Source organism: Vibrio sp. 10N.222.54.A3 (assembly GCF_041474095.1).
GTDB lineage: Bacteria > Pseudomonadota > Gammaproteobacteria > Enterobacterales > Vibrionaceae > Vibrio > Vibrio crassostreae_C.
This window is the reverse complement of record NZ_JBFRTN010000006.1, coordinates 115,344-172,168: the sequence shown is the minus strand read 5'-3', so window position 1 is coordinate 172,168 and position 56,825 is coordinate 115,344. Positions and strand designations below refer to the sequence as shown.

59 protein-coding genes (1 of these 59 only partly in view) are annotated in these 56,825 nt (G+C 45.5%); 29 read left to right on the top strand and 30 right to left on the bottom strand.

Annotated features, from left to right (window positions below):
- Window positions 1-121 precede the first annotated feature (121 nt).
- Together gltS and AB4507_RS01860 are read right to left on the bottom strand one after the other, a co-directional pair.
- Complete coding sequence (gene gltS / locus AB4507_RS01865) at window positions 122-1,348, bottom strand: sodium/glutamate symporter (RefSeq protein ID WP_017060972.1); 1,227 nt, start codon at window positions 1,346-1,348, stop codon at window positions 122-124.
- Window positions 1,349-1,663: 315 nt separating this feature from the next.
- Entirely contained in the window at window positions 1,664-2,020 is a 357-nt protein-coding gene (locus AB4507_RS01860) for a YibL family ribosome-associated protein (protein WP_017060971.1), read from the bottom strand.
- A 326-nt stretch (window positions 2,021-2,346) separates the two neighbouring features.
- On the opposite strand from AB4507_RS01860, the gene AB4507_RS01855 reads away from it, so the two are divergent.
- The gene (locus AB4507_RS01855; RefSeq protein WP_372182128.1) at window positions 2,347-3,144 is read left to right on the top strand and encodes a DUF4344 domain-containing metallopeptidase; all 798 of its coding nucleotides are present in this window, start codon (window positions 2,347-2,349) and stop codon (window positions 3,142-3,144) included.
- Between the two features lie 115 nt (window positions 3,145-3,259).
- Here AB4507_RS01855 and AB4507_RS01850 read toward each other — a convergent pair whose 3' ends face one another.
- Window positions 3,260-3,646, bottom strand: coding sequence for a tautomerase family protein (locus tag AB4507_RS01850; RefSeq protein WP_372182127.1), 387 nt, complete (start codon window positions 3,644-3,646; stop codon window positions 3,260-3,262).
- A 252-nt stretch (window positions 3,647-3,898) separates the two neighbouring features.
- Between AB4507_RS01850 and AB4507_RS01845 the strand changes: the two genes are divergently transcribed.
- From AB4507_RS01845 to AB4507_RS01770, 16 genes are all read left to right on the top strand, one after another.
- Window positions 3,899-4,519, top strand: a complete 621-nt coding sequence (locus tag AB4507_RS01845; protein ID WP_333008255.1) for an LON peptidase substrate-binding domain-containing protein — start codon at window positions 3,899-3,901, stop codon at window positions 4,517-4,519.
- A gap of 110 nt (window positions 4,520-4,629) precedes the next feature.
- Entirely contained in the window at window positions 4,630-5,277 is a 648-nt protein-coding gene (locus AB4507_RS01840) for a sigma-70 family RNA polymerase sigma factor (RefSeq protein WP_017060967.1), read from the top strand.
- Window positions 5,270-5,950 carry a ChrR family anti-sigma-E factor gene (locus AB4507_RS01835; RefSeq protein WP_050651217.1) on the top strand — a complete coding sequence of 227 codons (681 nt, stop codon included), beginning with the start codon at window positions 5,270-5,272 and terminating at the stop codon, window positions 5,948-5,950. Before AB4507_RS01840 ends, AB4507_RS01835 begins: the two co-directional genes overlap by 8 nt.
- Window positions 5,951-6,124: 174 nt before the next feature.
- Window positions 6,125-7,072, top strand: coding sequence for a DUF523 and DUF1722 domain-containing protein (locus tag AB4507_RS01830; protein ID WP_017070215.1), 948 nt, complete (start codon window positions 6,125-6,127; stop codon window positions 7,070-7,072).
- Complete coding sequence (gene phrB / locus AB4507_RS01825) at window positions 7,069-8,484, top strand: deoxyribodipyrimidine photo-lyase (RefSeq protein ID WP_372083735.1); 1,416 nt, start codon at window positions 7,069-7,071, stop codon at window positions 8,482-8,484. The genes AB4507_RS01830 and phrB overlap by 4 nt, the downstream gene beginning before the upstream one ends.
- A gap of 14 nt (window positions 8,485-8,498) precedes the next feature.
- Complete coding sequence (locus AB4507_RS01820) at window positions 8,499-8,930, top strand: nuclear transport factor 2 family protein (RefSeq protein WP_050647550.1); 432 nt, start codon at window positions 8,499-8,501, stop codon at window positions 8,928-8,930.
- Window positions 8,930-9,661, top strand: a complete 732-nt coding sequence (locus AB4507_RS01815) for an SDR family NAD(P)-dependent oxidoreductase (RefSeq protein WP_017061282.1) — start codon at window positions 8,930-8,932, stop codon at window positions 9,659-9,661. Before AB4507_RS01820 ends, AB4507_RS01815 begins: the two co-directional genes overlap by 1 nt.
- A 2-nt stretch (window positions 9,662-9,663) precedes the next feature.
- Window positions 9,664-10,935, top strand: coding sequence for an NAD(P)/FAD-dependent oxidoreductase (locus AB4507_RS01810; protein ID WP_102428126.1), 1,272 nt, complete (start codon window positions 9,664-9,666; stop codon window positions 10,933-10,935).
- Window positions 10,932-11,738, top strand: a complete 807-nt coding sequence (locus tag AB4507_RS01805; RefSeq protein ID WP_372182126.1) for a DUF1365 domain-containing protein — start codon at window positions 10,932-10,934, stop codon at window positions 11,736-11,738. Before AB4507_RS01810 ends, AB4507_RS01805 begins: the two co-directional genes overlap by 4 nt.
- 105 nt (window positions 11,739-11,843) lie before the next feature.
- Entirely contained in the window at window positions 11,844-13,124 is a 1,281-nt protein-coding gene (locus tag AB4507_RS01800; RefSeq protein ID WP_102428125.1) for a cyclopropane-fatty-acyl-phospholipid synthase family protein, read from the top strand.
- A complete protein-coding gene (locus tag AB4507_RS01795) occupies window positions 13,102-13,623 on the top strand; it encodes a DUF2878 domain-containing protein (protein WP_372182124.1) in 522 nt (173 codons plus the stop codon). The genes AB4507_RS01800 and AB4507_RS01795 overlap by 23 nt, the downstream gene beginning before the upstream one ends.
- Window positions 13,624-13,626: 3 nt before the next feature.
- Window positions 13,627-14,202: a chalcone isomerase family protein gene (locus AB4507_RS01790; protein ID WP_372182123.1), complete on the top strand. Its 576-nt coding sequence runs from the start codon at window positions 13,627-13,629 to the stop codon at window positions 14,200-14,202.
- Window positions 14,199-14,741: a DUF3833 domain-containing protein gene (locus AB4507_RS01785; protein ID WP_017061276.1), complete on the top strand. Its 543-nt coding sequence runs from the start codon at window positions 14,199-14,201 to the stop codon at window positions 14,739-14,741. The genes AB4507_RS01790 and AB4507_RS01785 overlap by 4 nt, the downstream gene beginning before the upstream one ends.
- 246 nt (window positions 14,742-14,987) lie before the next feature.
- Window positions 14,988-15,251, top strand: coding sequence for a hypothetical protein (locus AB4507_RS01780; protein WP_017061275.1), 264 nt, complete (start codon window positions 14,988-14,990; stop codon window positions 15,249-15,251).
- Window positions 15,252-15,530: 279 nt separating this feature from the next.
- Complete coding sequence (locus tag AB4507_RS01775) at window positions 15,531-16,199, top strand: SDR family NAD(P)-dependent oxidoreductase (RefSeq protein WP_372182121.1); 669 nt, start codon at window positions 15,531-15,533, stop codon at window positions 16,197-16,199.
- A gap of 131 nt (window positions 16,200-16,330) precedes the next feature.
- A complete protein-coding gene (locus AB4507_RS01770) occupies window positions 16,331-16,570 on the top strand; it encodes an RNA-binding protein (RefSeq protein WP_017061273.1) in 240 nt (79 codons plus the stop codon).
- A 144-nt stretch (window positions 16,571-16,714) separates the two neighbouring features.
- Here the strand turns inward: AB4507_RS01770 and AB4507_RS01765 are convergent, their stop codons facing one another.
- The 4 genes from AB4507_RS01765 to AB4507_RS01750 all read right to left on the bottom strand — a co-directional run bounded on the left by AB4507_RS01765 (window position 16,715) and on the right by AB4507_RS01750 (window position 19,160).
- Window positions 16,715-17,059 (bottom strand): ribosome recycling factor family protein, encoded by a 345-nt coding sequence (locus AB4507_RS01765; protein ID WP_017061272.1) that lies wholly within the window; start codon window positions 17,057-17,059, stop codon window positions 16,715-16,717.
- Between the two features lie 169 nt (window positions 17,060-17,228).
- Window positions 17,229-17,696, bottom strand: a complete 468-nt coding sequence (locus AB4507_RS01760) for an OsmC family protein (RefSeq protein WP_017065091.1) — start codon at window positions 17,694-17,696, stop codon at window positions 17,229-17,231.
- Between the two features lie 28 nt (window positions 17,697-17,724).
- Entirely contained in the window at window positions 17,725-18,117 is a 393-nt protein-coding gene (locus AB4507_RS01755) for a GFA family protein (RefSeq protein ID WP_372182120.1), read from the bottom strand.
- Window positions 18,118-18,230: 113 nt separating this feature from the next.
- A complete protein-coding gene (locus AB4507_RS01750; RefSeq protein WP_102320399.1) occupies window positions 18,231-19,160 on the bottom strand; it encodes a LysR family transcriptional regulator in 930 nt (309 codons plus the stop codon).
- A 197-nt stretch (window positions 19,161-19,357) separates the two neighbouring features.
- On the opposite strand from AB4507_RS01750, the gene AB4507_RS01745 reads away from it, so the two are divergent.
- The 3 genes from AB4507_RS01745 (at window position 19,358) to AB4507_RS01735 (ending at window position 22,481) form a co-directional block, all read left to right on the top strand.
- Window positions 19,358-20,041, top strand: coding sequence for an SDR family oxidoreductase (locus AB4507_RS01745; protein WP_372054503.1), 684 nt, complete (start codon window positions 19,358-19,360; stop codon window positions 20,039-20,041).
- An 83-nt stretch (window positions 20,042-20,124) separates the two neighbouring features.
- Window positions 20,125-21,333 (top strand): MFS transporter, encoded by a 1,209-nt coding sequence (locus AB4507_RS01740; RefSeq protein ID WP_372054501.1) that lies wholly within the window; start codon window positions 20,125-20,127, stop codon window positions 21,331-21,333.
- A 59-nt stretch (window positions 21,334-21,392) separates the two neighbouring features.
- Window positions 21,393-22,481 (top strand): alkene reductase, encoded by a 1,089-nt coding sequence (locus tag AB4507_RS01735; RefSeq protein ID WP_372182118.1) that lies wholly within the window; start codon window positions 21,393-21,395, stop codon window positions 22,479-22,481.
- 298 nt (window positions 22,482-22,779) lie between these two features.
- On the opposite strand, the gene rlmJ is transcribed toward AB4507_RS01735, so the two are convergent.
- The 12 genes from rlmJ to AB4507_RS01675 form a co-directional block, all read right to left on the bottom strand.
- Entirely contained in the window at window positions 22,780-23,646 is an 867-nt protein-coding gene (gene rlmJ, locus AB4507_RS01730) for a 23S rRNA (adenine(2030)-N(6))-methyltransferase RlmJ (protein ID WP_102320395.1), read from the bottom strand.
- Between the two features lie 200 nt (window positions 23,647-23,846).
- On the bottom strand, window positions 23,847-24,800 hold the full coding sequence (secF, locus tag AB4507_RS01725) for a protein translocase subunit SecF (protein WP_102320394.1): 954 nt from the start codon (window positions 24,798-24,800) through the stop codon (window positions 23,847-23,849).
- A 2-nt stretch (window positions 24,801-24,802) separates the two neighbouring features.
- Complete coding sequence (secD, locus tag AB4507_RS01720) at window positions 24,803-26,602, bottom strand: protein translocase subunit SecD (RefSeq protein ID WP_102320393.1); 1,800 nt, start codon at window positions 26,600-26,602, stop codon at window positions 24,803-24,805.
- Window positions 26,603-26,776: 174 nt separating this feature from the next.
- Complete coding sequence (locus tag AB4507_RS01715) at window positions 26,777-27,241, bottom strand: hypothetical protein (protein ID WP_102320392.1); 465 nt, start codon at window positions 27,239-27,241, stop codon at window positions 26,777-26,779.
- A gap of 285 nt (window positions 27,242-27,526) precedes the next feature.
- Window positions 27,527-30,301: a M16 family metallopeptidase gene (locus AB4507_RS01710; protein WP_372083745.1), complete on the bottom strand. Its 2,775-nt coding sequence runs from the start codon at window positions 30,299-30,301 to the stop codon at window positions 27,527-27,529.
- A gap of 239 nt (window positions 30,302-30,540) precedes the next feature.
- Window positions 30,541-31,371, bottom strand: a complete 831-nt coding sequence (locus tag AB4507_RS01705) for a LytTR family DNA-binding domain-containing protein (protein WP_136977938.1) — start codon at window positions 31,369-31,371, stop codon at window positions 30,541-30,543.
- Window positions 31,372-31,443: 72 nt separating this feature from the next.
- Window positions 31,444-32,478: a sensor histidine kinase gene (locus tag AB4507_RS01700; RefSeq protein WP_136982529.1), complete on the bottom strand. Its 1,035-nt coding sequence runs from the start codon at window positions 32,476-32,478 to the stop codon at window positions 31,444-31,446.
- Entirely contained in the window at window positions 32,478-33,770 is a 1,293-nt protein-coding gene (locus AB4507_RS01695; RefSeq protein ID WP_102397967.1) for a hypothetical protein, read from the bottom strand. The genes AB4507_RS01700 and AB4507_RS01695 overlap by 1 nt, the downstream gene beginning before the upstream one ends.
- Window positions 33,771-33,779: 9 nt before the next feature.
- Complete coding sequence (locus AB4507_RS01690) at window positions 33,780-34,562, bottom strand: outer membrane lipoprotein-sorting protein (RefSeq protein WP_136982530.1); 783 nt, start codon at window positions 34,560-34,562, stop codon at window positions 33,780-33,782.
- Window positions 34,555-35,832 carry an ABC transporter permease gene (locus AB4507_RS01685; RefSeq protein ID WP_102393362.1) on the bottom strand — a complete coding sequence of 426 codons (1,278 nt, stop codon included), beginning with the start codon at window positions 35,830-35,832 and terminating at the stop codon, window positions 34,555-34,557. Before AB4507_RS01685 ends, AB4507_RS01690 begins: the two co-directional genes overlap by 8 nt.
- The gene (locus AB4507_RS01680; protein WP_372182117.1) at window positions 35,820-36,518 is read right to left on the bottom strand and encodes an ABC transporter ATP-binding protein; all 699 of its coding nucleotides are present in this window, start codon (window positions 36,516-36,518) and stop codon (window positions 35,820-35,822) included. Before AB4507_RS01680 ends, AB4507_RS01685 begins: the two co-directional genes overlap by 13 nt.
- 46 nt (window positions 36,519-36,564) lie before the next feature.
- Window positions 36,565-37,245 carry a hypothetical protein gene (locus tag AB4507_RS01675; RefSeq protein WP_017072332.1) on the bottom strand — a complete coding sequence of 227 codons (681 nt, stop codon included), beginning with the start codon at window positions 37,243-37,245 and terminating at the stop codon, window positions 36,565-36,567.
- A 356-nt stretch (window positions 37,246-37,601) separates the two neighbouring features.
- Here AB4507_RS01675 and AB4507_RS01670 point away from each other — a divergent pair, with 356 nt between their 5' ends.
- Window positions 37,602-38,282, top strand: coding sequence for a hypothetical protein (locus AB4507_RS01670; protein WP_133151240.1), 681 nt, complete (start codon window positions 37,602-37,604; stop codon window positions 38,280-38,282).
- Between the two features lie 190 nt (window positions 38,283-38,472).
- On the opposite strand, the gene AB4507_RS01665 is transcribed toward AB4507_RS01670, so the two are convergent.
- Window positions 38,473-39,348: an NAD(P)-dependent oxidoreductase gene (locus tag AB4507_RS01665; protein ID WP_102428112.1), complete on the bottom strand. Its 876-nt coding sequence runs from the start codon at window positions 39,346-39,348 to the stop codon at window positions 38,473-38,475.
- Between the two features lie 12 nt (window positions 39,349-39,360).
- Window positions 39,361-40,263 (bottom strand): LysR family transcriptional regulator, encoded by a 903-nt coding sequence (locus AB4507_RS01660; protein WP_048610205.1) that lies wholly within the window; start codon window positions 40,261-40,263, stop codon window positions 39,361-39,363.
- Window positions 40,264-40,347: 84 nt separating this feature from the next.
- On the opposite strand from AB4507_RS01660, the gene AB4507_RS01655 reads away from it, so the two are divergent.
- The 3 genes from AB4507_RS01655 to AB4507_RS01645 all read left to right on the top strand — a co-directional run bounded on the left by AB4507_RS01655 (window position 40,348) and on the right by AB4507_RS01645 (window position 41,775).
- Window positions 40,348-40,578: a DUF2798 domain-containing protein gene (locus tag AB4507_RS01655; RefSeq protein ID WP_136975122.1), complete on the top strand. Its 231-nt coding sequence runs from the start codon at window positions 40,348-40,350 to the stop codon at window positions 40,576-40,578.
- A gap of 351 nt (window positions 40,579-40,929) precedes the next feature.
- Window positions 40,930-41,166 carry a hypothetical protein gene (locus tag AB4507_RS01650; RefSeq protein ID WP_372182116.1) on the top strand — a complete coding sequence of 79 codons (237 nt, stop codon included), beginning with the start codon at window positions 40,930-40,932 and terminating at the stop codon, window positions 41,164-41,166.
- Between the two features lie 75 nt (window positions 41,167-41,241).
- The gene (locus tag AB4507_RS01645; protein ID WP_372182115.1) at window positions 41,242-41,775 is read left to right on the top strand and encodes a hypothetical protein; all 534 of its coding nucleotides are present in this window, start codon (window positions 41,242-41,244) and stop codon (window positions 41,773-41,775) included.
- Window positions 41,776-41,982: 207 nt separating this feature from the next.
- Here AB4507_RS01645 and AB4507_RS01640 read toward each other — a convergent pair whose 3' ends face one another.
- The 6 genes from AB4507_RS01640 to phhA form a co-directional block, all read right to left on the bottom strand.
- A complete protein-coding gene (locus AB4507_RS01640; protein WP_017057670.1) occupies window positions 41,983-42,699 on the bottom strand; it encodes a YebC/PmpR family DNA-binding transcriptional regulator in 717 nt (238 codons plus the stop codon).
- 96 nt (window positions 42,700-42,795) lie between these two features.
- Window positions 42,796-43,005, bottom strand: coding sequence for a DUF3283 family protein (locus tag AB4507_RS01635; RefSeq protein ID WP_004732615.1), 210 nt, complete (start codon window positions 43,003-43,005; stop codon window positions 42,796-42,798).
- Window positions 43,006-43,222: 217 nt separating this feature from the next.
- The gene (locus AB4507_RS01630; RefSeq protein ID WP_017066729.1) at window positions 43,223-43,729 is read right to left on the bottom strand and encodes a hypothetical protein; all 507 of its coding nucleotides are present in this window, start codon (window positions 43,727-43,729) and stop codon (window positions 43,223-43,225) included.
- A 135-nt stretch (window positions 43,730-43,864) separates the two neighbouring features.
- Window positions 43,865-44,965 (bottom strand): Fic family protein, encoded by a 1,101-nt coding sequence (locus tag AB4507_RS01625; protein WP_137001624.1) that lies wholly within the window; start codon window positions 44,963-44,965, stop codon window positions 43,865-43,867.
- Between the two features lie 141 nt (window positions 44,966-45,106).
- Window positions 45,107-45,445, bottom strand: coding sequence for a 4a-hydroxytetrahydrobiopterin dehydratase (locus AB4507_RS01620; protein WP_372182114.1), 339 nt, complete (start codon window positions 45,443-45,445; stop codon window positions 45,107-45,109).
- Complete coding sequence (gene phhA / locus AB4507_RS01615) at window positions 45,435-46,229, bottom strand: phenylalanine 4-monooxygenase (RefSeq protein ID WP_372182113.1); 795 nt, start codon at window positions 46,227-46,229, stop codon at window positions 45,435-45,437. Before phhA ends, AB4507_RS01620 begins: the two co-directional genes overlap by 11 nt.
- A 199-nt stretch (window positions 46,230-46,428) precedes the next feature.
- On the opposite strand from phhA, the gene AB4507_RS01610 reads away from it, so the two are divergent.
- A complete protein-coding gene (locus AB4507_RS01610; protein WP_372182112.1) occupies window positions 46,429-48,483 on the top strand; it encodes an acetoacetate--CoA ligase in 2,055 nt (684 codons plus the stop codon).
- Window positions 48,484-48,530: 47 nt separating this feature from the next.
- On the opposite strand, the gene AB4507_RS01605 is transcribed toward AB4507_RS01610, so the two are convergent.
- Window positions 48,531-49,385: an SIS domain-containing protein gene (locus AB4507_RS01605; protein WP_017065115.1), complete on the bottom strand. Its 855-nt coding sequence runs from the start codon at window positions 49,383-49,385 to the stop codon at window positions 48,531-48,533.
- A 227-nt stretch (window positions 49,386-49,612) separates the two neighbouring features.
- Between AB4507_RS01605 and murQ the strand changes: the two genes are divergently transcribed.
- The 4 genes from murQ to AB4507_RS01585 are packed head-to-tail and all read left to right on the top strand — an operon-like array spanning window position 49,613 to window position 54,917.
- Window positions 49,613-50,515, top strand: a complete 903-nt coding sequence (murQ, locus tag AB4507_RS01600; RefSeq protein ID WP_136982536.1) for an N-acetylmuramic acid 6-phosphate etherase — start codon at window positions 49,613-49,615, stop codon at window positions 50,513-50,515.
- A 28-nt stretch (window positions 50,516-50,543) separates the two neighbouring features.
- Window positions 50,544-51,995 carry a PTS N-acetylmuramic acid transporter subunit IIBC gene (murP, locus tag AB4507_RS01595; RefSeq protein WP_017065117.1) on the top strand — a complete coding sequence of 484 codons (1,452 nt, stop codon included), beginning with the start codon at window positions 50,544-50,546 and terminating at the stop codon, window positions 51,993-51,995.
- A 12-nt stretch (window positions 51,996-52,007) separates the two neighbouring features.
- Window positions 52,008-53,903, top strand: coding sequence for a glycoside hydrolase family 3 protein (locus tag AB4507_RS01590; protein WP_372182132.1), 1,896 nt, complete (start codon window positions 52,008-52,010; stop codon window positions 53,901-53,903).
- Between the two features lie 21 nt (window positions 53,904-53,924).
- Complete coding sequence (locus AB4507_RS01585; protein ID WP_136982537.1) at window positions 53,925-54,917, top strand: OmpG family monomeric porin; 993 nt, start codon at window positions 53,925-53,927, stop codon at window positions 54,915-54,917.
- 253 nt (window positions 54,918-55,170) lie between these two features.
- Here the strand turns inward: AB4507_RS01585 and maiA are convergent, their stop codons facing one another.
- The gene (maiA, locus tag AB4507_RS01580) at window positions 55,171-55,875 is read right to left on the bottom strand and encodes a maleylacetoacetate isomerase (protein WP_372126681.1); all 705 of its coding nucleotides are present in this window, start codon (window positions 55,873-55,875) and stop codon (window positions 55,171-55,173) included.
- Between the two features lie 21 nt (window positions 55,876-55,896).
- Window positions 55,897-56,825, bottom strand: the 3' portion of a protein-coding gene (locus AB4507_RS01575) for a fumarylacetoacetate hydrolase family protein (protein WP_372182111.1). It continues 109 nt past the right edge of the window; 929 of the gene's 1,038 nt are visible here — the last part of the coding sequence; the start codon falls outside the window, past its right edge — the gene reads right to left on this strand; it ends in the stop codon at window positions 55,897-55,899.

Genomic DNA, 56,825 nt, shown 5'->3' with positions numbered 1-56,825 from the left:
CCGCAGGGGTATCAGGCAAGAAAACCTCGATAAACAAGAACAAAAAAAGCCAGTCAACAGACTGGCTTTCTTGTATTCATCTTAGTGCGATAAGCACATTGCGTTTAAGTAAAGGCGAACATTAACCGATAAACGAGATGTAACCCTGAAGGATAATCAGGTTAACGATATCGATAAAGAAGGCACCAACAATTGGCACCACCATGAACGCCTGTGGTGAAGGACCAAAACGGTTCACCAAAGAGCCCATGTTCATTACCGCTGTTGGTGTTGCACCTAGGCCGAAACCACAGTGACCACCTGCCATAACCGCTGCGTCGTAGTTAGAACCCATTACTTTGAACGTCACAAAGTAAGAGAAGATACCTAACACAACCGCCTGAACCGCCAGGATAACCAAGAACGGAATCGCAAGGTCAAATATGTTCCAAAGCTTAAGGCTCATTAGCGCCATTGCTAGGAACAGTGACAATGACACCGTACCAAGAATATCGACCGTTTCGCTGTCAGTCTTATGCAGCTTAGTCACTTCAAACACGTTAGTGATGAAAACACCGATAAACAACGCGTAAACGAAGTCAGGAATCATCAACCAAGAAATTTCAAAAGTCGCCACCCACTGCTCTAGGTACTTCGCACCCGTGATACAGATAAGAAGGATGAACAACACTTCAATCACCTTCTTCGCCGTCACTTTGTCTTCTTCATACTCGTTGTAAGTAACAAGTTCAGGGAAGCGTTCATGTGTTTGCGTGCCAGTGCCGTACTCAGATTCAAGCTGGTTTTTATCAATCAGCTTTTGCGCCACTGGGCTACCGATAATACCACCGATGATCAAACCAAAGGTCGCTGAAGCCATCGCGATTTCTAGCGTATTTGCAATGCCAAACGTGTCTGCAAAAGTTTGAGACCAAGCCGCGCCTGTGCCGTGACCGCCCGAAAGGGTGATAGAGCCAGCAATCAAACCCATCAAGGGTTCAAGGCCTAGTGCCGTAGCTAAGGTTACGCCTACACCGTTTTGGATAATGATGTAAACCGACGCTACCCCTAAGAATAGGAATACCTTAGCACCACCTTTTATCAGCTGCGTGTAGTTCGCCGCAAGACCGACCGTTGCAAAGAACATCAACATAAACGTGTTCTGCAGGGGCAAGGAAAACTCAAGATCAAGGCCGTTAAAGTGCAGGGCTGTAATAGCAAAAGCGACAATCAAGCCGCCGACAATGGGCTCTGGAATGTTGTACTTTTTGAGAATCGGAAGCTTTGCATTGACGAAATGACCTAGAAACAAAACACTAATCGCGATTAGGAAGGATTCTAGTGGTCCAATTGAAATTAATTGATTCATATAACCTCTATTTTTTTACGTTCTCATCTTCCCTAATGAGTCTAGTTTTATCTGTAATTATTTGTGCTGCTCTACCTATATTTATACAAACTGGAGAGAAAGTGTGGATTCGAAAAGCGAACACATTACTGCGATCGCTTAGTACCATGTTAGTAGCACGTTAACTTTTATAGGAGATAAAAGGATTTGTGACAACAGTCACCTCCTAAAAGTTGAAAACGGCGTGAGTATCTATGCCGCTGACTCTGCTTTCTTAATACCTAAAAAAGCAAAAGGAGCTATTTCTAGCTCCTCTTTCATCACCATCGCTGGTAATTAGAATTTTTTCGGTGCGTAACCAGTCATAACCTCAATGCGAAGTTCTTTACCGATCTTCGTCATTGGGTGAACAATTACGAGTCCTTTAACAGACTTTTTAAGTTTACCCATATCCGCTTGCTCAGCCTTAGTGATCTCACGGCTAAATGGCATATCAACCAGAGACTTACGCTCTTGGTTCACATCATAGCTTTCTTTGTGTTTAAGCTGGGCAATTTTCTTAGTTAGCTTCTTAATCTCTTCCTCGAACTGACGAACAACAGGACGATCATTACGAGTTTTAGCAGCATCTAACTTGTGGCGACACTTGTCTAGACGGTTGTTAATTTGTTGAAGTTCGTTTTTAACACTCATAATAATTTCCTAAGATTAAACAAGCCAATTCGGATTGGGGCGCGGAGTATAGCACAAGGGTTGTGTTGAACCGAAATTTATCTGTTAATTACCAATAGAAACGAATCACATCGACACCGCTCATTCAGCTTACTTATTCTTTGTGGCGAATCTCTAAGCGGATTATTCATTGATAGGATAGCGCCTACTTCAAAAATTGCAGTCCTCGATGCATCAAAATTCCGTCTAAACTTATACTCTAACGCAATAACTAAATCAGGGTACACAGCTTGGAGTTGTTACCCCCAGCACGACTCTGAATCGCAACGTAATCACAAGGATAGCCGATGACATTATTGAAACGAACATTGACCTGCAGCCTAGTCCTGAGTGCAATGTTTGCCACAACTTATGCATCTAGTGAACAAACCACCCAAAGTAACCTGCTCGTCGAATACTCTACACCGCAAAATACCGAAGAAGAGCAGCTCAAACGAGAGATTCAAAGCAGCGGCGTTAATGACACCGTGGTCGACCTATCAAACCAACTGTTCATGTTTGAGAAGCCATTAACCATTCAATATGGCGGGGAAGAAGGACCACTCTACGATCCACAAAACCATCAAGTGCTGATCCCTTATAGCTTTTACGCTGAGTCACTCAATTATTTCGAGAAGAACCAATACGAAAAAGAGTATGGGAAATCTGCGCAAACCGGCGCTATTGATACCTTGCTGCACACTCTGCTGCACGAAGCTGGGCATGCGTATATCGAAGATCAGAACATTGCCATATTGGGTAAAGAAGAAGATGCGGTTGATAACCTAGCAACCGTGCTACTGCTTAACTACGTAGAGCATGGGGCTGATGCCGCTATCAGCGCTGCTGACATGTTCGCTTTCGAGTCGGAAGACCGCCCTGAGTATTACGACTTGGGGGAATACATCGATGAGCACAGTTTCGACCTGCAGCGTTACTTCTCCACATTATGCTTGGTGTATGGCAGCGATCCTGATGCCTATAAGAGCTTGCTCGATGAAGTGGAAAATGACTATTTGAAAGACAGAAAAGAGTTCTGCGTTGAGCACTTTGATGTGATCAATGAAAATTGGCATCAGTATTTAAAAGAGAGTGACGATACTTAGATACTTAGATACTTGAAGGTTAGTGTCGAGAACGAGACAAAACGGCTTTGGAATCAAATTCCAAAGCCGTCACTCGACAGGTGTGGTTAAGTCTTACGAGTTAAGAGCTTAAACCCTAGACCTTCACTTTATACTTCAGATCTTGAGCTTCATCGCCGGTCATGCCTCGAAATCCCCAGCAGTGCGATGGCTGCTCCTTAATGGTGATTTCAATATCAATTGGAGAGATAGCTAACTGCTTCTCTATCTCAGAAAATATCTTCTTGATTAGACGCTTTTTGGTGTTTACCGCTCGACCTTCCATCATATTTATCTCAATGACAGTATAGGCTTCTGTTCTTCCTTCTGGGTAAAAGAAGTCATCTCGTTCCAATGGCATAAATCGATGTGCTCGCTTGTCATCAGGTAAACCCATTTCACTGTTCAAGCACTGCTGCAACACATTAGAGAGCTGCAACTTAATTGGATTTAAGCACTCTTTGATACCATAAATAACAATCATGACCATTCCTTTGATGCGATGTTAGGTATAGAAGAACGTCAGATAGAAGCATCGTCTGGCGACTACCCATTCGCTTACTATTTGTTCATATATTACCTAATGACGCGCATGAGAAAAGGTAAAAACAATGAATTTATGAACAGGTGCAACAAAATACCTATCCCTTTGCAAACATAAGCCGAAGCGAATTGATCGAACACCACCCTCCCCGCGTATATCTTCTCAAATCACATTTGAACTAAGGAGTGCTATGTGCCGAATTCACCTAGGAAGACCACACGGACAAACGCCGAACCAGAAACACCCGTAGAGTCTTCTCTGGAGCTCGCAGTGTTTCCCCTCCCCATCTTCCTTCTACCGGGAGGCAGACAAAGACTGCGCATTTTTGAGCCAAAGTACCTCGCGATGGTTGCTCACGCAGCGCAGGGCGATGGTTTCATTATCGCCACTCAAGATAACTCTAACTCTGAGCATCTTAGTTCTTGGGGAACAAAAGTGACAATCGTCGACTTCAATATGTCGGACGACCAGATCTTAGAAATTGATGTCGAAGGCGAAAAGTTGGTGCAATTGCATGGTTCGTTTCGAGACGACGATGAACTGATTAAAAGCCAATTCAGCTTGTTGCCTCACTGGCCTACCGATGAATATAAAGTGCCCAACGTGTTTACCGCATTTTTGGTTCAGTTGTTTCGCGACCACGATTCGATAAGAACACTCTATCCCACTCCTGATTTTGAGAGCCCACAATGGATCTGTGCGCGATTGCTCGAAATGATGCCTATCCCACTGGAAAAGAAAACAGAATTTACTGAGCCAGCCAGTTTTCCGTCTCTAGTTCCTTTTTTGAATCAAATCATTACGGGGCAATAAGCACTTTTCTTCACTATAATTTTGTATAGTGGAAATTAATTTAAATTAAAGTGATCCCGACTTTCTCCTTTCACGTAGTGCCTATCAAATTCGCATGATGGTTAGTTACTATGCAAGTGGAAAGCAGAAGTTCAGGGAACGGCAAGGAGCATGTCATTATTCCCGATAACAAAGTACCTACAGACAACAAAGTACCGACAGAGCTCTCGAGCTGGTTGGTGTTGGTTGGTACCGACCGAGACAAGCAGGCATTCACCTGTTTGTTTAAGTTCTTCGCTCCTAAGATTAAGCGTTTTGGCATTAGTAAGTTAGGCGGCGAAGCGGCTGCCAACGAGCTAGTTCAAGACACGATGACTAATGTTTGGAAGAAAGCACATCTCTACAATGTAGATAAAGGCGCTGCGACCACTTGGGTCTACACGGTAATGCGTAATGCAGCGTTCGACATGTTGCGTAAAGTGAAAGCGAAAGCCGAACAAACGATAGCCGACGATATCTGGCCGATAGATGCGATGGTAGCCGAATCTCAAAGTGAAGATTTGCCATTCGGTGATCATTTGATGAGCCGACACGTTATGACTCAAATAGAGAAATTGCCTCTTGCTCAGAAAACCATCGTCAAAGGCGTCTATTTTCAAGAGCTCTCTCAAGAGCAACTCGCTCAGCAACTTGGCGTCCCACTTGGAACTGTGAAATCACGTCTGAGACTCGCTTTAGCCAAATTAAAAGTTCACATGGGGGAACAAGACCATGATTAAACATCACCCAAACGCGGCAATCTTGAAAGACTTCGTCGATGGCACGCTGGCTGATTCAGTTTCTTTGATTGTTTCTAGCCATGTAGAACTGTGTGAACACTGCCAACAACAAGTTAAGCAGCTTACCGCTGAAGCGGCGAATAGTGCATTTGACGCAGAGCCAGTCTTCTCAAATGAAGATCTAGACAACTTCTCAATGGACGACATGGACTTTGATTTTGACGCGATTGAGCAAATCACAGCCGATGCTTCACAGTCAGTTGAAGTGACTCCAGAGGTTCAGAAAGTAACCGTCGCAGACACAACATTCACAATTCCTCGCGCCCTCAACTCAGTCGCGAGAAAGGACTGGATGAACCTAGGCAAAATTTCACGAGCAAGACTCGATTTTGCTGACGAAGCACACCACACCAGCTTGTTGCACATCGACAAAGATGGACAAGTGCCTTGTCACACCCACAAAGGCTTCGAGATCACGCTTCTTCTAGAGGGCAGTTTCGAAGACGAAATGGGCGTTTACAACAAAGGTGACTTCATCTGGTTGGATGGCAATCACACTCATCAACCGGCAACAAAAGAAGGTTGTGTCTGTTTAACCGTTTCAAGTGATGCGCTTTACTTCACAAAAGGTGTGAGCCAACTATTCAATCCACTTGGAAAATATATCTATTAACCCAGTTGCAGGCTATAAATATACAGGATGGCATAAAGCTATCCTGTATATCGTCAATACATCTGAATAAAAACAACTACGGTGTCAAAGTAAAAACACACCCAGCTCTGTAAATACGATTAGCAATGTTGAACTATAAGAAAAAGCTCAGAGCAAGAGCAAAGGAGTTGGCCAATGGAAAAGAAAATCAAAATCGGTATCAGTGCATGTGTTGCTGGACATAAAGTACGTTTCGACACAGGTCATAAACGCTCTCGTTTTTGTACAGACGACCTAGCAGACTACGTGGAATTGGAACCTGTTTGCCCAGAGATGGCTGTTGGTCTTCCAACCCCTCGTCCAACCATTCGTCAAACAAGAATGCTAGATGACATCATCCATGTTTCTCGCCCTGATGGCTCAGGTGATGTGACCAACGAACTGATCGAGTTCGGTCAAAACTACTCAAAGAAAAACCAACACATTGCTGGCTTTATTGTGTGTCAAAAAAGCCCAACCTGCGGTATGGAGCGCGTGAAGGTGTACCACCACCATGGTCGCGGCTCTGAATCGACTGGCGTAGGCATGTTCACCCAACAAATTATGGACGGTAACCCGTTACTCCCCGTTGAAGAAAACGGTCGCCTTAACGATCCCATTTTGCGTGAAAACTTCATGACTCGAGTATTCACATACCAAAAATGGCTCGATCTTGTGGATGAAGGTGTGACCAAACACAAACTGATTCAGTTCCACAGCGCCCACAAGTACCTCGTCATGTGTCACCACGTTGAGGGTTACAAAAGCTTAGGCAAACTGCTAGCGGGTAATGACTTAGAAATCGACGAATTGGCGGCTCAATACATCGAGGGCTTGATGACAGCATTGTCACATCACGCGAATCGAGGCAGTCACGCCAATACGCTGCATCATTTGCAGGGTTACTTTAAGAAACAACTGAGTAGCGCCCACAAACAAGAGTTGACCAACCAAATTGCAGCTTTTCGAGAAGGTGTTATCCCACTGTTAGTGCCGCTGACACTGATCAATCACTACCTGATGGAATACCCGAACGAATACCTAGAATCACAGGTTTACCTAAACCCGCACCCTCAAGAACTTAAACTGAGATACGGATATTGAGCGACATACTATGGATACGACGAGACCTGCGGATTCTCGATAACCCAGCGCTCGTCTCGGCAGTTGAAAACGGCGTAACAATCGCCGTTTTCATTTCAACTCCTCAAACGTGGCAGCAGCACCACCTTGCGCCAATCAAAGCTGATTTTATCTATCGTCATCTAAAACAACTCGATTCCCAGCTCGCTGAATTCGGGATAACGTTGCTTCACCTAAAAGCGACCGATTTTGACGACCAATCCAATCAACTCATCGATCTATGCCAGCAGCTTGATGCCAAGTGCGTCTACGCTAACTCTGAACCAGAGGTCGATGAACAAGCTCGCGATAAAAAGCTGATTTCAAGCGGCCTAAACCTGAAGATCAGCGATTGTGACGTTATGCTGCCACTCGGTAGCGTTCTCAACAAACAAGGCGAGATGTTCAAAGTCTTTACGCCCTTTAAGAACGCTTGGTTAAAAGAAGTTCAGGTGAAAGGCATCATCTGCAGTCCAGCTCCTGTCGAGTCAGCTGAACGTTCACAAACACAGCTTCCTGACGACTTACAAGCCTTAACCCTCTCTGCTGACTATGATTTCGATTTTCCGCGTGTTGATTCGAGTCGCTGGCCATTAAGCCAAGATGTATTGGGCAATGTGATCCCCAATTTCTTAGGCAATAAAGTCAACGACTACGCACGTCTGAGAGATATTCCCTCAGTTAAAGGAACATCGGGGCTATCACCTTATTTAGCGATTGGCGCCGTGAGCCCACGTTGGTTAGCGATTCAATTGATTCAGCAGCAACCCGATCTGTTATTTGATACGCAATTACCGGCCTTTTGTTGGCTCAATGAATTGATTTGGCGAGATTTTTATAAGCATTTGATGTTCCACCACCCTAAACTGGTCAAAGGTGCTAACTTTCAGCAAAAATACAATGGTTTAGATTGGTATCACGATCATCCTAGCTTCAAAGCTTGGTGCGAAGGAAAAACAGGATATCCATTGGTTGATGCCGCAATGCGTCAACTGGTTGAAACGGGCTGGATGCACAACAGACTAAGAATGGTGGTGGCAAGCTTCCTAACCAAGCACCTGCTTATTGACTGGCGTTGGGGCGAGCGTTTCTTTATGTCGCACCTTATCGACGGAGACTTTAGTGCCAACAATGGTGGCTGGCAGTGGGCTTCAAGTACTGGCTGTGATGCTCAACCTTACTTCCGAATTTTCAATCCAATCACTCAGAGTGAAAAGTTTGATCCAAAAGGAATTTTTATTCGTAAGTACATACCAGAGCTGCAAAATATCCCAGATAAGCATGTACATTTCCCACATGACTTTATCGCTAAAAACGGAATAGACAGCGAATACTGGCAACCCATCGTTGAGCATAAAGAAGCACGATTGAGAGCCTTAGCCTTCTTCAAATAATTAGAGTGAATATTATGGATAACTCTCTATGGCTTGATAACTTTCTCAACATGTATCGAGAACTCGGAACCGACAATTTCGACGTGCTTAAGACGGTTTATCACCCTGATATTGAATTCCAAGATCCGCTGCATCATGTCAGCGGTATTTCGGCGCTTACGCACTACTTCGAGAACCTCTACACCCAAGTAACCAGCTGTTACTTTCATATCGAACACACTTTCGAAGCGAACGACGAAGCTTCCGTTTACTGGACGATGCAATTTGCTCACAAGCAATTAAATGGGCAAAAGCCAATCGAAGTACAAGGACACAGCCATCTCAAGATGCTCGACGGTCAAGTGATTTACCACAGAGACTACCTCGACGTCGGTTCTATGTTGTATGAACACATTCCAGTACTGGGCTGCGCGATAAAATCCATCAAAAAGAGAGCGAGTCGATAATGCGTATTATGATTACAGGCGCGACCTCAGGTATCGGCCAATCCCTAGCTAAAGATTACGCTCAGCAAGGGCATCAGGTGATTGCTTGTGGCCGCAACTCAGACAAGCTGCAAGCCTTAGTTGACTCGCACGAGACAGACGTCGCGCATTCATCAATTTCACCGCTCTGTTTCGATCTGACTGATTACCACAACTTCCCAGAACTCGACCAAGACAAGCCGCTCGATCTGCTGATTTTAAATGCGGGTGATTGTGAGTACATCGACGACCCAGTGAATTTTGATGCCGAGCTTTTTGAGCGCGTCATCAACATAAACCTAATTTCAATTGGCTACGCCCTTAAAGCTTGGTTAAAAAACATCAAGCCCGGCGGCCGTTTGGTTTTAGTCAGCTCCAGCGCCAGCTTTTTACCTTTGCCAAGAGCCGAGGCTTATGGCGCTTCAAAGGCAGCCCTCACCTACTTAGGCAGAACACTTTCGGTTGATCTGGCAACGCACAACATTCATGTCTCAATTGTGCACCCTGGCTTTGTTGAAACGCCATTAACCGAGCGAAATACGTTCTCTATGCCTATGATTATTAGTAGTGAGGCCGCAACTCAGCGAATCGTAAATGGTATCGCTCAAGGAAAGAGTGAAATTGATTTCCCAAGACGATTCATCATGTTGATGAAGCTACTAAGAATGCTTCCAACTCCAGTTTGGCAAAAACTCGCTTCAAGGATGGTATAACAATGAAGAAAATCGCCATTATTGGTTCAGGTATCTCTGGACTCACTTGCGCGCATATATTAGATAAGCACCACGACGTAACAGTATTCGAAAAGAATGATTACGTTGGGGGGCACACCGCGACCGTTGATATTGAACATCAAGGCTCGGCGTTTTCGATAGATACAGGTTTCATCGTATTCAACGATCGAACCTACCCGAATTTCAATCAGCTTCTAGAACAACTCGATGTCGAAAGGCAACCGACTGAGATGAGCTTCAGCGTCCACAACACGACGACCAAGTTTGAATACAACGGCCACAGCATTAATTCGTTATTCGCGCAGAGGAGCAACATCTTCAAACCTCAGTTCTGGTCTTTAGTGTCTGACATTCTCAAGTTCAACAAACTGTGTAAGGCTCAGTTTGAAAGCAATGAATTCACACCAGACGTTACCCTCGGCAGCTTCCTACGCGATAATCAATTTTCCGACTTTTTCAGCCAGCACTATATCCTACCGATGGGCGCGGCGATTTGGTCGACAAGCTTGGAAGAGATGGAAGAGTTTGAGCTCAAGTTCTTCATTCAGTTTTTCTACAACCATGGATTGCTCGATATCGCGAACCGTCCTCAGTGGTATGTGATTCCAAAGGGATCGCGTTCTTATGTTGAAATCATCCTTTCACGCCTAAGTAAGACTGTTGCACTGAATACATCGATTAAACAAGTGACTCGCCAAGAAACAGGCGTCACGATTGAATTTGAAGATGGCAGCGCACAAGGTTTCGACGAAGTAATATTTGCCTGCCACTCAGACCAAGCCTTACGCTTGCTTGGTGATGCAACAGAACAAGAGCAACAGGTACTGGGCGAGATCCCATACAGCCGCAATGAAGTGGTTCTGCACACCGATACTCGCTTGTTACCAGACAGAAAACTGGCTTGGGCAAGCTGGAACTACATGTTGGATGGCGACAGTAAACGACCTGCCTGTGTCACGTACAACATGAACATTCTGCAAGGCATCGAAAGCCAAGACACCTTCTGTGTCACCTTGAATCAAAGCGAAGCCATCGACCCAGAAAAAATTATTCGCAGCTTTGTTTATCATCACCCGGTACTTAATTCGAACACGGTCGAAGCTCAGCACAAGCGTGAGCAAATCTGTGGCAAAAACCAGACGCACTTTGCTGGCGCTTATTGGTATAACGGCTTCCATGAAGACGGTGTCCACAGTGCACTCGATGTGACCAAACGCTTCGGTTTAGATTTGAGTACGAGTTCCGCGCTATGAACAGTCAAACCCTGACACCCGAGATGGGGATCGCATCCGAAAAGAGTGAAGAGCTCAGCGGTATCTATTGGGGTAACGTCAGACATCGCCGCTTTGGCGACATCACTCATGAGTTCAGCTATCAGCTGTATATGATGGGGTTAGATCTTGATGAGCTGCCCCAAACCACAGCGCGCAGTGCGCTGTTCGGAACTCGTTGGTACAACCCGATTCGCTTTGTCGAATCGGATTATCTCGCTGAAAAAAAAGAAAATGTCACCACGGATGAACCAAAATCACTTAAGCAACGTATAGCTTCCAAAGTGCAACAACTTGGTGGGGTTTGGTCTGATTCAAGCCGTGTGACGATGCTGGCTCAGTGCCGCTGTTTAGGCATCTACTTCAGCCCAATCAACTGTTTCTTCTGTTATGACGAGACTGGAGATTGTAAGTACATGTTGGCTGAGGTGAGTAACACGCCTTGGCGAGAAAGACACTACTATCTCATCGACATGCACCAAGAATTGAAGGTAAAAAAAGAGTTTCACGTTTCGCCGTTCATGGATTTGAACATGACTTATTTTTGGAAGATTAAGCCACCAGCGAAACGCACGTTAGTTCACATCGAAAGCCGCCGAGACGACAAGCTTTTCGATGCGACACTGGCTCTGACGAAGCAGTCAGTAACCAAGACAAACATTAGACGAACGGTATTCAAGATTCCGGCGATGACGATAAAAGTCGTGATGGGAATTTATTATCAGGCTCTCAAATTATTCCTGAAAAAAGTACCGTTTGTGGCGCATCCAGACTCAACGTCTTAAGCGCACATGAAAGAACTCAATTGAAGCTTGGGTTCGCTCCAATCAAGGAGCAGAACTCAGCTTAGTTGGCACAAAATATTAGAATGAGTTATCAGCGAGGTTTACATGGAACAGCTTGCCAAACAAAACAACAATATTGAACAACAAGCTAAAGCCGTTGCTGTTTCAAGCAACTGTAAATATCGAGCTTTAATCTTCAAGGTGTTAGAAAGCCTGCAATTCGCGACGCTCGAGATCATTGAGCGCGACCAGCATTCGGTGTTCGGTGATCGAGAAGCAGACTTGAAAGGTCGAATCGTGATTCATGATGCGACCTTTTTTAGAGATGTGGTCATCAACGGCAGTATCGGCGCATCTGAAGCGTACATCGATGGTAAATGGACCAGCCCAAATCTAACGCGTGTGATTCAAATCATGGCTCGTAACCAAGCCCAATTGGATGAGCTTGATGACAAGACACAATGGATTTCTCGCATCAAAAACCTATTGCTGCGTCGTAAGAATGCCAACACCGAGCAAGGCTCTAAGCGAAATATTCTCGCCCACTACGATATTGGCAACGAGCTGTATGAGCGCTTCTTAGATAGCTCGATGCAGTACTCTTCCGCAATCTACAGCGAAGACGCAGAAACCTTGTCGAAGGCTCAACAAAACAAAATGAAAACCATCTGTGAGCGACTAGAACTGTCTGAGAAAGATAGCGTGGTCGAGATAGGCACAGGGTGGGGCGGCTTAGCCATCTTCATGGCGCAACACTACGGTTGCCACGTCACCACTACCACGATCTCAGATGCCCAACATGCACTTGCTGAACAGAGAGTAAAAGCGCTTGGTTTAACCGACAAAATCACCCTGCTCAAAGAGGATTATCGCAATCTCACTGGTGAGTATGACAAGTTGGTTTCGATCGAGATGATAGAGGCGGTCGGACATGAGTATCTACAAACCTTCTTTGAAAAATGTTCCTCGCTACTTAAGCCCTCAGGCAAGATGCTGATTCAAGCAATTACTATTGCTGACAGCCGTTACGACAAATACCGTAAAGGTGTCGACTTTATTCAGAAGTACATCTTCCCCGGCGGTTGCCTACCTTCTGTTTCAGTGATGACCCAACACCTTGCGACCAGCACCGACCTTGTGGTTCAAGAAATTGATGACATTGGCCTGCACTACGCTCGAACGCTGAATGATTGGAACATCGCCTTTGAAAATAGTTGGGAAGAGCTAGAGTCTCTCGGCTATTCAGAAGAGTTTAAACGCTTATGGACCTTCTACTTCTGCTACTGTGAAGGCGCATTCAAAGAGCGCGTGATCAGCACTCACCATGTAGTCGCAAGAAAACCTCGTTACTTTGGAGCAAAAGATGAAGCGGTTTTGGATTATTAATCTCGTACTGTTTCAAGCGACCTGGGTTTGCAGTGCTTTCTTTACCGCGCAAGCCCCGTTCGTCACACCACTGATTGTAGTGGTTCACTTCCTTCTATCACCGACTCGCTGTAGCGATTTGAAGATACTCATTTTATTACCATTGGGGCTATTGCTTGATAGCCTCTTACTCCACTTCGGCGTGTTTGCCGTCGACTCTGAAATTGCTAATCAATCGTGGTTCCCGGTGTGGCTTGTCTGCCTGTGGATCATGTTCTTAATCAGTTTTAACCACAGCCTAAATTGGCTATTAAAATGCTCGAAAGTGATCTTGTTTGTCATAGGGTTCGTAGCAGGTACTAGTAGTTATTGGGGAGGCATCAAAGCTGGTGCTCTTCTTACTACTTGGCCAGATGCATCGGTAGTTGCTGCCCTTGCAATAAGTTGGGGGATTTTGTTGCCCTTACTGGTGGCCGCCTACTCCAACTTAATACAACCTAAAATGGCAATAACGAGGTGACTTATGGCTTATCCACGCAACCCGACACAAACGTTCAAACCTGAGCGCGGTATTGTTCGCACTCATCAGCAAGCAAAAAACACACTTCTAAGCTTTATTACTCTCTCGTTAATCTTTGCTGCGCTGTTATTTGCCGGAAATACTAAAGCCTCTGCTGTCGATGATCTGAACAAACGTGGTGAAGGTGAAATGAGTTACCTGTTTTGGACTCTCTACTCCGCAGAATTCTACGCGACTCCAACCAACTCTGAACGAGCCTTAAAGCTTGAGTATTACCGCTCTATCGATAGCAAAGACCTCGTAGACGCTACCGAAGATCAGTGGAACAAGCTTGGCTACTCTGACAGCAACATTCAACGATGGTTGAAACCCTTGTACGCGATGTGGCCGAACGTGGAAGAAGGAAGCACACTCACGATTCGTGTCGCTGAAGATAACGTAAGTCGTTTTTATTTCGATGAACAACCGATCGGCACCATCCAAGACAAGCAATTTGGTGAAGCCTTTCTAGCGATTTGGTTGTCTGAAAACACCTCTGAACCCGGTCTTCGTAAACAACTTTTAGGTTTGAACAAATGAATCCAAAAACAACAATAATAAAATTTGCTCTGGCATTTTTTTCACTCACTTGGCTAGTGGGCTGTGGCTCTGCAAGTTTAGAAGACCATGTCGACACTACGCCAGAGCTCAAGCTTGAAACCTTTTTTAATGGCGAGCTAATGGCCTACGGCATGGTGCTAGACCGCTCTGGTAACTTACTGCGCCGCTTTGATGCCAAACTGATCGCGACTTGGGACGGTGACAACGGAGAAATAAAAGAGTGGTTCTCTTTTGCTGATGGCGAGCGCTCAACTCGCGTTTGGAATCTAATCAAAACGGGCGAAAACACCTATTCTGGGACTGCCAACGATGTCGTTGGAACCGCTTATGGTGAAACCCAAGGTTCTGCGCTGTATTGGAAATATGACTTAGAGATTGAAGTAGACGGCAGCACCTATGAAGTGGTGCTCGATGATTGGATGTTCTTAATGGACGATAAACGCTTGTTCAACAAGACTGAGATGTCTAAGTTTGGCTTTAAAGTCGGAGAGGTCATCTTATACATCGAGAAGATTTGATGTAACTGCCGTTTCTGATTCTTAGTTTTAAAACGATGACTACATCTACAGTACGTAACAAAACAGCCCACAACGAAAATTGTGGGCTGTTTTGTTTGATCCCTCGAATAGCATACCTGCATGCTCAAGCCATTGTGCTAAGATGCGCCACCAGCATACAAATGGACTAGACTGACACTAAGCAGTCCCCATTTGTTTCGCTAAGCGTAGATTCCCTACCATGAATAATTGAAAAGGCTTTAAAGCATGAGCAAGTTGACCTCAGCGGAGCGTAAAGCTCGCGACAATGAACGTTTCTCACAACGCGTAAACGACCGCAGAGAAAAAGGTGAAGACGTAGTTGCTTACGCACTGACCAACAAAAAAGCTGTAAAATTCCTGACTAAGTCAGAGAAAAAACGTTTCAACGAAACGAGAGCGACTCTGCAAGAAGAGAAGCGAGTGAAAGAACAAGAAGAGCTTAACCGAATCGAAGACGCGTTCACGATCAAACAGTTCGACGACGAATAATCACTTATGATTACTCAAAAGCGCTGGCTCTATGCCGGCGCTTTTACTTGTTAGTTCGTTGTTTTTTAACGCTGTTATTTCTTGCTAAACCCGTCGATTCTTAACGGCTTTCCCCCACTCTCTTAGCTCAGCCTTACCGCTCGACCGATCACCCAAGCTATTAACCTATCAACCTATCAACCTATCAACCAGGCTATCGATCAACTTTAGCCATAGATCTCAGAAAATCTTAGCCTAGCCCCTTACTATCTCGAATCAACTCTACAAATTGAAGACAGTATGATTTTAATTACCGGATCAAGCAGCGGTTTAGGCGCAGCTCTCGCGAAACAATATGCTAACGCCGACGCTCAGCGCGTAGCCATTACAGGTCGCAATGCACAACGTTTAGCAGAAGTGGCGCAAGGCCTACCTGCGAATACCATTAGCCAAGCGTGTGATCTCTGTGACCCGCACTCAGTGAGCGAGTTATTGGATGCGTTACCTGAAATGCCGAAGCTGGTGATCCACAGCGCTGGCAGTGGGTACTTCGGTAAGATAGAACAGCAAGATCCAATCATCATCAGCGACATGCTGAAGAACAATATTGAGTCTTCGATCTTTTTGATTCGCGAGCTTGTACAGCGCTACAAAGATCAATCGGTCACCATCGCTGTGGTGATGTCGACGGCGGCACAAGGTGCTAAAGCGGAAGAGTCCACCTACTGCGCGGCAAAATGGGCCGTGAAAGGCTTTATCGAATCGGTGAGGTTGGAGCTAAAAGGTCACCCGATGAAAATCGTGGCGGTTTACCCTGGAGGAATGGCGACCGAGTTTTGGAATACAAGCGGTAAAGGCATGGATACCTCGAGCTTTATGACCGCGCAAGAAGCCGCTCAGATGCTACAACAGGCGTTGACCAGCACAGAGCATGGATTCGTGTCAGATATCACGATAAACCGCGGCTAGCAGGTAAACAGCTCGCTTAATCGGTAAATAGAGCGACACATTACCAAAGAAATGATTAGAGTAATTATTTGTGAGGGTGAGCATGAAAGTGTGCGACAATGCTCGGCGTAAATTCATATTCAAGGTTTATTATGAAACTTCTAGTTCGTAACCTATCGCGCTCTACCTCTGAGCAAGACATCCGTGTGCTATTTTCTGAGTTTGGCTCAGTAAAAGAGTGCAGCCTAGTTTTAGACCAAGAAACTGGCGACTCAAAAGGCTTTGCTTTTGTTGAAATGCCAGAGCAAGAAGAAGCTAAAGCGGCACTAAACAAGCTGAACTTGTCAAAGCTTGGCAAAAACACGATTCGTGTAAAAGTAGCGAACTCTTAATCGATTCAATGCTTCATAAGCCGCATGGCTTAGCTTAACAGCAGCACAGATGATAAAGCCCGTAACGATATGACGTTTTCCAGCGCAATATCGTTACGGGCTTTTTGCTGCTCGCAATTCTCTTTTCACACGATTTGAATACGCCTACAGACCTTCATGTTCATCAATAGCACGTCTTGCTTCGGCCATTGAACATCCAGATTCCATCACCAGCTGAGCCACAGTCATTGAAGGTGTAGCGGCCAACAGAGATGCCAAACACACCACGGGTTTAGGCAGCACTTTGTCGATTGCAATTGCTATCCAACCGTCTTTTTCATGGGTTAACATCGTTTTAAATTCAACGAGTTGATACTCTTGAGCGACCAACAGCCAATTACGCGAACGACGAACTCGTTTCAACTGACATCCACATTCCGCAGCATTCACCATCACTTGGCTTTTATCACTCACACGATGTACAAAACTATTCAATGGGACGCTAAACATAACTCTCTGCTAATCAATCTATTCCTACCATTCAAGAGCTCTCTACCTATCTCTCAAAACTTTCTAACTGTCACTCAATTAAAACCGTACGTAGGATTACACAGACACAAAAAAACCGCCAGTGATGCACTAAGCAACCTCGCGGTTTTTGGATGTTAACGTGTGTGGTTTACGCTTTAGTTTCTACCACAATGTCCGTTTTTACCGAGTTCGCGATAAAGCAGTTTTTGTGCGCCAAGTGGTGCAGTTTGTCGAGCTGCTTGGCGGTGGGCTTTTTGGTACCTAAAAACACAATTTTAGGGCGCAGAGTCACCTTAGTGACCGATGAGCGGCCAGATTCATCTTCTTCCAGCACACCAATCGCATCATCGACATAGGAGTCGATCACGTACTTCTGCTTTGCGGCAATGCCCAAAAACGTCAGCATATGGCAGCTAGAAAGTGCCGCGATAAACGCTTCTTCTGGATCAACATTCGCTTCCACCGAAAACGGCAGTGGCACAACATGTGGAGAGGACGAAGCAGGCACAGTGACACCACCATCGAACTCCCACGTATGACCTCGACTGTATTGATTGTCGCTAAAGACTTCATCTTCTGCTTTTTTCCAGCGAATGATCGCTCCGTATTCAGACATAATTCCTTCCTTTTTTATGCTCAATAAATTAACGTTCAGCTGGATGATTGACACCATCGTTGGTCACCACATCACCAATATCAAAAGGGTTTACCCCTTCCAAACAGCCGATGTTAAAACCGTATTCATTTGGGCTAGAACGGCGTTGATGATGGGTATAGATGCCGCAGTTTGAGCAGAAATAATGCTTTGCGGTGTTGGTATTGAATTGATAAAGCTTGAGATGCTCCGCACCTTTGAGGATCTTGATGCCGTCCAGTGCAACAGAGCCCACAATCGCTCCCCTGCGACGACAGATCGAGCAATCACAGCGGCGTGGTTTTTCTATCCCGTTAGGTAAGCTGAACTCTAGTTCAACCGCACCGCAATGGCAGGTTGCCTTGTGAAAAGGTTGGATAACCGTATCTCCGACGACTTTCATTTTTCTCTCCAATCACATCCTTATGTTGGTCGTATCATAACCAGTTCAATGTTCTCTGTCCGTACCCGGGTGTTGAGTTCGAGAGATCTGTCATGCGCTGCTTCTCGGCTAATCTAACTAGACTTTTCAACCAAATCGCCAAACCGCTCAAACAAGAAATCAAGAAACAACCGGATACGCTTGGGCTGATATTTCTTGCTGATGTACACCACATTCAAATCGGCACTCGACACCGACATCGCGGTGTTGAAGTTCTTCATGTAGCCATTAAGCAGCGTCACAAGGCGCTGGTTATTGATGTCGCCTTGCACATCCAGTACCGATTTAAGAGCAATGCCCTCGCCTTTTAATGCCCAGTAGCGAATCACTTCGCCATCGTCTGAAAATCGCTTTGGAACAACAGTAATCGACTTCTTCATATCATGATCTTGGAAGTGCCATGTCTTGAGCTCTTCATTGCTGCGCAGCATGGCTAAACAATCGTGATCAACCAAATCTTGTGGTGTTAACGGTGTTCCATGCTTGGCAAGATATTCAGGAGAAGCACACAGCACACGTCGGCTTGGTGACAAGCGTCTGGATATCAAACTGCTGTCGACCAATTCACCATAACGGACCACGATATCCATGCCAGATTCAGCAATGTTCGAGAGGTTATCGTTCAAGTAGAGGTAAGGGATCACGTCGGGATATTGCTGACAGAACTCAGAGAGAATCGGAAGAATGTACTGCTTTCCGATGTCTTTCGGCGCGGCGATTTTGAGTGGACCTTTGACCTCTTTGACGCCATTTTGGATCAGGTTTTCGGCCTCACTGACATTATCCAATATCTCCAAACACGCCTTGTGATACAGCTCGCCAGAGTCGGTTAAAGACACATGGCGCGTACTTCGATTCAACAACTTCACACCATATCGCTCTTCCAGCGCTTGAAGCCTTGCTGTCATGGTCGCAGGTGATAAACCCAGTTCGCGCCCAGCCGCCGCTAACCCGTGATGCTTAACAATACTGACGAACATCGCCATATCTGAAAACTTATCCATACGATTCTCGCTTCCGTCTCTTCGTCTCTTCGTCTCTTCGTCTCTTCGTCTTACTTCTCGATCTTAATGCTCGATCTGAATATTCAGCGACACTATTCAGATTAACCGAATAATGAATTTATATTTTAACCAATTATCAAATTTAGTCGAATAAATATAATGACAAACATCAACAGAACAACGCAGGAATTCAGAGCATGACTAACGAATCGACTAATCAAGAGCAACGCACTTTCGTCATCATTGGTGGCACATCAGGCATCGGTAAAGCACTCGCGATGAAATTGAGAAACGAAAACAACACAGTGCACGTCGCTAGCCGACATACAGGCCTTAATATCAGCAATGAAAAGTCAATTTGTGAATACTTCGAATCGATTGGCGTGTTTGACCACTTAGTCGTAACGGCTGGCTCATCCGCTCCCGCAGGAAAAGTAACAGACGTAGCAACCGCAGACGCTAAGACAGCTTTTGACACTAAGTTTTGGGGCAGCTTAAACGTAGCAAAACATGCCTCACGCTACATGACGCCAAACGGCTCTATCACGCTCACGACAGGCATGTTGTCTCGCAAAGTAGTGGCTGGCACTTACGTAAAAACCGCCATCAACGCCGCGCTAGAAAGCGTGACTAAAATACTGGCGAAAGAGCTATCACCCATTCGAGTCAATGCCGTTAGCCCGGGTTTAACCATGACGGAAGCCTACAAAAACATGGACGATTCCGCTCGTACAAGCATGTACGACAACGCCAAAAATAACCTACCCGCAGGCAAGGTTGGCGAGCCTTCAGAGGTGGCTATGGGTTACCTATTCGCGATTAACAACCCATACGTAACAGGGTCAATCATCGACATCGACGGCGGCGCTCTACTCGGCTAACACCCCGCAAAGACATAAAGAACAATCGTGAGGGTGTTTATCTCAACGTCCTAACAAATAAGAATTTACATAGGTAACTCATCATGAAATCAGAAGCCATGACACAAGAAAAGATGCCATTCCAAGTTTGGATACTGACACTCGCAGCATTTGCAATTGGCACCGCTGAGTTTGTTATCGCAGGCATTCTTCCACAAATCGCCACATCACTTTCAATCACAGAAGGTCAAGCTGGCTACCTTATCAGTGCTTACGCGTTGGCTATCGTTATCGGTGGACCAATCTTAACCATCTACCTTGCTCGCTTTAATAAGAAGATGGTGCTGATTGGGCTAATGGCACTGTTCATCATCGGTAACGCGTTGTCGGCCTTAGCGCCAAGCTACCCATTACTGCTGGCAAGTCGTATTATCGCAGGCTTAGTTCAAGGTCCTTTCTATGGGATCGGTGCGGTTGTTGCGACCAACTTAGTGTCTGAAAAAATGGCAGGTCGTGCCGTTGGCCAAATGTTCGCAGGCTTAACGCTCGCTAACGTTCTTGGCGTTCCAGCTGGTACATGGGTCAGCTTACAATTCGGCTGGCACACCACCTTCTTCACTGTTGCTGCGCTTGGCACCATCGCAATGATTTCAATCCTGACATCAATTAAATCGACCGGCCACAGTGAAGCAAAAGACATCAAAACGCAGCTGTTAGCGTTCAAAAACCCAATGCTGCTGATCAGCTTGGCAATCACCGCTTTTGCTTGGTCTGGCTTCATGACGCTTTACGGATACCTTGCGCCAATCGCTATGCACATCACCGGCTACGGTCAAGAGTCTGTTACTTGGATCTTAGTGATTGTGGGTGTCGGCTTAATTATCGGTAACACCTTGGGCGGTCGCTCTTCAGATAAAAATCTAGGCAAAGCTTCAATGTATTGGGCAGTCGCGATGATCGCTTCACTGATTGTGGTAGGCCTAGTGGTAGACAACAAAATCCTATTCGTTGCAGCTGCATTTGTCTTTGGTATTGCATCATTTGCGAACGTTCCCGCTATGCAACTTCGAGTGATGAACCACGGTGGCGAAGGCCAAGAGTTAGCAGCAACCGCCAATATCTCAGCGTTTAACCTAGCGAATGCCTTCGGTGGATTCCTTGGTGGCATGGTACTCGACAGCCAGTTAGGCGCTGGAATGATTCCATTCGCAGCCGTTGTTGTCCCTGTCATTGGCTTGCTACTTATCGCCAAAGCTAACCGAGCTGAAAAGCCACAGAGCAACTCTATTTTCAGCCCAGCAGAAAGCAAATAACGCGACTTATAGCCCCAATACAAAAAGAAAGATCACAGCATTAAAACAAGGTAGAAACCATGAACAAATTATTCGAAGCATCAGAACTGAAAGGCCTAGCACTACAAAACCGCGTGGTTATGGCACCCATGACACGCGCTCGTACTAGCCAACCTGGAAACGTGCCAAACGACATGATGGCAACCTATTACCAACAACGCGCAAGTGCAGGGCTGATCATCACGGAAGCAACGCAGATCTCTGATGACTCTCAAGGTTACTCATTCACACCCGGCGTTTACACAAGCGAACAAGTGAAAGGCTGGCAAGGTGTCACCTCTGCCGCTAAAGAACAAGGCGCAGCGATATTCTGCCAACTATGGCATGTGGGGCGCGTGTCTCATCCAACCTTTCAAAAAGGCGAGTTGCCGATTGCACCTTCAGCACTGGCTCCGGTAGAAACTCAGGTTTGGATCTCTGATGAGAATGGAAACGGCAACATGGTGGATTGCATTCAACCAAGAGAAATGACCCAAGCCGATATAGATCGTGTGGTTCAAGATTTTACTGAATCAGCAAAAAAAGCGGTCGAGGCAGGGTTCAATGGCGTGGAAATCCACGGTGGTAATGGCTACCTTATCGATCAATTCTTAAGAACTAATTCGAACAAGCGCACCGACAACTACGGTGGTAGCCGCGAGAACCGACTTCGCTTTCTAATCGAAGTGGTGGATGCAGTCATTGAAGCAATTGGTGCTGATAAGGTGGGCGTTCGTTTAGCCCCGTTCATCACCTTCAAAGACATGAACTGCCCAGACATCGTGCCAACGATTCTAGAGGCATCAAAGGCACTGCAAGCTCGTGACATCGCTTATTTGCACCTTTCAGAAGCCGATTGGGATGACGCACCGGTTATCCCTGAAAGCTTCCGAATTGAGCTAAGAGAGTTGTTCTCTAACACCATCATCGTCGCTGGCAGTTACACACCAAAACGCGCCGAAGAAGTGTTAAGCAAAGGCTACGCCGACCTTGTCGCATTTGGTCGCCCATTCGTTGCGAATCCAGATCTCGTTTCACGCCTACAAAACGGCAGTGAACTATCCGATCTTGATGGCGCCACTCTGTTCGGCGGCAACGAAAAAGGCTACATCGATTATCCAGTGTTGTAGTGAATCTTAAATTGATAGAACTGCCTTAGATTTTCCTTCAGGCAAAAGAAAGGCTCGCATGACTAGTGCGAGCCTAATGCAGTTTAGGGGGTAAACCACAATCTGATATTAATCTGGGACTAATTATTTAACTTATGAGCCATTATGCACTTGTGCGCATTGATATTCTATTTTTAAATGATTCACTGCAATTAATCAATCGATAAAAGTTAGCGTTTGGTCAATTTAAACCACATAGATAACAGTGGTTTAGTTAGTGATGTCTAGAAAACCATCATAAAACCCATAAAAATCAGATCTATAAGCTTCTCATTTGCCAGTAGCCTTCACCATTAGTGGCGAGTTGGCTGTGTAAATAATCGAGCGTATCTGCGACCGTTCCCGCAATGCCTTGTGGTGGATTGAACAACAGCAAACCACTGCCGATCAGGCGATCATCACCCTTGGGCTCTCTAAGGCGAAGTTCCGACTTGATCGGACTTGGTAGCAAGCCATCTTTTACCGCTGTCACGCAGTGGTTCAAAATCAGTGAGCTCTTATCATCCGTGTAAAGCGGGTACCAAATTAATGCTGATACCTTCTCAGACTGCTGATACGCCTTAACCAAGGCATCAATCACCGCGAGATATTCAGAATCGGTTTCATAGGGTGGGTCGATAACAATCAGATGGTGGTTGTCATGTTTAGCAACGTCATCAGGTAACGCTTTGAGCCCGTCGCCTGCGGTGATAGTTAGCTTACTTGAGACATCAAGATCGCGTTGCAGCTTCTCAATATTGGTTTGTAATAAGTCGGCTTCATCTTGCTGAATGTCTGAAAAATAGAAGCTATCTTGGCTGCGGCCTTGTTGGTAGGTGATGGCTGCAGAACCCGGATAGAGAGAGATAAGTTGGTTCGGATTGTAGTATTCCAGCACCGACATAAAAGAAGCGAATGCCGGAGGAAGATAAGCCTTGTTTCGCCACAAGTACCCAACCCCTTCAGCAAACTCACCAGCATGATTACTTGGTGCAGTGTTGAGGTCATAACACCCTGTACCAGAGTGGGTGTCGATAACATTGAGGCGTGAATGTTGCTGCATTAATGACTGAACAAGTGCACTCAATACTGGATGCTTTAGCGCATCACCATGGTCGCCTACATGACATTGATGTCGATATTCCATTCCCTTGCCTCATTTCTACGAACGTCATCTAAACATACTTCATATCATGAGGGCTTGCCTGCTCAATCCATCGTTTTTTGAAATAGGCTCTCTTTTCTGTAACTGTTTGACTCTTATAAAAAATAAAGCCCCTCGTTTTGTTATAAACGAAGGGCTTATTGACGTTACTGACTAAGTCGTACTGTTAACCAATAGATAACCTAACGGTACTCGCCCTCAACTTCTACTGGCGCTTTCACTTGGTAGTGACAAGGCTGTAGACCAAGTAGCTTAGGCAGTGTGATACCGACAGACACTGAAGACCACGTACCGCTGACAATACCGACAACCAATGCAATTGCGAAACCTTGCAGTGCCGCGCCACCAAGCAGCCAAAGCGCTGATACGGTGATTAGGGTTGTACCTGAGGTCACCATGGTGCGTGAGAAGGTCGCTTTAACCGATTCGTTAAGCAGGTTATCAGTGTCACCATTTGGATTACCACGCAGCATTTCACGAACACGGTCGGCAATGATGATCGAGTCATTCAATGAGTAACCCAAAATCGCTAACACCGCCGCCAATACGGTCAGGTTGAACTCAAACTGAGTAAAAGCGAACAGACCCAAGATGAGCGTCACGTCATAGATGATCGCGGCAAGCGCGCCGAGAGCCAAACGCCATTCAAAACGAACACTCAGGTACAGCATGATCATTAGGAAACACACCAATACCGCCAAGCCACCTTGGTCAACCATGTCTTGACCCACTTGAGGGCCAACCACGCTGCTGTTGAGCACTTTTACTTGGTCGCTTACAGAAGACAAAGCATCCACTAAGTTTGGCTGTGGAGCGTCTGTCAGTTGGCTATAACGGATTGTCCAGCGATCCTGTTCTGCCATACCAACCACTTGCACATCTTGTTGGAAGGCCGTATCAAGTTTTGTTTTTAACGCATCTTTGGTGACTTGATCAGAGAGCTGAACCTCAGCAACCACACCACCTGTGAAGTCCAAGCCCCAGTTAAAACCTTTCACCGCCACCAGCATCACAGAGCTCATGAACAGCACAATAGATATCGCAGACATCACCTTACGAAGGCGAGTCATATTCTTATCCGAAATATAGCTATTTGAAAAATAGCGGTCTGAAATAGTCATTTTTGAAGTACTCATGCTTAAATCCTTACATCGTGGCGTTGGTCACGCCCCCAAACCAAATTGATGATCGCTCGTGAAGCAAAAATGCCCGTGAACATACTGGTTAGAAGACCTAAGCCTAGAGTCAGAGCGAAGCCCTGAATCGGTCCATTACCAATGGTGTATAGAGCCACAGCAACGATCATGGTGGTGACGTTAGCATCGAAAATTGACGAGAATGCGCTATCGAAACCACGATCGATAGAGCTAGCAAAGCTGCGCCCTTCTTTCATCTTGTCTCGAATACGCTCGAAGATAAGCACGTTAGTGTCTACCGCCATACCGACGGTCAGTACCAAGCCCGCAATACCCGGCAGAGTTAACACCGCACCCGGTAGCAAGGCAATCAAACCAAACAACGTGGTCATGTTAACCACCAATGCACAGTTCGCGACCCAACCTAAGCGGCGGTACCATAGCGCCATAAACGTTAGCGTAAGGCCAAGACCAAGTGCCAAAGCAGCAAAGCCGTTGGTTACATTTTCAGCACCCAAAGATGGGCCAATAGTACGTTCTTCAATGATGGTCACAGGCGCAGTCAATGACCCCGCACGCAACAGTAACGCAAGCTCTTGTGCGTCTGCCAAACTGCCTGCGCCAGTGATTCTGAAGCGGCTACCCAGTTGAGATTGGATGTTTGCCACACTAATCACTTCACTGTCTTGCTTGCTGTTGCCCGCTCTATCGCGGCTATATTCGCTGTACACCGTTGCCATTGGCTTACCGATGTTATGACGTGAGAACTCAGACATTTTCTTACCACCAGAAGAATCCAGCGTAATGTTGACTTCTGCACTGCCCATCTCACCAATGCCACTGCGAGCATCAATAATGTGTTCGCCACTCAACACAGCCTTGCGGTCGACGACCACACGGTTGCCGTCTGAATCTTTCAGGGTTTGAGTACTGCGAGTGGCATTGTCGTACACCGAATAGAACGCCAATGATGCCGTTGCACCAATCACGTCTTTCGCTGCAGCAGGGTCTTGTACACCCGGCAACTCGATACGGATACGGCTTTCACCTTGGCGTTGAATCGATGCCTCCGTGATGCCTAGCTCTTCAATACGGCTGCGCATGATTTGCAGGTTTTGTTGAACCGTAAGGTTGCGTAGCGTTCTTTGCTCTTCTTCAGACTGAGTTAACGTTAGCGACTTGTCTGAGCGGTTACGTAGCCATTGTGGGAACTCTTGACGAATCAGCTTCTGGGCTTTTTCGAAATCGGCGTCGGTACGGAAATCAAACTGAACTTGGTTGTTCACCACTTTACCGCGGGCATAACGCACCTGACTGGTCACCTCCTCGACCATCGCTTGAGCTTGCGCGTGATAAACAGGCTCCATATCCACTTCTAATAAGAACTGCACACCACCACGTAAATCAAGGCCTAACTGAATCGGCGCAAAGCCCATGTCAGTTAGCCATTTAGGTGCTGCTGGTTCCATCGCTAGCGCAACCGTCGCGTTGTCCAATAGGCGCTCATTCAGCACCTCTTTAGCCTTCGCTTGTTGTTCTGCGTCTTCCAAGATTACGACTAAACGTTGGTCTTTTTGAAATGCCGATTTGGCTTGAATGCCTTCGCTCGCAAGGTATTGGGTAATTTGGCTAGCATCGATGGTCTGTTCAGAACGGTTGTTAATTTGAACCGACGCATTCTCGCCATACCAAGAAGGTAAAGCACTCAGAACCATGATGATGATAGTGGCGATAAGCACCACGTATTTCCACTTTGAGTAGTGGTTTATTTGTTTTCTTTGAATGCGTTTTTTCACAGTCAAGATCTCTTCTTTGAACTAATATTTTGCGAACACGAGCAATGGCTAATCGCAACCAGAACAAGCTGATTGAATGGTAGTGATGCTAAAGCTGATGTCGCTATGTTTGTCTTGGTTAACTGGCAAGTTCAATGGGCACTAGGCGACCATCGATACGACCAATTTAGGGTCAAACGATTAGCTAAGAAGTTCTCGGAAATGCGAGTATTGGATGTTGCCCTCTTTCCACCCCGAAAGCCGGGAAGACGGAGAACTCACAATACTGGTCCAGTGCAGCTTGGAATCCAACAACGGCGTGTTGAAGAGCAGGGAAGCCAGTATTGAGGGGGGAGAGAAGTCAATCAGTAGATGATAAGCAGGCTCAAGATCGGCCACGCTTTCTTGCTCGTTACTGAGCATACGTCTGAAGTTTGCTGCTTGAAGGCTTGATTCGGTGTCGTGATAGTTAGAACTGTCACCAGAAGGCACGGTGCCAAACTGAGTCTTATCGCACTCTAAGTAGCTCGACGGATTATCCGTATCAGCTTGTTTACAAAGATCATTCTGTGAAGATTGCTCTTGAGCCGAGTATATTTGAAATGGCTTAGAAGGAAACGAATAGCCGTTAGAATTCACTAAGCCAAAGCTCAGTAAAAACAACATTAAGACTAATCGGGTACCCAGTTTAAGCAATCTAATATCCAAACAACATTCTCGTAGATCGTCAATCTACAATACAAATGAAACGCTGTCTTGATTTAAAACATTTTTTTAGAAAATGATTCGATGCAACCGATTAAGCACCCTCGCAATTTAGATTTACATAGATCTAAAACGGCTTAACAACTGGTGATGGATAGATGTTATGAATAGTAGAAAAACAAGAAAGCCAAGCGGTGCTCGCTTGGCTTTCAGCTGTCTCTTTCTATTGGCTTCAAGCTTTAGGCTTTAGGCTTTAGGACGCATGATGTTCTTAACCTTACGGCTATTTTCACCAAAGATGCGTTGGACAAATTGATTCATGTCTTCTGCAGTGATCGACCTCGCCACTCGCTCAACTTGAGACAAAGCTTCGATATCGTAACCATGAAGTAAATAACGAGACAGGTACCATGCTTGGTCAATAGAGCTCATCTCGAGAGGCGTGAAGTCCGCTTCAAACTGTTTCACGACTGCGTGCATTTCCTTTTCAGAGACGCCCTGTAAAAGGTCTGCAATCACTTTATCGATCGCCACTTCGACTTGGTCAACGTTCTCCGGCGCTACCATCGCCCCGATAACCCACTCACCACTCAGCTCACTATCTGCGGCTGCTGAATACGTATATGGCGAGTAATCTAAGCTCAACTCTTCACGAATATAAGCATCTAAACGAGCCGCCAGCAGTCGTTCTAGCAAGTTTTCCGTGAAGATATCTTTTGCCGTTACGCCTTGATCGGTTTCGGCTTCAGGTTCAGAGAGAACTCGTAAGATGTACTCTGCACTATTCACATTGTTGATCGCTAAATCAATGCGTGATTCAGATGGCTGCTTGTAAGCCACCTTAAATTCAGGAACCTCAGCTTTTTCTAATGGAATCGAAGCCAAGTATTGCTCAACCAAAGGCTTTAATTCACTTGGGTCGATGTCACCCACGATCACCAATTGGTTATGCCTCATTTGACCAAACAATTGTTGATGAAGATTAGCGACGTCTTCCACAGAAACCGCTTCAACACGTTCTTTATCAACAAAGAGGTGACGACTGTCTTGACGATAGATATTCTGGTTTCTTGCGCGCTCAAACTGGCCAACAGGGCTGCTCAAGAAAGATTCTTGACCTTGTACAAACTCCTGTTTCACTGCCTCTAACTGCTCGGGAACAATTTTAGGCGCAGTTATGAAGGTATAAAGCGCAGCAAACGTATCTTTAAGTCCGTCTTTATTGATATTAAATTCAATACCATGACGAGTATTACCAATAAAAGAATCGGCGCTAATATTTTCACGATCAAAGTACGCTAAAAGCTCAGAGCCCGTAAACTCACCGACACCACTTCGAGCGAAGGTAGGTAACGCAACCTCAACAGCTGGGTACAGGCTCGGATCCAAAGCGGCTTTTCCGCCGAGGCTCATGTACATCACCCCAACATCGTCACCTGCCTCATAATCACGCAGGTACCACATGTCGATGCCATTGCTTAACGTCCACTTTTGGATGTATGGGTCGACAGACATTTGTTCAGCAAGTACAACCTCGCCTTGCGAGCTAGGTACAGCAAAAGCATTGGCTGTTCCAATCGCAAGCGGCGCAACTCCCGCCTCGCTATACGTGGCTTTTAAACTATCGAGAGAGTTGATGATCGCTGTTCTGTCTTCAGAGTCGTCCATCCCAATAACAATAAAGTAATCATCAGAAAGTAGATTCTTGATGTTGTCGTTAATCACTTCAAGGCTCAAGTTAGCGATGAAAGCTTCCAAGCTGGCTTGATAGTCTTTCTGTGATTGGACGATTCGATCATTGACTAACGCACTCACTTTGTAATTCGCGTGTTCAACGCTGTCCATTTTATCCCAGTTATGCTCGATGTTATCCAGCAAGTCTTGGTAGTAGTACAGTTCACCAGCAATATCCGTTTCCGAAACACCAAAATCACGCAATGATGCCAATGTAGAAAGCAGATCTTGTTGGATAACTTCACGGTCTCCAGCCGGAAACCCAACACTTATTGACGAATAGTACAAAGCGCCCATTCGATAGCTATCAGACGCAATCCATTGAGTCGGTAACGCGGCATCATTGAACACCGCTTCTAATCGTCGTTGAATCAATTGTTGAGCGGTTTCATCTAACCTGCGTTGATTCTGCTGAGCATGATTTTCAACTATATTTGAACCGCGGTTAAACGTCAGAGTGATGCTTGGCGCTTCTCTTCCTGCGTACTCAACATAATCATCTTCATTGAATGAGGTCGTTTTCTGTTTCTCTGGTCTCGGCGTATCGCCACGCTCCCAGCTAGAAAACTTTTCTTCAATAAGTGGAATCACAGTTTTGATGTCCACATCACCAGAAACGACCAGCTCAACTATTTGAGGTTGATACCAAGTCTGATAAAAGTTGCTGATGCCTTGAGGAGTAGCATTCACGATCGACGATTTAGTCCCTAATGCATCTTGCGATTCGTACGGGCCGCCTTCAACGAAGTAATCATAATATATATCTCCGAATGACTTATCATCGAGGCGAGCCATACGGAACTCACCAAGAACCACGCCTTTTTCTTTTTCGACTTCTGAACTTGATAGATCCAGGCCATCACCAATGTCACGCATCCACGTCAAAGCAGACTGCAATTGGATGTTATCTGGCAAATCTAACTGGTAGACCGTCTCTTCATAAGAAGTGTAGGCATTAATATCAGCACCAAAGCTAGCGCCTGCGTCTTCGAATAGACGAATCACATCGTTCTGAGAGAAGTTTTTACTGCCATTGAATGCCATGTGTTCCAAGAAGTGCGCGTAGCCTTCTTGTTGAGAAGTCTCTTGAATCGAACCGGCGTGCACGACTAAACGAACAGATACGGATTCTTCATGATCTGGATAAACATGATAAGTAAGGCCATTTTCTAGTTGGCCTGAAGTCCATGCCGGATCCGGCTGGATTGGCGTTTCGGTAGTTTTTGATGTTGAGCTACAGCCAACTAAGGTGAGGCATAGAGCCGTCGCTAAATAATATGTTTTCATAACAACCTCTTAATGTCATTCATCGACAATATACAGATTGAGCTAACGATTATTATTTAATATTGAACCTGATGAGTATCTTTGTGATCTAGATCTTTATTTTATAAACCACCAATCGTTATGTAAGATCGCTGTGCTCATTTAAATAGGCATTTAGATAAGAGCCTATTAAATCGATTTTAGACTCGCTAACTACATCTATTTAAAATCAATAAGCTACATAAATTTCAGCCAGTTCTCTACATACCCTTAAACAACGCTTGCGAGGCACGGCTGATCGGTAGCTTTTCCCCTGACACATACGCCGACATCTGACCTGAGAGCCCTTTCTTCACCTTATCAATGGCCGACACTTTAACCACCACCGAGCGATGGATCTGCCAAAACTCATCAGGATTGAGTTGCGCTATCAACTCTTTTAGTGACACGCGAAGAATATACTCCTCTAGCGATCCCCCTTGACCCTTCTTAAATATAGACACGTACTTGTCTTCTGCTTTGAAGTAAGCGACATCATCGACGGCGATTAGGTGAATGTCTTCTCCGACACTGGCTTTGAGCCACGTGAGATACTGGTGCTTGTTTTGTTGGGAAGACGATTGTGATAGCTGTTGAAGCTGAGCCATTAACGCTGTGATATCGGGCTGTACTGAGGTGTCACCAGGCTGTTTTTGACGGCTTAACAAACGCGCTTGCACCTTCTGACATGTGGCCAGTAAGCGCTCTTCATTGATTGGCTTCAGCAGGTAATCCATCGCATTGTGTTCAAAGGCTTTAACTGCGTATTCGTCATAAGCCGTAATAAACACAATCAATGGCGGTGAATCTAGCTTGTTGAGTTGCTTCGCCAGCGAGATTCCATCCAGCTCTGGCATACGAATATCGAGAAAAGCCACGTCGGGCTTAAGCTGCTGAATACTTTGCATCGCCTCCAAACCGTTTTGTGCCTTACTGACGATCTCCAGCTCAGGCCAAACCTCAGCAAGGCTCTTGTCTAAGTGATGCCTTAACAGTGCTTCATCGTCTGCGATAATCGCCGTTACGCTCGGCTGTATTGCTGGGTTATTCATGGTTAGTCCTTTAAATTCACACTGTAAATCGTCTATTTTTCGTCACTGTTCTGTGCTTTCTGGTCTGCAATTCTAGACAACTGCATCAGTCAGCGGTAACAAGATCGTCGACACGACCCCGCCTTCAGCGTGTTCAGTAATCGTTAGGCTCGCCTTATCACCATACAGGGTTTCGATTCTTTGACGAATATTGCTTAACCCAACACCGTGACCCGTATTCGCAGAAGGCGTTTTCAACCCAGCGCCATTATCAGCCACTTCAATTTTTAGCTGCTGTGCTTGTTGAGTAATACGAATATTCACTTGGCCACCAGCGGCTTTGGGCTCGATGCCGTGCGTGAGTGCATTCTCGACCAAAGGTTGAATCAAGAACGGTGGAATCACCTGCAAATCGCTAATCTCGTGTATTTCAATCGAGAACGTTAAGCGCTCACCCAAGCGTATCTTTTGGATATTAAGATAAGCGTCTAACAAGTCGACCTCTTGTGCGATGGTCGATTGCTCGGTGCGGCTGTTTTTCAGAGTTACACGTAATAAGTCAGTCAGTTTTTCGAGCATCAACTTGGCTTTCGCGCTGTCACTCTCAATCAATACATTGATGGTCGCAAGCGTGTTGAACAAGAAGTGCGGTTCAATTTGGCTTTGCAGTTGTTTAAGCTGGCTTAGCACCACCACCTTTTCTTGGTCGGCCTGACGACGCTTGGCCACTTCCAATTCGTTATCGGCACGTAACTGCTGCTCCCGAGTATAGAAATAGTAATAGCAAACCGAACAGAAGATCACACCGAGCAAGACTACAGATTTAAGGTCCGAGATATTAGCCCCGAAATACCCGTTCAACCAATAGTGTGCGTTCAAGGTACCAAAGGTCATCGCAATCACCATTGAGATACCCACCTCAAGCGTTCGAGATGTCCTCTTAAACAACTTCACCAAGATGAAAGAAGAACCCACGGCGCTGTAGCCAAAGCCAAAACTGATTGCCAGGTTAACCGTTAATCCGCCGCCCCAAATCGTATGGGTTGTAATCGCAATAAGAACACAAAATAGCGTGGTGAACGCGAAACTCTTAATCCATGAAAATCGACTGTTTGAAGAAGTGTCCATTAAAATCGTCCTTTGATATTTAAGAGAATCATATGACTATCGGGTAAACTGGCGTAAGCAGAATCACTTTTACCACCTAGAAAGCGTGCAGCAAGTTCCAAATCCAACGATGAATTGCCATTATCTAAAGCCTGATAATTGAGCCACTGAGTCGCAATAAAACCGCCATCTTGAGGAGACAACATGACATCGAATGTTGGCGTGATATCTTCAAGCCAGCCATGTGTCGAATCCAGAGACCAATGAAACATGATGTTGTGTTGAACCAAATTGGCGTGCTGATAACCTTGAGCATAAGAACCTACCAACGAAGATGTCATCGGATTAACCGACAAAGACTCTGCACTTTCTATCGCGCTTTGCCACTCAGAATGACTCCAAGCACGGCTATCAAACCAGTATTCCAGCACCACATTATGGCCCGTGTCATTGGCCCATGTTAATCCTGCTAACGCTTGATAAGCCTCGCCCTGCTCTTCAAGATAAACCGGTTTAAGCATTGAATCCGGCTGACTGTAGCCAAGGCTTTGTCGCTGATAAACCACCGAGCCATGAAACTCCCAAGCGAGATTCAACACCGACACTAAACTCGCCCCAAGTAAGCCATGGCGTACATCGTCGTAATAAGCGACCCACTGATATTCGTGGTCGCCAACCAGATTGTAACGACGTATCCCAAAGCCTTGTTGCTGATTCTGCTTTTCGAATTCATTTACGTCTTGGGAAGTCCATGACGAATCGCTGTAAAGCAGTGTCCATTCGCCCGTCATATCGAACAGTGACGCTGAAGCCACACCGGCGCCCTCTTCTGCGACAATGCCAACAGGGTTTTGTCGGTAAGGCTTGATAATGTCTAACGGTCGGTAGCCATAACCAACACCCCAATCTAGGCGAACCTTACCGAGTGTCACATCAAGGTAGTGATCACCGAACGCTGAATTAGACAGTTCAACACCACCTTGCCAAAACAGCTCGCGCGCAATGAATTCCGATTCAAAGCTCGCGTCTTGGTCTTGAGGAGTATTAGTCAAAATATCATTGGCTTTCACGGCAAACAGGCCAAGCCAATTGCCATATCCAACTTCAAGATCCAACAAACCATTGAGTGACTGACGATTATAAGATGCAAAAGGGCTAAATGGCGACTCTCGCGATTCAACGGCTTCAGCACTCAGTTGCCAGTCCCACGCTAGGCTCAGATCGTCCGCTTGAGTCGTGTTACTCACACAAGACAATGCAAGAAAGCTAGCGATTAAAGGCTTAATGTGGAATCGACGACTAGAAGCTTTCATGGCACCCACCTAAAGCCCAGACACGCTATTACGTGATAAGTAAGCAGGGTTGTAGTATTTGTCCGCTAAAGCTTGTTCGCTTACCTCGCGGTACTCAATCACGGTTTTCTTACTTGGTTGAATCTTATCGAGCAAAGTCATCGAAACTACACTTGGCAAGCCATCTCGCATGCCTTCAGTAAACCAAGCTTGCTTGGCTAACTTACCTGAACGCAGATACAGATCCGCTTTAACAGGAAACGCTCGGTCTGCCGTTAACCACAGATCAATCGATTGATAGCTGGCACCCTTGGTTTTCGCCGTTAGCTTTAGATGATAAGTATCGAGTGTCTCGCCAGTCGACCTCTCAACCTGTTGCTCGGCAACCCACTTACCTTGGTAATCTTCGCTCCAAGTGAGCGTCGAAATGTCCCCTACCGAAGCTTCACCCAAGAGTTTCTGCATTGGTGTGATTCGGATAGGTCGGCGCGATTTCGGCATCAGTAACCAATAGTTGTCCTCTATCATCAGCATCTTTTGACCCGCCTCGACCGCCGACTTGAACACGACCAGCGACTCTCGGTTTGGTCTTGTGTAGACGTTGTATTCGCGGGTTTTGTCTAGTTGCTCGTCTTGATATAGCGCCACCAGAGAAACCACTTTAGACGCCTGTTCGCTGTTCAAGCGATAGCTATCCGCCTTGGCGATCATCTCTGTGACTTGTTGTGAATCGACTGCCCAGCTTGGTGTCGATGCTAGAACCAAAACCAATACAGAACCTAAAACAGTGAGTGAACGAGTAAATTTATACATAAACCAGCGCCTCCGTGATTGGCTTATTCACGCCTTTGCGAGCAGAAAAATAAGCAGCTAGCAAACATATCGTCAACACACCTAAAGTGGCGTAACCAACTAATTCCAATGAGAAGTAAATGTTGAGTGGGTAACCCTCGGTTCTGCCGGGAGGTGGTGGCATTTGCACATCAATCACCAGCAATAACACCGACACTAAACCGCTCACTAACGCGCCGATCGCGCTGCCAATCACAGCCAACAATCCCGCCTCTTTTAAGAAACCTGCGACGATTTCAGACGGGTAACTGCCTAGTGCCGACAAAGTGCCAATCTCACGAGTACGCTCGGTCACCGACATGGTCATGGTGTTAAACAAAGATACGAACACTACCAATGCCATCACTGCGCCCATGATGCCGAAGATACGGTCGTAAAGGTCTTTAACCTTGGTGTAGAAGAACGCGCGATCTTGCCATGGGGTGAGCTCAATATCTGAGCCCTGTTGACCAACTTGCTTGTCCAAAGCCAATTGGATGCGCTGTTGAACCGTCGAGGTCTTGCTTGTTTCAAATAGAAACACCGACAAGGTACTGACTTTGTCTGACGCTAAAAGCTCTTGGGCAGTGATGATGTGTACGTATAACTGACGCTTATCCAGCTCAGGCACTCCTGTCGAGTAAATACCCTGCACCTTAAAATCAAAAGCGTTCAATGCGCCGTCACTGGTAGTCGCGAGCAGTGTCACCCAATCGCCAACGGCAACTTTGAGATTACGAGCAAGGTCAGTTCCCAGCATCACTTGTGGCTCTTGGCTGTCGTATCTTGGCGATTTCACATCCGAGAGGGTCTGACCGCTGCGCACATCTAAGAAAGGACCTTTCATGTCGAACTCACGCTCATTGACACCCGTTCCCATAAAGATGGTCGATTTGCTGCCGTTAGACACCAAACCACTAAAATAGACTCGTGGCTGCACACCACGCACGTCACTGTCGCCAATAATGCTCTTGGTTAGGGCTTGAACATTGTCTAGACCATTGCTCAGCGGCATGTCTTCATCTTGCTCAAAATATCCCGGTGTGCTCAATGTGAGATGACCAGTATCGCGCGCGGTCGATTCACGCAGAGATTCATAGGTGTAAAGCCCGTAGCCTCCAGCCGAGGTGAGTGCAAATACGGCGATGGCGATGATCAACACCGACAACAAACTGCGGCGACCGTTTCTAAATAAATTAAGCCACGCCAAGCGAAGCGATTGCAAAAAGCCAAACTGCATTAACTTGCCCATGAGACTGCCTCCTTGTTTGACACTGAAGAAACCAACTTACCGTCCACCAACTCAATCACACGGTCGCAACGGTTAGCCATTCTTGGATCATGGGTCGCAACAATAAAGGTGGTGCCAAACTCGTGGCCAAGCTCGTGCATAATATCGATCACGTTATTAGCAGTGTGGCTGTCTAAGCTCGCTGTCGGCTCATCGGCGATTACTAAGCTTGGGTTGTGGATTAGCGCTCTGGCTATTGCGACACGTTGCTGTTGGCCACCTGAAAGATTGTCTGGGCGATGATGTACATATTCGCCTAGCCCAACACGCTCCAACATCTCTTGTGCTCTGGTCTGCTGTTCTTGTTTCGAACATTGGTTCAACATCAATGGGTAGGCCACGTTCTCAAGTGCCGTCATCACTGGAACCAGATTGAAGCGCTGAAACACAAAACCCAGCGACTGACGACGAAAACGCGCAGCGGCGATTTGCTCAGTCGGATACGGTTGGCCATCAATATTGATCTGTCCTCGATAGCTCATATCCAACAAACCAAGAATATTCAAAAGTGTGCTTTTTCCAGAACCCGACGGGCCACACAACGCCACCATTTCACCGCGCTGGATATGGCCATCGACCCCGTTTAATGCATCAACACGTTGACCGCCTGTGACATATGCTTTGCCGATATCTTTAAATTCAATCATCCCGTTTTCCTCTGATTACTAACCAACTGTTTAGCTTCCATGCCCTTTATTTCGCTTTCGCTATTAGGGCCTTCGCAGTCATCGTTTCGATGTTGCCAGCATCGGTGTTTTCCATCTTTTCAAGCCACACCTGTGCTTGCTCGAAGTCCTCAGCACGAATCGATGCAGTAATGGCGTAACGGTAAATCCACGATGTCGCAGCGAAATGTTGCTGTTGGAAATCATCTTCCGCGAGTAACGCGAGGAACAGGTCATAACCACGATCAAAATGGTTAAACATGTCTGGTAGCGAGGTGTAAGTCACCGCGGCCATTGCGCGAGTTAAGTAAGAATCTGGCAGCCCTTGAACACGAGGTTGCTCATGAATCGGTTGGTCTTCGTCTTTTAGCAGCACCAGTGATTTATCAATGGTTGATAAGCCTTTCTCCACATACTTCATCTTGTTCCAAGGTAAGAACGCATCACGCCCCATCAGGGTTTCTGTGCTTCCTAAATAAACTAAAGTCAGTGGCGTAGCGCCGTCTTGTTGCAGCGTGTCATTAAGGCGTTCATAAGCCACCTCAACCAAGTCTTCATTGCCTTGCGCCGCTTGGTTGTAGATATCGAGCACGTCTGAACTCGGGTTCGCTAAAGCTAACGACGGTGCAAACGAAACAAGAGCAATCAGCAATGAACGCTTAAGCACAGAAGTTGTAGAGCCTGAATTAAATGAGTGTGAAGTAGTCATGATTTCTAATCCCTTTCAAATGTTGACGTTGAAAGGTTAACTAGAATTTGTCGTGCAGTTTTACCAATGCGACGAATGGTAATAATGAGGAGTGAATGGTTGAGAGGCGGTGTGAGTGGGGATATAGGATTCAGTTATTGTATTTCAGTAAAAGTCGTGCTTATTTTGCACAACCCATATTTACTAATTATTCATACTGGGTAGACATAAACACACCTGATACATTGGAGCTATGTATTGTTTTTGTAATCTTCGGAATAGAAACGGTGATTCAGGAGATCGATGAGTAATTGTTGAAATAAATCATTCGCATAACCACTTGCAGCTTTAAAATACGAGACAAAGTTAATACAATATTGTTGCACATTGAAATGGTTCAATGTTTATATCAAATTAGTTATGGATTTATCAATATCATGGAAGCAACAACAGTTAATGCTAACGAAACTCAAACGCCAAAAGTTCTAAACAAACTTGGAACTGCATCATATGGTCTCGTTGCAATTGGGTCTTTCTTACCTGCAATTACTATCAAAATGTGGGGAGTGTCTGAATCAATTACAGGTTTAGATGTCTACGGGTTCACTATAGTCTTACTAATGATTGTAGGCTCAGCATCCTGCGCTCTTGGCTTACCAAAAATCGTAGCAAAAGGCATTGGTGCAGTGTCATTAGCGTATCTTTATTACCACTTGTTTCAAGCCATCGGTGATTTAAATGAAATGGCGCAAATGATGGGGGGGCGTCGTGGTGGTGAACTGGGACAGATCATTGAATTAGCTCTACAAAGCGCAAATATTGGCATTGTCGCCTTACTACTTGGCTTCATTTCGTTAAACATTTTTATGTTTGTAGGTTACAAACTTCACCCTCGCTTCGAGGCATTAGATGTAATCTTGAAACACTACTCTTCAAAAGCCTCAGAAAAAGCCGTTGAAAAATCAACTCAAATCAAGAAAGCAACCGAAGAGAAAGCATCAGCAGTTAAACAGAAAGCCAATCAAGTTCAGAAAGAGCAAATCGATAAAGGTGAATAAACTCATTTAAATCATCAATTTTGGACATCTATTTTAACGATTTTCGTCCCATTGATAATTCATAGATTGCTGAATTAGGAATCAAACAGAAAATTCAATACGTTTAAAAGAGTTCAAACCAAACAAAAATAGCCGCTAATCAGCGGCTATTTTTAATTATCCAAGCGAAGCTTCTATTACTTCTAGCTTTCTACTTCTTTGTCTCTTCAACCACGGCTTTCATCAATACTGATGTATCCATGCGGCCTTGTCCTTCGGCAGACAATGCTTTGTAAGCGTTGTTGGTCTTTTCAGTCAGTGGAAGCTGGATGCCTTGGCGTTCTGCTTCATCTAGGCAGAAACCTAAGTCTTTGATCATCCAATCAATTGCAAAGCCAAAATCGAACTTGTCTTGTGCCATTGTGGTAGCGCGGTTCTCCATCTGCCATGAGCCAGCAGCGCCGTTTTTAAGGCAATCAACCAGAGTTGGGATATCCAAACCTGATTTTTCAGCAAGCACTAAGCCTTCAGATAAGCCATTCAACACTCCTGCAATGCAGATCTGGTTAACCATTTTCGCGCGTTGGCCTTGGCCGACTTTACCCATAAGAACTGACGACTTACCGTAAGCTTCGAACACAGGTTGAAGGTCGTTGAAAAGCGCTTGTTCGCCACCACACATGATGGTTAGCACGCCATTTTCTGCGCCCGCTTGGCCACCAGATACAGGTGCATCCATAAAGCGAATACCGGCTTGCTTCGCTGCCACTTCAAGCTCTTCAGACAGAACTGCAGACGTTGTAGTGTGATCGACAAGAATCGCGTTTGGCTTCATCGCTGCCAATGCGCCTGTTTCGCTGGTTGTCATGCTGCGTACGTCGTCATCGTTACCCACACAAACCAATACCACGTCAGCTTCCGCTACACACTCAGCCACAGATTCAGCCGCTTTACCTTGGTGTTTATCAGCCCAGCCTAGCGCTTTGCTGTGAGTGCGGTTAAATACCGTTACTTCAAAACCGGCTTTGACTAGATGGCCTGCCATTGGGAAACCCATAACGCCTAGCCCGATAAAACTTACTTTCATTTCTTTCTCCTTTTATTTGACCAAACCATCGCTATGAAAAGATCGAACACTCTCAATCAGTGCATCAATAAGCAGGGTCAAAGCCTTTGGCTGATATTTTCTTTCTTTGTACACTAAATACGCTTGGCGATCACCCCGATGATACTCAGGGAGCACTTGAATCAGATTCATCTCAGGGGATACGTGACGAAAAGGCAATGAAGCGAGCCCCAAACCTTTTTGCGCTGCGGCCGCCACCGCATGAATATCGTTAACGATGAACTTAGGTTTAATCGTGATCATTTGCTCTAAGCGGTCGGATTTGTAGAGCGGCATATCAAACACATCATCGACGTTAATCCAATCTTGCAGCTCTAGGTCGTCGGGTTTTTCTATTGTTGCACGCGAATCTAAGTATTCTGGGCTTGCATAAAACCCGTGTTTGGCTTTAAACAGCGGTCGAGCAATCATGCCTTCCATGTCCGAGATCTTAAACGTGATCAGTAAGTCACGATCAGTCTGTGGAATGAGCTGCTGCTGGCTCAGAGTAAGGTCGAGCTGAACGTTTGGATACTGAGTGAGGAATTGCTCTACCGTCGACCGTAGAAAGCCACTGTAGAAGTTATGAGGCACAGCGAGCTTTATCTTGCCTTGGATAGCGTCACGCTCTTCAAGCAAGCTATTAAAGCCGTGATGAATCGACTCCATACCGCTGCTCAGTGCAGAAAAAGCCGCCTCACCGTCTTTGGTGGCCACCAGCTCACGACCTTTCTTTTCTAAAAGTCGGATATTGAGGCGATCTTCCAATGCGGTTAGCCGACGCGACATAGTCGACACAGGGAGTTGCAGCCGTTTCGAAGCCGATAGCAAAGAGCCCTCTTCAACCACTGCACAGAATAAGAACAGATCATCAATGTTTCCAAATATGGAATTCATACTTCTACATGTGCCTATTTTTCTCATTAATGGATAAATGTAACCTTATCTCATCAACATCAGAAAATCACGGGAGAAACATATATGAGCAAAAAACAATTTTGGGTAACCGCGATTTTATCCTCACTCACCATGGCAACCATCATGTCTGGGTTAATTTCTGGCTACAAAATGGGATTCAGCTCCGAGTGGCCGCCTATCTGGTTACAAAGCTTCTTTCTTGCTTGGCCGTGTGCCATTGTGCTGAACCTTACAGTGCTCCCTTTGATTCGAAAGCTATCTGAGTGGATTTGTCGACCGCGCACGCTTTGCTAATCAGTGCTGTATAAACGGGCTCTTTGGTGGCAAAAATACGGAACGATGATCAAGGCTTGATCATCATATTTCCTAAACTAACCACAATTTAAAGCAGAAAAACTTTTGCTTAATAGTAATACACGCCTAGTATTAGGTACGAGGATCAGATTATATGCAATAAGTTCTAGAGAACAGAATTTTTTTGTGATACACCTATTCTTGACTTGTTGTTAAGAAATGAAATAACTTTCTTATGCATCAAGTTACCAAAAGATATTGACTTTTTCTCGGCCATTTGGATAATGTGCGTCCACGTAATATGCAGAAAATTTCTACATATAAGTAGGCCGTACTTTTAAGGAAAGCCATATGAAACAAAACCACGACTATATCAGAAGCGAAAATGAGCTTTTGAATAGAGCAAGTTCAGTATCATCGGATGATCTGGTACTAGCTCTGACAAGTGACATGACAAAAGAGCAACGACGCAAAAAAATGCGCGATGCTAGAAACGCTCTAAGAGCGGAGTCACAACAAACATCGAATCATCATACAGTTACATCTACTAGAGCACACACCTTACATGGTGCAATGGCAGCTTATTAATATAAGAATGTCATGTTGCATATAAACCCCTGCTGATTTAGAATCGCAGGGGTTTTGTATTTTAAGGGAAAGCGAATGCCAGTAAAAACTGTGCTGCTACACAAATCATTTATGTACGGAAACAGCGACAGTCAGTATTTCGTTGATTATAAGAATTTATCCGACACTCATTTTGATCTATTGATGGATTTCGTGGATGACGTTCTTGATGGCAACAAGATGAAAGGTCGCAACAAACCTAGCTGGCATGACAAAGATGGCAAAGATATCCCTCGCGCAATGTCTTACAAACGATGTAAAGTTTGGCATTATCACGCAGGGCCACATTCAATCCATGCAACTGCACATACATTGAATGTACGAATTCCTAATTACGATGATAATGTTTCTGACGCTGTGATTCACTACAGTTGGCTAGGTGAAGAACAAGACCGAATTGCTATCTTAGGTTTCAGCCCACAACATAAAAATTTTCCACTTCCAAATGACAAGGCTAACGTTCTGCGGAGTCGCATGGTTTTAGGGGGGAAAGTACCCGCTCAATCTCTCGTTGTTCTCCGAGAAAATGATAACGATGATGGCGATAGCAGCAATAAGAAAGCTGGTTAAACTATTAATACTCTTTTTCCTTAAGGCCTGTTGTATTACGACAAGGCCTTTTTTATTACTCACTAACCTGGTTTCGTATTACTAAACATAAGCAAATGGTTGCTTATGTTAGAGTAAACTCGTCGAGTTAAAATTCTGGACTACTTTACATTTATAAAAAACCGAGCACTAGGCTCGGTTTTTTATTAACTGTTGTAACTGTAAAAATTACAGCTCAGCGTTGTGGTAAACCTGCTGAACGTCATCACAGTCGTCAAGCATGTCTAAGAACTTCTGGAATTTCTCAGAATCTTCTTCAGCTACTGGCGTAGTTGTTTGAGGAACGAAAGTGATTTCCTCAACGTCTAGCGTTAGCTCTGGGAACGCAGTGTTTAGTGCAGTCTTCGTTTTGAAGAACTCAGTCGTTGGAGCGAATACAGTGATAACACCGTCTTCTAGCTCAACGTCAGTCACATCTACGTCTTCCATCATTAGCGTTTCTAGGATGATCTCGTCGTCTTCGCCTTTGAACTGGAATACAGCTTGGTGAGCGAACATGTGAGAAACAGTACCTTCAACACCGATCTTCGCGCCAGTTTTAACGAAACATTGGCGAACGTCTTGGAAAGTACGGTTGCCGTTGTCAGTTAGACAGTCAACGATTACGCTTGTGCCACCTGGGCCAAAACCTTCGTAACGAGCTGGTTGGAAGTCTTCACCGCCGCCGCCGTTCGCTTTATCGATCGCTTTGTCGATAACGTGAGCTGGTACTTGGTCTTTCTTCGCTTTAGCAATCAGGTGCTTAAGAGGTAGGTTCATGTCTGGGTCAGAGCTGCCGTTCTTAGCCAGTACGTAAATCTCTTTACCGTATTTAGAATAAACTTTAATTTTTGCGCCTGCAGTTTTCGCCATTGAGGCCTTGCGCACTTCAAAACTTCTTCCCATCGGGATCTTCTCTCTGATTCAATTAACGGTGCAAATTCTAGCAAATTACTGTGTCATTTCAATTCTACAGCACTGCTGGGCAAGGTTTGTCTGCGTTTATGCGACACCCATTACCCGTTTGTATTTTTCTACAGACTGATCAAACCAAGCCTTTTCTTCTGGGTCACCTAGCTTCATTGCTTCTTCAACAATGGCTTCAGGGCCACATTTCGCTTGCTTCAGTTTCCATACAAGAAACGATGCTTGCTTATCCAGTTCGATTTTATTTTTCTCGCTGGGTGGAAGGAGTGAAAGGTTGATAGACATTATTAGCCTTCGTCTGTAATACACTTGGCCGAGAAATATATCATAGAGCAGCCTCATAAAACCAATACTATGAGTAACAGAAAGGGTATATGAGACAAGAAACCAAGCAAGTCGCTGATGCAGGTCAAGCTAGTTTGGGAAAGTGCGTTTGGTGAAGAGCAACTAAAAAGTGAAAAGCAGAGTTTTGAAAGTTAGCTTGCTAAACAACAAAAAGGCGTTAAGGATCGATCGATAATGATTGATAGAATAAAATTGGACCCTTAGATATCTTCTGATTTAGTTCAATAGCTCTTTTTATATCTAACCGCTTTCCATAAGCTAGCACTTCTCTTGTAGCCTCAACATACCCTTCTAATAACTCTAACGATGCTTCCATTCCGAGAATATGGAGATTCATTCTAGCCTTACGCAAAGTTAGATTACTATTGAATGAATTTAGGTAAGCTGTTTTCAAAGAGCCGTCATCGACTTGATCTCTTAGATAATTCGCTAATGTAGTCGTATAAATCGCCATTAAATGCTCAAATTCTGCTACATCATTTGCAGTTTTCATTAACAGATCATTCCGCAGCTTTTGAGCGTCTTTCTTTTCGTCATTGTCGTTATTCAACTTTGTTAAAAGATAAGTTGATGCTGCACCAACTAAACCACCACATAATGTCCCTAATACAGGAAACCCAGACTTAACTATATCGTTATATAATTGTATTTCTTCATTTGTCATTGTATTTGCACATTTTAATAGTAGTAAAAAGAAGGAGCGAGATTTAACCTATAAGTTGGCTCGTTTAACAACCTTCTGTGGCTAAAGAACTGCCAACATTCTCAGCACCTTTAAGTATATAAATTGAAGTGAGCCCTACTCCGGCAACAGATAGCGCGTGCTTCTGCCACCAGAACCAGATTTAACTAAGCAGCCATGCTCAATCAAAGCGTTCAAATGACGTGTTGCTGTGGCGCTGCTCACCTTTGCTACTTTCTGATATTGACTGGCATTGATACCTTCTGAAAAATCACCATCGAGCATCCTATTCAGCACTTTTACTTGTTCTGCCGTAAGCTTGGTTTGATCGATGCTGCGCCAATAGTTAGTCTTATATACAGTTTGGTCGACCTCAGCGAAAACGCCTGTAAACGTCTCGTCTAACGTATCTAAGAACCACATCAACCATTCGCTAATATCGAGTTCCCCTTTCTGGGTTCGCTCCAATATCTCGTAGTAATGCTTGCGGTTAGCGAGAATCCCCACCGACATCGCATAGAAACGTACCGACTGCTGCTCGGCCTGTGCTAATGCCAAGTCGGTCAACAATCGAGTAATACGACCATTACCATCATCTAACGGGTGTAAGGTGATAAACCAAAGGTGAGTTATCGCAGCTCTAAGTAAGGGATCGAGTGTAGCGTCGGTAAGTGAATCATTAAACCATGTGATAAATGTATCTAGCTCAGCATCAAGAATGTCTCGGCTAGGTGCTTCAAAGTGCACGGTTGGACGATCAATTCTTCCTGATACCACTTGCATCGGAGCTTCACCTCGTAGCTGACCTCCGACTACAGGATTAAACATGGTGTAGCCTTGAGGAAACAGTCTATCGTGCCAATGTAAGATCCTATCAAGCGCTAGTGGCTCTGTTAGGTTCTGCACCGCATCCAACATAATTTCAGCTAGGCCATCGGTTTGTTCTGTCGTTGGAAAAGGTCGATCTTCACTGACACCGAGTTTATTGGCTAAAGAAGACCGGACCGAGAAAGCATTAAGCTTTTCTCCCTCAATCGCACTGGAATGGACTATGTTCGCTAATAAGGTGTCGAGCATGGTTTGGGATTGATCTGCCGACTGTGAGGTAATCTTGCCCAATAGAATGCCCTGATTAAGCCGTACTTCTCTTAACCTCACGCCTATTTTCTGATTATCCCAAACAAAGTTTGGCCAATTATCTTGCTGCCAAATCCACATATTACACCCCATGATGCGAAAGTATCACTTATTCAACTCATACTATGAGCTGTTTAAGGCAATTATTCAACTCACATTATGAGCCGAATAATGAGTTAATCGCATCACAGAGGTTGCAAGAGTAACTCCTAACCTACAAAACTATTCACTCACCGCGAACACATCGCAGCGTGAGGCGCAGATGAAGTCATTTTTGTGCAGGCCTTTGATTGAGTGGCTCCACCAAGTGACGGTGACTTTGCCCCACTCCAATAAGATCGAAGGATGGTGGAACTCTTCTTCTGCCAGTTCTGACACTATGTTGCTGAATGCCCTTGCTTGCTTGTAGTTCTTAAACTTAAACACTTTCTCAAGCTGCGGGATGCCGTCTCTTTCGATGATCTGCCAGTCTGACAACTCCAACAGTAAAGATTGTTGTTCATCTTCACTTAGGGCAATCGCGTCGATACTGCAGGCTTCGCATTTTTGTTCATTCAACATGTGTTGGTTCCTTAGGTTCAAAAAGTGGTGGTAGTAACCCCGCATCGATGGCGAGATCAGCTTGCTGTAATAGGTTTTCCTGACTGATTTTAAAGAGCTCAGATAGCTCGTCGATCACGTAATATTTCGGCTGCATGATGTCGATACGATAAGGCGTTCTTAAAACCGTTTGCAGAGCGAACCGCTCGCGAACGGCCAAATCCCCTCCCAACGCATACATAGTTTCCGCTGGAGACGAAAGAATGCCACCGCCATAGATTTTCAGTTGTTGGCCTTCTTTTACTAAACCGAACTCAACCGTAAACCAATACAAACGGGCAAGATAAGCGCGCTGTTTAGATGTGGCGGCTTGGCCTAGTTTTCCATAATGCTCAGTGAAAGCCGCGAAATCGGCATTAGTGAGCATGGCACAATGGCCGAAAATTTCATGAAAGAAATCAGGTTCTTGTAAGTAATCGAACTCGTCTCGCGTTCTCAGAAATGTCGCAACTGGGAATTTCTTATTGGCGAGCAAATCAAAGAATCGATCGAAATCGATCAATGCAGGCACAGGCTGAACTTGCCAACCGGTTGTTTCCATTAGCACTTTATTTATCTCTGGCAGCTGGGGAACTCTGTCTAATGGTAGATCCAGCAAGGTCAGACCGTGCAAATAGGCATCGCAAGCGCGGTCACTAATGACGTCCAGTTGCCTTTTCACCAAGTCGTGCCAAATGGCATCTTCTTCGAGGCTCCACTCAACCCATCCCTCTTGGCTCACGGGCTTAGAATGATATTGAGTCATTACACACCTCCTTTCGAATGTCTCACTTTAAGCCTATCTCCACTCCTTATAAGCGCCAATTTGCGCGATTTTTCGAAACAAGCGATCGTGTAACATTTTATTTACACAATTCCGCCAGACACTTATTTTGCTGAACTTTTGACTTTGTAAAACCTAAATACCAGACTGAAAACGTTAACTTTTTGTTAAAGGTGAAGGAATGCACGAAAGCAATAAGCCCATTTGGCAGCCAAGCGAGCAGCGTATCGCCAATGCCAACTTAACCCGATTCATCGATAGCCTTAAACAGTCTGGGTTAAACCTAGATAGGGACGTAAAAAACTATGCCGAACTCCACCAATGGTCTGTAGTTCAGCCGGAATCGTTTTGGCAAAACGTGTGGCAGTTTTGTGGAGTAGTCGGCTCACAAGACTCTATTAACAAGGCAGAAAGCGAGACCATCAAAGCTCAAGGTGGGAGCCGCTGGCAGCAGCCTAAATCGAACCGTGATGCGGTTTGGTTTCCCAATGCACAAGTAAACTACGCCGAGAACTTGCTGCGTTTGGCACACACCATGCCTGATGAGCTTGCGATTTGGTTTGAGAATGAACGTGGCGAACAACAGAGTTATACATGGGAAACCCTGTGTGAAGCTGTCTCTAGTGTTCAGCAATGGCTTGTCGATAGCGGAGTGAAACAAGGTGATATAGTTGCTGCGTATACTCCCTATCTGCCACAAACCGTGATAGCCATGCTAGCCGCCACCAGCTTAGGCGCGATTTGGACATCGACCTCGCCTGATTTTGGAGTAGAGAGTGTGATTGAGCGATTCGGACAGGTGAAACCTAAGGTGCTGTTCACCTGTGACGGTTACACCTTCAATGGCAAAACGTTCGATATGGCGGGCAAGAACCGTGAAATCATCGAACACTTAAACGAATTAAAACAGGTGTGTGAGATCGGTTATTTGAAACCGAGTAATGACTTAGAGAAGAGCGATTTAGAGAAGAACGAATTAAAGAAAAACAAAGTTAAACATGATGTGTCGATTCTAAGCTGGCACAGCATCATTAATCACTATCAGACAAAACCTCTTCGATTTACTCGTGTCGGCTTCAATGAACCGTTGTTTGTACTCTACTCTTCCGGCACCACAGGCAAACCCAAATGTATAGTGCATTCTGTCGGTGGCACTACCATCAACCACCTAAAAGAGCACCAGCTTCATTGCGATATTAAACCGAGAGATCGCGTGTTCTACTACACCACTTGTGGTTGGATGATGTGGAACTGGCACGTATCTGCGCTCGCGAGCGGTGCTTGTTTGGTGATCTTTGATGGTAGCCCGGTTTATCCGCAACCCAATGTACTGTGGGACTTGGCACAGCGTGCAGACGTATCGACATTTGGCACCTCAGCCAAGTATCTAGAAGCGATTGAGAAGGCAGAACTCTCGCCGATCGACAGTCACTCTCTTCCTCACTTAAGAACACTGTGCTCGACCGGTTCTGTGCTTTATCCAGAACAGTTCGATTACGTCTACAAACACATCAAGCAAGACCTGCATTTAGCCTCAATTTCTGGAGGGACAGATATTTGTGGCTGCTTTGTTTTAGGTAATCCCATCTCGCCAGTGTATCGCGGTGAGTGCCAACAGGCCGGGCTCGGCGTCGACATCAAAGTGTTCAATTCGTCTGGCCACAAGGTTAATCATGAACGTGGCGAACTGGTGTGTACAAACTCCCTACCCAACTTCCCCGCTGGCTTTTGGAATGACACCGGAGAGCGCTATCACAGCACCTATTGGGATAGGTTCGATAATGTGTGGCATCACGGTGATGAAGTCGCACAGAGCGTGCATGGTGGCTACCTGTTCTACGGTCGAGGCGACACCACCCTCAACCCCGGTGGGGTAAGAATTGGGACTGCCGAGATCTACCAGCAAGTGAACACCATTGACGGCATCATCGATTCGATAGCAGTCGGTAAAAACATCGACCGCAATGAACAGGTATGGCTGTTTGTTCAGCTGCAGCAAGGTGTGAGTTTAGATGAAAAGTTACTGACAGCCATCAAAAGCAAACTCAAATCCTCTTGTTCGCCAAGACACGTGCCAAGCCAGATATTTGCGATCAGCGACGTGCCAAAAACACGCTCTGGCAAACTGGTGGAGTTGGCTGTGAAACAGGTGATCAATGGCAAAAATGTAGAAAACCTCGGGGCTATCGCTAACGCCGAGGTTTTGGAAGAGATAAAGAGTGTTGTTTCGCTTTAGTGTTCCTATCTCAAAAAATCCAAACTAGAAGAAAGTAAAGTAACCAGTTATCTATGCGAAACCTGACGAATATCTGAGTTGATGTCATCAATAAGCTGTCTTGCTGATTCATCTCTTTGCTTCACTAATGCAATGAACAGCAAATCAGTAATAATGTTTTGAGCTGTTCGGGATGCTATCGATGAACTTCGGTATTGGCTTTCATCAGCAATCGTATCAAAGGATAAATCCGCGATGCTTCGAAGTTTACTTTTACGAGCGGAGGTAAGAGCGATGACCTTAACACCTTGCTCCTTTGCTGTTTCTGCGGCGATTAACACATCTTTTCTTTCCCCTGAAAACGAAATAACAACTTGGACATCTTGCGGGGTAAGCGTACGGGCTATCGCTATCTGAACGTGACTGTCTTGTTCTGCTAAAGCGGTAATGCCTAATTTCAGCAATTTAAAGCTAAACTCTTTTGCCGTGAGTGCTGAGCCTCCAATACCCACGACTTGCACTCTATTGGCACCATCTAACAGTCGAATAGCTTCCGTGCAGGTATCAAGTGACAGCGCATTGGTTGTCTGGATCATCGCATCGGTTTTTTCTTGCACAAGCTTTTGAGAAATAACGCTGAATGGGTCATCGGCCAGAATATTACTGTGCAGTGGGGTGGTTTGAATGGCGTGCTTTCGACCTATATCCTCCGTCAGCGCTAACTTGAATTCACTGTAGCCTTTAAAACCAATTCGCTGCGTAAATTTCACGATACTTGATTGACTCACGTTGGTCGCTTGCGCCAGTTCTTGGCTTGTCAATGAGGCTGCCTGTTCCACATTTGATGTTATCCAATCCGCAATTTTTCTCGCATTGGCAGAGAGCTGAGTACGACGGCTGACAATTTTATTCACGACTGACACATTTCACCTCGATTATTTTAGAATAAAATATTCCTAATGAAGAATAATTAATATTCAGTTCAAACCGCCAATTAAGTCGGAATGCCTGGGATTTAGTATAAATTTATCACAATTATTCCACCTAAATCACCACTTCAGAATAACTCTAACTGTGATTTTTATCACTCAAACGGAATATTTTATTCTTTAGTATCGCCCTCAGTTTGTATTGGGTAAGAGAACAAGTAATGAAGATCGATTTGAACCGTTTGGTTACAGAGAGCCGCAATCCTGCAAGCGCAGACATTGATAAGCTATCAACAATTGACATGCTAGCCGTCATCAACAAAGAAGACCAACGTGTTGCGTTAGCCGTAGAAGAAGTCCTTCCTCACATTGCAAAAGCCGTTGACGCGATCACAAGTGCTTTTGCAAAAGGTGGCCGATTAATCTACATCGGCGCTGGCACTTCTGGGCGCTTAGGCATTTTAGATGCAAGCGAATGCCCACCGACTTATGGCACGAGCCCTGAACAAGTCATTGGCGTTATTGCTGGCGGGCACCAAGCCATCTTAAAAGCTGTAGAGAACGCGGAAGATGATCCTGCGCTCGCACAAGCAGATTTAAAATCGTTGGCGCTAACAGAGTCAGACGTAGTCGTCGGAATAGCCGCGAGCGGTCGAACTCCATATGTGTTGGGTGGCCTCACCTATGCTCGATTCATCGGAGCGACCACTGTGTCAATTTCATGTAACCCCGGATCTCCAATGGCAAATTCCGAAGACATTGCGATTACTCCAGTTGTCGGCCCTGAAGTGGTGACTGGGTCATCAAGAATGAAGGCCGGTACCGCTCAGAAATTGGTTCTCAATAAGTTGACCAGCGGCGCCATGATCCGCAGTGGGAAAGTGTTTGGAAATTTGATGGTTGATGTAGAGGCGACCAACGCCAAACTCGTCCAACGTCAAATCAACATTGTTATTGAAGCAACCGGAGTTGACAGCAAACACGCTGAATATGCGCTTAACGCTTGTAATAACAACTGCAAAACCGCAATTCTCATGATTTTGGCTGGCATCAGCGCCGAAGAAGCCTGTGCACGACTCAATAAAAGCGGTGGTTTCATCCGAACTGCACTCGCCGACGAATAATTAAATTCAGTTATAAAAGGTAATTCAAATGGCAAAAATAACGCCTACCATGATTGAAGCTTTACTGTTGGCCGTTGGCGGCAGTGGCAACATTCGTAAATGTGGGAACTGCATGACCCGCTTACGTTTAGCCCTCGTAGACATCAATCAAGCGTCTCTGGATACCATCAAGAAAACCCCAGGCGTTCTGGGTGTGGTAGAGAGTGACGAACAACTTCAGATCATTCTTGGGCCAGGTAAAGCGCAACAAGCTTCTGAGCTGATGAACAGCTTGATGCTTGAGCAGCCTGAAGCGACCGTAAAACAAACTAATGCAGAGGAAGATTTGTCTACGGTTGCGGCTGAACAAAAAAAGCAAATGAAGAGCAAGCAAACCAGTGGAGTACAGCGATTTCTTAGTAAGTTCGCTACCATCTTTACCCCCTTAATCCCTGGCTTTATCGCGGCGGGTCTGTTGCTTGGTTTTGCAACCTTACTTGAGCAGACCTACATTATCGATCAAGAACCAAGCAAGTCGCTGTTAGACCTTGTTGCCTACATGAAAGTATTTGGTACCGGCCTTTTTGCCTTTTTGAGCATTCTGATTGGCTATAACGCCCAGCAAGCCTTTGGCGGCTCTGGCGTTAACGGGGCGATTCTGGCTTCACTGTTCGTCTTGGGATATGACCCAACCGCCACGTCCGGCGTCTACTCAGGGATGAATGAGTTTTTCGGATTCTCTATCGACCCGCGTGGCAACATCATTGGGGTATTACTCGCGGCAATCACCGGTGCTTACGTAGAGAAACTGGTTCGAAAATACATGCCCGATGACCTCGATATGATCCTAACGTCTGTCGTCACGCTTCTCATTATGGGCGCGGTCACCTACTTGTTGATCATGCCGATTGGTGGCGAGTTGTTCAAAGGCATGTCTTGGTTATTCCTTAACTTAAACGACAACCCATTTGGTGCCGCTTTACTGGCTGGCCTATTTCTTATCTCTGTCGTGTTTGGTATTCACCAAGGGTTTGTTCCTGTCTATTTTGCACTTATGGAAGCGCAAGGCTTTAACTCTCTGTTCCCAATCTTGGCGATGGCGGGTGGCGGTCAGGTCGGCGCGTCAATGGCGTTGTACTTCAAAGCCCAAAAAGACTCTCTTCTTCGCACTCAAGTCAAAGGGGCTATTGTGCCTGGTTTGTTGGGTATAGGTGAGCCGCTGATTTACGGCGTCACACTTCCACGAGTAAAACCGTTTGTTACCGCTTGTATTGGCGGTGCAGCAGGCGGGTTCTTTATTGGATTGGTCTCTTACTTAGGGATGCCAGTCGGTTTAAATACAGTGTTTGGCCCATCGGGTATCGTCGCTGTGCCATTAATGACTTCTAACAGCGGTATTTTTGCAGGGATGGCGGTGTTTGTTATTGGTCTTCTTATTTCGTATGTCGTGGGTTTCTTTGCTACGTACATGTTTGGTTCCAAAAACGTTGATTTAACTTAGGTAAAAGCAGTGATGAAATTGAATAAGATCATTTTGAGTACAGCAGTATTGTCTGTTGTGGGTTGTTCGAGTGGCATGAATAAATTCAGTAATCAAGACCTAGAGCAGTACCAGCAACAACCAGAAAAATACGCTGAAAGCGTCGTAAGTACGATGAATAACAGAGAGTTAATCGGTCAAACATTGATGATGGATTTTCGCTCGTGGGGCAAAGACCCATACACCGATGAAGAGATCCCTGTAACTCGAATTAACCATGACATAAGCTCGATGATCACCGACTACCATATCGGCGGTGTAATTCTATTTCGCCAAAATCTAGTGAATTCGAATCAAATCGTCGAGTTCACTGATGCCTTGCAAGAGGCGAGCAGTAACCTACCTCTTCTCATCGCGACTGACCAAGAAGGCGGTTACGTCACTCGATTGCAGAATGGCACAGAGATGCCAGGAAACATGGCGCTAGCTGCCTCTGGTGACGCGAACAATGCTTACGTTGCTGGCAAGATTCACGGCTCAGAGCTGTCCGCTTTAGGCATTAACTACAACTTCGGCCCTGTGGTTGATGTCAATGTGAACCAGAACAACCCGATCATTGGTGTGCGCTCGTACAGCAGCAATGTTGATGTGATCAATGAAATGTCTACCGCCTACATGGATGGTATTCATGAAGCTGGCGTGATCAGTGCACTGAAGCACTTTCCTGGGCATGGCAACGTGAGCGTCGATTCACACTACGATTTACCAGAAGTCAGCTACTCACGAGAAGAGTGGGAAGCGATCGACCTCGCTCCATTTAAGTACGCGATTGAGCACGGTACCGATTCCATAATGTCAGCGCACGTGACGCTACCAAGCGTGGATGACACTATGATCCAAGCGACCTTAAGTGACAAAGAAATGCTAATCCCTGCAACGTTCTCCAAACCTATTTTGACTGGGGTTTTACGTGACAAAATTGGCTTTGATGGGCTAATTGTGACCGATGCGCTCGATATGGGGGCCATCGCTGACAACTTTGATCGCAACTACGCAGTTCACGCTTCACTTTACGCCGGTGCTGATATTGCTTTGATGCCGCTTCAAATTACCAACCGAGATGAAATCAAACAGTTGGAAAGCCTATTTGTCTACCTAGAAGACAAAATGGAAACCAATCCAGAGTTCCTTGAGCGTATGAAAGAAGCCGCAACTCGCGTTATAAAGAAAAAGCTTCAAATGGGTCTGGTTTACCAAACCACAGACAAACAGTTTGCCATCGACTCAGTAGGCTCTGAAGCGAACAAACTTGAAGAGAAAAAGGTCGCTGATGCATCAATCACGCTTATTGAAAACCAAAATAATGTATTGCCTGTCGATCCAAGTGAAGACAGCAATATCCTAGTTATTTCTGATGAAGATAGCCGCAATGCACTTGTAACCAAGTACCTGAACGTTGTGAAACAAGAGACAGGTAATCACCCAATGTTCATTAGCGAGCAGAAAGCGGCATTAATGGAAGATAACTTAAATGAAAATGAGCTTCGTAGCACCATTGTAAAGTCCGATCTGATTATCATGTCGACATACAACCTAATGGGCCACGCGGCAAATGCTCAGAAAATCGTAGATATCGCGAACGCTGAAGGCAAAAAACTGGTGATGATTTCAACGCGTAATCCTTACGACATTGCCCATGTAGACGGTGTACAAGCGAACATCGCTATTTACGGTATCACAGGGTTCGACGTGACCAACAATGACCGCAATTCACTTGAAGCAAACATTAGCTCTGGTATTCGCACCTTGTTTTTAAACCCTCAAACGGGACTGCCTCTGAACGCACCAACAGGAACTCTTCCAGTAGATGTAAAAAATGACAACGGTGACGTTATTTACCCATTCGGCCATTCAGTGAACTACCAATAATTCGTCCTAGGAATAATAAAAATGATAAATAAAAAGTCTGGAGCTACCCTACTAGCACTGCTTCTACCTAGTCTCGCGCTTGCGACTGAAGACAACGCCGTAAAAGTTGAAACGGAAGAGCTAACCCAAAACTTTACCTCTGAGTGGAACGTTGCGTCGAACATTTACATGGAAATGGAAAAGTTTGAAGGGCACAGAGACCCTGATGGCAATGCAGTGATAGACAAACTCACCCCAGTCGCACAGCTATTCATTAATAGCCCTAACTCCAAATGGAGCTATTTTCTTGAACATAAAGTGGCGCGCCGTTCGATCACTGAGGATCTAAATAACACAGATAACTCGTTTCAACGAAACCGTACTCAGATTGGTGCGACTCGTAACTTAGTTCGCAACGATGATGTGGTCTTTAATCTGAACGCTACATACCGAAAAGAATCTAACGACTCTGCACCGGGAACAGATGCTCGTGGCAGCCACAACCTGTACTGGATAATGCCTAGTGGTGAGTTTAAGATCACCGATAAACTCTCATTCTCTTACTGGGATGCGTTTTACTACTATGATCGCTTCGTAGGAGAGAACGATTACGAGTGGGAAGCGGAGCATGGTTTTGCGTATAAACACAGTGATAGTTTCACAGCAAAAGTCTACCTATACACCGATTGGACTTGGGATAACGACCAAAACAAGAACTGGGAACAAAACCAGATTCGTGGGTACTTCCCAACTAAAATTAATGACAAATGGAGCGTGATGCCTTATTTCCGCTACTTCATCAACGAGAAAATCTATGATGCGTCAAACAACTACAACGTCGTCAATGAGACAGACGACGGGCTGCGTTTAGGTTTGAATATCGACTATAAACTGAGCCCTAAATCAACGTTGTGGGTAGGTATGGCTTACGAAGAAACCAAGTGGGATGAGTCTAAGTCTGCGGGCCTAACCAGTGGTTCAGACAACAGCCAGAAATTCTATCTAGCTCAAGCGGGTTGGAAGTATAAGTGGTAACAGCTTGATTATATTTTCGATGTAACAACATACCAACCGGAGGCGCGTTCTCCGGTTGGTATACTAATGATCATGACTTCTCCCGTTTCATTGATACTAATCTGCACCAATAAAACTGCACACTCAATCAAGCGACTTTCCAATACGTGAAGATATTCGTATATTGCTAAATGAGCAATCAGGCTAGAACAGAATAGTCCAAAAACGGTTTTGGTAGCGTAAGGGAAAAGTATTTGCGTTTACATCAGTGAATCTACATGGAATCATTCGCATCCGCTTGATTCTCTGGCATCGCCTCAATAAAAGCAGGTAACTGATTGCACGCTTCGACAATTGAGTTAATCAGCGGATAAGGTGACATATCAACGCCAAAACGCAGCGCGTTATACACCTGTGGCACCAAGCAAATATCGACAATGCATGGTGAATCGGTGAGGCTATACACCGAATCACCGTGTGCTTTTCTGTGCTTTGCCAGTTTCTCTTCTAGAGCACGGAAACCTTGGTTCATCCAATGATGAAGCCAGTCCATTCTCGCCTCTTGCTCGCAAGACAATTCTCGCTCCAAATACTGCAACACGCGCAGGTTGTTCAGAGGGTGAATTTCTATCGCAATATCCTGAGCCATAGCCAACGCTTGATAACGCAGCGGTGTTTGCTCTGGAATGAGCGAGGAGTCAGGGCTGCTCTCACACAAATAGTGTTCATCGAGATATTGAAGAATAGCCAGTGACTGATTGAGTTGAACTTCACCATCCACCAGCACCGGCACTAATTCACTGGCATTGAGTTCGCGATATTGTGGATCATGCTGCTCGCCGCCATTACGCACCAAATGGACCGATTTAGACTCATAGTTGAGTTGCTTTAGGTTTAATCCAATACGCACCCGATAGGCAGCCGAAGAGCGCCAGTAACCGTAAAGTATAATGTTCTTGTTCACGATGCTCTCGCTCATACTGAAACCCTATTACGTGGATTATAGCGCTCGATACTGGCTCACTTTTTGGTCTATCGCGCCAAAAATGGAATCACCCGCCGCATCAAGCATCTCAAGCTTGATCGAGTCACCAAACGACATGAATTGAGTCGACGGTTTACCATCACGAATCGTCTCTATCATGCGTACTTCAGCAATACATGAATATCCCACACCACCTTCAGAAATCGAGGTGCCATGGTCAGTGCCTTGCTTATTAGAAACCGTGCCCGAACCTATGATCGCCCCTGCCGACAGTGGTCGAGTTTTCGCAGCATGCACAACCAACTCAGCAAAATTGAAAGTCATATCCACACCAGCATTTGGACAACCAAAAGGTGTGTCGTTGTAGGTTGAAGTCAGTGGCAGGTGCACTTTGCTCCCTTTCCACTGTTCACCCAGCTCATCGGGCGTAACAGCAACCGGAGAGAACGCTGAAGAGGGCTTGGATTGGAAGAAACCAAAGCCCTTAGCGAGCTCAGCCGGAATCAAACCACGCAGCGACACATCATTCACTAACATTAGCAAACGAATCGAATCATGCGCTTGCTTGGCGCTGGCTCCCATTGGCACATCTCCGGTGACAACCGCAACTTCACCCTCGAAATCGATACCCCATTCGTCACTGGCAAATTCAATGTTGTCACGTGGCCCAATAAAGGCATCTGAGCCGCCTTGATACATAAGCGGGTCAACCCAGAAGCTTTCTGGCATTTCAGCACCACGAGCCTTACGCACCAGCTCAACGTGGTTTACATACGCGCTGCCATCTGCCCATTGATAAGCGCGTGGCAGAGGCGATTCACAATATTGAGGCGCAAACACTTCACTGCCCGTCACATGCCCGCTGTTTAACGAGGTGTATAACTCTTGTAACTGAGGCGCAACGCTTTCCCAATTATCCAGAGCGACTTGCATGGTTGGCGCCA

Excerpts from the sequence above, each read along its gene's own strand:
- gltS (WP_017060972.1), bottom strand. The coding sequence starts at position 1,348 with ATGAATCAATTAATTTCAATTGGACCACTAGAATCCTTCCTAATCGCG.
- AB4507_RS01860 (WP_017060971.1), bottom strand. The coding sequence starts at position 2,020 with ATGAGTGTTAAAAACGAACTTCAACAAATTAACAACCGTCTAGACAAG.
- AB4507_RS01855 (WP_372182128.1), top strand. The coding sequence starts at position 2,347 with ATGACATTATTGAAACGAACATTGACCTGCAGCCTAGTCCTGAGTGCA.
- AB4507_RS01850 (WP_372182127.1), bottom strand. The coding sequence starts at position 3,646 with ATGATTGTTATTTATGGTATCAAAGAGTGCTTAAATCCAATTAAGTTG.
- AB4507_RS01840 (WP_017060967.1), top strand. The coding sequence starts at position 4,630 with ATGCAAGTGGAAAGCAGAAGTTCAGGGAACGGCAAGGAGCATGTCATT.
- AB4507_RS01835 (WP_050651217.1), top strand. The coding sequence starts at position 5,270 with ATGATTAAACATCACCCAAACGCGGCAATCTTGAAAGACTTCGTCGAT.
- AB4507_RS01830 (WP_017070215.1), top strand. The coding sequence starts at position 6,125 with ATGGAAAAGAAAATCAAAATCGGTATCAGTGCATGTGTTGCTGGACAT.
- AB4507_RS01820 (WP_050647550.1), top strand. The coding sequence starts at position 8,499 with ATGGATAACTCTCTATGGCTTGATAACTTTCTCAACATGTATCGAGAA.
- AB4507_RS01815 (WP_017061282.1), top strand. The coding sequence starts at position 8,930 with ATGCGTATTATGATTACAGGCGCGACCTCAGGTATCGGCCAATCCCTA.
- AB4507_RS01810 (WP_102428126.1), top strand. The coding sequence starts at position 9,664 with ATGAAGAAAATCGCCATTATTGGTTCAGGTATCTCTGGACTCACTTGC.
- AB4507_RS01805 (WP_372182126.1), top strand. The coding sequence starts at position 10,932 with ATGAACAGTCAAACCCTGACACCCGAGATGGGGATCGCATCCGAAAAG.
- AB4507_RS01800 (WP_102428125.1), top strand. The coding sequence starts at position 11,844 with ATGGAACAGCTTGCCAAACAAAACAACAATATTGAACAACAAGCTAAA.
- AB4507_RS01795 (WP_372182124.1), top strand. The coding sequence starts at position 13,102 with ATGAAGCGGTTTTGGATTATTAATCTCGTACTGTTTCAAGCGACCTGG.
- AB4507_RS01790 (WP_372182123.1), top strand. The coding sequence starts at position 13,627 with ATGGCTTATCCACGCAACCCGACACAAACGTTCAAACCTGAGCGCGGT.
- AB4507_RS01785 (WP_017061276.1), top strand. The coding sequence starts at position 14,199 with ATGAATCCAAAAACAACAATAATAAAATTTGCTCTGGCATTTTTTTCA.
- AB4507_RS01780 (WP_017061275.1), top strand. The coding sequence starts at position 14,988 with ATGAGCAAGTTGACCTCAGCGGAGCGTAAAGCTCGCGACAATGAACGT.
- AB4507_RS01775 (WP_372182121.1), top strand. The coding sequence starts at position 15,531 with ATGATTTTAATTACCGGATCAAGCAGCGGTTTAGGCGCAGCTCTCGCG.
- AB4507_RS01770 (WP_017061273.1), top strand. The coding sequence starts at position 16,331 with ATGAAACTTCTAGTTCGTAACCTATCGCGCTCTACCTCTGAGCAAGAC.
- AB4507_RS01765 (WP_017061272.1), bottom strand. The coding sequence starts at position 17,059 with ATGTTTAGCGTCCCATTGAATAGTTTTGTACATCGTGTGAGTGATAAA.
- AB4507_RS01760 (WP_017065091.1), bottom strand. The coding sequence starts at position 17,696 with ATGTCTGAATACGGAGCGATCATTCGCTGGAAAAAAGCAGAAGATGAA.
- AB4507_RS01755 (WP_372182120.1), bottom strand. The coding sequence starts at position 18,117 with ATGAAAGTCGTCGGAGATACGGTTATCCAACCTTTTCACAAGGCAACC.
- AB4507_RS01750 (WP_102320399.1), bottom strand. The coding sequence starts at position 19,160 with ATGGATAAGTTTTCAGATATGGCGATGTTCGTCAGTATTGTTAAGCAT.
- AB4507_RS01745 (WP_372054503.1), top strand. The coding sequence starts at position 19,358 with ATGACTAACGAATCGACTAATCAAGAGCAACGCACTTTCGTCATCATT.
- AB4507_RS01740 (WP_372054501.1), top strand. The coding sequence starts at position 20,125 with ATGAAATCAGAAGCCATGACACAAGAAAAGATGCCATTCCAAGTTTGG.
- AB4507_RS01735 (WP_372182118.1), top strand. The coding sequence starts at position 21,393 with ATGAACAAATTATTCGAAGCATCAGAACTGAAAGGCCTAGCACTACAA.
- rlmJ (WP_102320395.1), bottom strand. The coding sequence starts at position 23,646 with ATGGAATATCGACATCAATGTCATGTAGGCGACCATGGTGATGCGCTA.
- secF (WP_102320394.1), bottom strand. The coding sequence starts at position 24,800 with ATGAGTACTTCAAAAATGACTATTTCAGACCGCTATTTTTCAAATAGC.
- AB4507_RS01715 (WP_102320392.1), bottom strand. The coding sequence starts at position 27,241 with ATGTTGTTTTTACTGAGCTTTGGCTTAGTGAATTCTAACGGCTATTCG.
- AB4507_RS01710 (WP_372083745.1), bottom strand. The coding sequence starts at position 30,301 with ATGAAAACATATTATTTAGCGACGGCTCTATGCCTCACCTTAGTTGGC.
- AB4507_RS01705 (WP_136977938.1), bottom strand. The coding sequence starts at position 31,371 with ATGAATAACCCAGCAATACAGCCGAGCGTAACGGCGATTATCGCAGAC.
- AB4507_RS01700 (WP_136982529.1), bottom strand. The coding sequence starts at position 32,478 with ATGGACACTTCTTCAAACAGTCGATTTTCATGGATTAAGAGTTTCGCG.
- AB4507_RS01695 (WP_102397967.1), bottom strand. The coding sequence starts at position 33,770 with ATGAAAGCTTCTAGTCGTCGATTCCACATTAAGCCTTTAATCGCTAGC.
- AB4507_RS01690 (WP_136982530.1), bottom strand. The coding sequence starts at position 34,562 with ATGTATAAATTTACTCGTTCACTCACTGTTTTAGGTTCTGTATTGGTT.
- AB4507_RS01685 (WP_102393362.1), bottom strand. The coding sequence starts at position 35,832 with ATGGGCAAGTTAATGCAGTTTGGCTTTTTGCAATCGCTTCGCTTGGCG.
- AB4507_RS01680 (WP_372182117.1), bottom strand. The coding sequence starts at position 36,518 with ATGATTGAATTTAAAGATATCGGCAAAGCATATGTCACAGGCGGTCAA.
- AB4507_RS01675 (WP_017072332.1), bottom strand. The coding sequence starts at position 37,245 with ATGACTACTTCACACTCATTTAATTCAGGCTCTACAACTTCTGTGCTT.
- AB4507_RS01665 (WP_102428112.1), bottom strand. The coding sequence starts at position 39,348 with ATGAAAGTAAGTTTTATCGGGCTAGGCGTTATGGGTTTCCCAATGGCA.
- AB4507_RS01660 (WP_048610205.1), bottom strand. The coding sequence starts at position 40,263 with ATGAATTCCATATTTGGAAACATTGATGATCTGTTCTTATTCTGTGCA.
- AB4507_RS01655 (WP_136975122.1), top strand. The coding sequence starts at position 40,348 with ATGAGCAAAAAACAATTTTGGGTAACCGCGATTTTATCCTCACTCACC.
- AB4507_RS01650 (WP_372182116.1), top strand. The coding sequence starts at position 40,930 with ATGAAACAAAACCACGACTATATCAGAAGCGAAAATGAGCTTTTGAAT.
- AB4507_RS01645 (WP_372182115.1), top strand. The coding sequence starts at position 41,242 with ATGCCAGTAAAAACTGTGCTGCTACACAAATCATTTATGTACGGAAAC.
- AB4507_RS01640 (WP_017057670.1), bottom strand. The coding sequence starts at position 42,699 with ATGGGAAGAAGTTTTGAAGTGCGCAAGGCCTCAATGGCGAAAACTGCA.
- AB4507_RS01635 (WP_004732615.1), bottom strand. The coding sequence starts at position 43,005 with ATGTCTATCAACCTTTCACTCCTTCCACCCAGCGAGAAAAATAAAATC.
- AB4507_RS01630 (WP_017066729.1), bottom strand. The coding sequence starts at position 43,729 with ATGACAAATGAAGAAATACAATTATATAACGATATAGTTAAGTCTGGG.
- AB4507_RS01625 (WP_137001624.1), bottom strand. The coding sequence starts at position 44,965 with ATGTGGATTTGGCAGCAAGATAATTGGCCAAACTTTGTTTGGGATAAT.
- AB4507_RS01620 (WP_372182114.1), bottom strand. The coding sequence starts at position 45,445 with ATGTTGAATGAACAAAAATGCGAAGCCTGCAGTATCGACGCGATTGCC.
- phhA (WP_372182113.1), bottom strand. The coding sequence starts at position 46,229 with ATGACTCAATATCATTCTAAGCCCGTGAGCCAAGAGGGATGGGTTGAG.
- AB4507_RS01610 (WP_372182112.1), top strand. The coding sequence starts at position 46,429 with ATGCACGAAAGCAATAAGCCCATTTGGCAGCCAAGCGAGCAGCGTATC.
- murQ (WP_136982536.1), top strand. The coding sequence starts at position 49,613 with ATGAAGATCGATTTGAACCGTTTGGTTACAGAGAGCCGCAATCCTGCA.
- murP (WP_017065117.1), top strand. The coding sequence starts at position 50,544 with ATGGCAAAAATAACGCCTACCATGATTGAAGCTTTACTGTTGGCCGTT.
- AB4507_RS01590 (WP_372182132.1), top strand. The coding sequence starts at position 52,008 with ATGAAATTGAATAAGATCATTTTGAGTACAGCAGTATTGTCTGTTGTG.
- AB4507_RS01585 (WP_136982537.1), top strand. The coding sequence starts at position 53,925 with ATGATAAATAAAAAGTCTGGAGCTACCCTACTAGCACTGCTTCTACCT.
- maiA (WP_372126681.1), bottom strand. The coding sequence starts at position 55,875 with ATGAGCGAGAGCATCGTGAACAAGAACATTATACTTTACGGTTACTGG.